This window comes from Paenibacillus sp. KN14-4R, assembly GCF_052180255.1.
In the GTDB taxonomy this organism is placed as follows: domain Bacteria; phylum Bacillota; class Bacilli; order Paenibacillales; family NBRC-103111; genus Paenibacillus_AM.
The window spans coordinates 4,273,529-4,331,199 of sequence record NZ_CP197466.1; the positions used below are offsets into that span (position 1 = coordinate 4,273,529).

49 protein-coding genes and 4 pseudogenes (2 of these 53 running past the window's edge) are annotated in these 57,671 nt (G+C 43.7%); 20 read left to right on the top strand and 33 right to left on the bottom strand.

Annotated elements, in window-relative coordinates:
- From ACSBOP_RS20960 to ACSBOP_RS20990, 7 genes are all read right to left on the bottom strand, one after another.
- Positions 1–50, bottom strand: partial view of a GAP family protein gene (locus ACSBOP_RS20960; RefSeq protein WP_442602418.1) — the beginning only. Its footprint begins 607 nt before the window's first position; 50 of the gene's 657 nt are visible here — the first part of the coding sequence; it begins with the start codon at positions 48–50; its stop codon lies beyond the left edge, outside the window.
- Positions 51–64: 14 nt separating this feature from the next.
- Positions 65–820, bottom strand: coding sequence for a MerR family transcriptional regulator (locus ACSBOP_RS20965; protein ID WP_442602419.1), 756 nt, complete (start codon positions 818–820; stop codon positions 65–67).
- 30 nt (positions 821–850) lie between these two features.
- Positions 851–1,000 carry a hypothetical protein gene (locus ACSBOP_RS20970; RefSeq protein WP_442602420.1) on the bottom strand — a complete coding sequence of 50 codons (150 nt, stop codon included), beginning with the start codon at positions 998–1,000 and terminating at the stop codon, positions 851–853.
- 213 nt (positions 1,001–1,213) lie between these two features.
- Complete coding sequence (locus ACSBOP_RS20975; RefSeq protein WP_442602421.1) at positions 1,214–1,654, bottom strand: SRPBCC family protein; 441 nt, start codon at positions 1,652–1,654, stop codon at positions 1,214–1,216.
- 2 nt (positions 1,655–1,656) lie between these two features.
- Positions 1,657–2,100: an SRPBCC family protein gene (locus tag ACSBOP_RS20980; RefSeq protein WP_442602422.1), complete on the bottom strand. Its 444-nt coding sequence runs from the start codon at positions 2,098–2,100 to the stop codon at positions 1,657–1,659.
- Positions 2,097–2,603 (bottom strand): MerR family transcriptional regulator, encoded by a 507-nt coding sequence (locus tag ACSBOP_RS20985; protein WP_442602423.1) that lies wholly within the window; start codon positions 2,601–2,603, stop codon positions 2,097–2,099. The genes ACSBOP_RS20980 and ACSBOP_RS20985 overlap by 4 nt, the downstream gene beginning before the upstream one ends.
- A 206-nt stretch (positions 2,604–2,809) precedes the next feature.
- Entirely contained in the window at positions 2,810–3,784 is a 975-nt protein-coding gene (locus ACSBOP_RS20990) for a S66 family peptidase (protein ID WP_442602424.1), read from the bottom strand.
- A gap of 415 nt (positions 3,785–4,199) precedes the next feature.
- On the opposite strand from ACSBOP_RS20990, the gene ACSBOP_RS20995 reads away from it, so the two are divergent.
- The 8 genes from ACSBOP_RS20995 (at position 4,200) to ACSBOP_RS21030 (ending at position 12,037) form a co-directional block, all read left to right on the top strand.
- Positions 4,200–5,030 (top strand): carbohydrate ABC transporter permease, encoded by an 831-nt coding sequence (locus ACSBOP_RS20995; RefSeq protein ID WP_442602425.1) that lies wholly within the window; start codon positions 4,200–4,202, stop codon positions 5,028–5,030.
- A 13-nt stretch (positions 5,031–5,043) separates the two neighbouring features.
- Positions 5,044–6,258, top strand: coding sequence for an extracellular solute-binding protein (locus ACSBOP_RS21000; RefSeq protein ID WP_442602426.1), 1,215 nt, complete (start codon positions 5,044–5,046; stop codon positions 6,256–6,258).
- A 35-nt stretch (positions 6,259–6,293) separates the two neighbouring features.
- The gene (locus tag ACSBOP_RS21005) at positions 6,294–7,175 is read left to right on the top strand and encodes a carbohydrate ABC transporter permease (RefSeq protein WP_442602427.1); all 882 of its coding nucleotides are present in this window, start codon (positions 6,294–6,296) and stop codon (positions 7,173–7,175) included.
- Entirely contained in the window at positions 7,159–8,076 is a 918-nt protein-coding gene (locus tag ACSBOP_RS21010; protein ID WP_442602428.1) for a ComEC/Rec2 family competence protein, read from the top strand. Before ACSBOP_RS21005 ends, ACSBOP_RS21010 begins: the two co-directional genes overlap by 17 nt.
- 14 nt (positions 8,077–8,090) lie before the next feature.
- Positions 8,091–8,870: an inositol monophosphatase family protein gene (locus ACSBOP_RS21015; RefSeq protein WP_442602429.1), complete on the top strand. Its 780-nt coding sequence runs from the start codon at positions 8,091–8,093 to the stop codon at positions 8,868–8,870.
- A 58-nt stretch (positions 8,871–8,928) separates the two neighbouring features.
- Positions 8,929–9,609: a GntR family transcriptional regulator gene (locus tag ACSBOP_RS21020; RefSeq protein ID WP_442602430.1), complete on the top strand. Its 681-nt coding sequence runs from the start codon at positions 8,929–8,931 to the stop codon at positions 9,607–9,609.
- A 132-nt stretch (positions 9,610–9,741) separates the two neighbouring features.
- A complete protein-coding gene (locus ACSBOP_RS21025) occupies positions 9,742–10,374 on the top strand; it encodes a sterol desaturase family protein (protein ID WP_442602431.1) in 633 nt (210 codons plus the stop codon).
- A 301-nt stretch (positions 10,375–10,675) separates the two neighbouring features.
- On the top strand, positions 10,676–12,037 hold the full coding sequence (locus ACSBOP_RS21030) for an MFS transporter (protein WP_442602432.1): 1,362 nt from the start codon (positions 10,676–10,678) through the stop codon (positions 12,035–12,037).
- 26 nt (positions 12,038–12,063) lie between these two features.
- Here the strand turns inward: ACSBOP_RS21030 and ACSBOP_RS21035 are convergent, their stop codons facing one another.
- Complete coding sequence (locus ACSBOP_RS21035; RefSeq protein ID WP_442602433.1) at positions 12,064–12,687, bottom strand: class I SAM-dependent methyltransferase; 624 nt, start codon at positions 12,685–12,687, stop codon at positions 12,064–12,066.
- Positions 12,688–12,800: 113 nt separating this feature from the next.
- A complete protein-coding gene (locus tag ACSBOP_RS21040) occupies positions 12,801–13,091 on the bottom strand; it encodes an alpha/beta-type small acid-soluble spore protein (protein WP_442602434.1) in 291 nt (96 codons plus the stop codon).
- 144 nt (positions 13,092–13,235) lie between these two features.
- Here ACSBOP_RS21040 and ACSBOP_RS21045 point away from each other — a divergent pair, with 144 nt between their 5' ends.
- Entirely contained in the window at positions 13,236–14,069 is an 834-nt protein-coding gene (locus ACSBOP_RS21045) for a MerR family transcriptional regulator (RefSeq protein ID WP_442602435.1), read from the top strand.
- A gap of 73 nt (positions 14,070–14,142) precedes the next feature.
- A complete protein-coding gene (locus tag ACSBOP_RS21050) occupies positions 14,143–15,171 on the top strand; it encodes an NAD(P)H-dependent amine dehydrogenase family protein (protein ID WP_442602436.1) in 1,029 nt (342 codons plus the stop codon).
- Positions 15,172–15,218: 47 nt separating this feature from the next.
- On the opposite strand, the gene ACSBOP_RS21055 is transcribed toward ACSBOP_RS21050, so the two are convergent.
- From ACSBOP_RS21055 to ACSBOP_RS21120, 14 genes and pseudogenes are all read right to left on the bottom strand, one after another.
- Positions 15,219–16,394, bottom strand: coding sequence for a DUF4272 domain-containing protein (locus tag ACSBOP_RS21055; RefSeq protein WP_442602437.1), 1,176 nt, complete (start codon positions 16,392–16,394; stop codon positions 15,219–15,221).
- Positions 16,395–16,415: 21 nt separating this feature from the next.
- Positions 16,416–16,976 carry an NADAR family protein gene (locus tag ACSBOP_RS21060; RefSeq protein WP_442604551.1) on the bottom strand — a complete coding sequence of 187 codons (561 nt, stop codon included), beginning with the start codon at positions 16,974–16,976 and terminating at the stop codon, positions 16,416–16,418.
- Positions 16,976–17,866: an NUDIX hydrolase gene (locus ACSBOP_RS21065; RefSeq protein ID WP_442602438.1), complete on the bottom strand. Its 891-nt coding sequence runs from the start codon at positions 17,864–17,866 to the stop codon at positions 16,976–16,978. The genes ACSBOP_RS21060 and ACSBOP_RS21065 overlap by 1 nt, the downstream gene beginning before the upstream one ends.
- Positions 17,867–18,102: 236 nt before the next feature.
- Positions 18,103–19,242 carry an efflux RND transporter periplasmic adaptor subunit gene (locus tag ACSBOP_RS21070; RefSeq protein ID WP_442602439.1) on the bottom strand — a complete coding sequence of 380 codons (1,140 nt, stop codon included), beginning with the start codon at positions 19,240–19,242 and terminating at the stop codon, positions 18,103–18,105.
- Between the two features lie 20 nt (positions 19,243–19,262).
- On the bottom strand, positions 19,263–20,096 hold the full coding sequence (locus ACSBOP_RS21075; RefSeq protein WP_442604552.1) for a carbohydrate ABC transporter permease: 834 nt from the start codon (positions 20,094–20,096) through the stop codon (positions 19,263–19,265).
- A 55-nt stretch (positions 20,097–20,151) separates the two neighbouring features.
- Positions 20,152–21,045: a carbohydrate ABC transporter permease gene (locus ACSBOP_RS21080; protein ID WP_442602440.1), complete on the bottom strand. Its 894-nt coding sequence runs from the start codon at positions 21,043–21,045 to the stop codon at positions 20,152–20,154.
- A 14-nt stretch (positions 21,046–21,059) separates the two neighbouring features.
- Positions 21,060–22,466 carry an ABC transporter substrate-binding protein gene (locus ACSBOP_RS21085; protein WP_442602441.1) on the bottom strand — a complete coding sequence of 469 codons (1,407 nt, stop codon included), beginning with the start codon at positions 22,464–22,466 and terminating at the stop codon, positions 21,060–21,062.
- Positions 22,467–22,627: 161 nt separating this feature from the next.
- Positions 22,628–23,992 carry an ABC transporter substrate-binding protein gene (locus tag ACSBOP_RS21090; RefSeq protein ID WP_442602442.1) on the bottom strand — a complete coding sequence of 455 codons (1,365 nt, stop codon included), beginning with the start codon at positions 23,990–23,992 and terminating at the stop codon, positions 22,628–22,630.
- A gap of 77 nt (positions 23,993–24,069) precedes the next feature.
- Positions 24,070–24,714, bottom strand: a pseudogene (locus tag ACSBOP_RS21095) (polysaccharide deacetylase family protein); the annotation flags it as partial.
- 220 nt (positions 24,715–24,934) lie between these two features.
- Positions 24,935–25,651 carry an N-acetylmuramoyl-L-alanine amidase family protein gene (locus tag ACSBOP_RS21100; protein WP_442602443.1) on the bottom strand — a complete coding sequence of 239 codons (717 nt, stop codon included), beginning with the start codon at positions 25,649–25,651 and terminating at the stop codon, positions 24,935–24,937.
- 193 nt (positions 25,652–25,844) lie between these two features.
- On the bottom strand, positions 25,845–26,627 hold the full coding sequence (locus ACSBOP_RS21105) for a hypothetical protein (RefSeq protein ID WP_442602444.1): 783 nt from the start codon (positions 26,625–26,627) through the stop codon (positions 25,845–25,847).
- On the bottom strand, positions 26,624–28,063 hold the full coding sequence (locus tag ACSBOP_RS21110) for a sensor histidine kinase (protein WP_442602445.1): 1,440 nt from the start codon (positions 28,061–28,063) through the stop codon (positions 26,624–26,626). The genes ACSBOP_RS21105 and ACSBOP_RS21110 overlap by 4 nt, the downstream gene beginning before the upstream one ends.
- Positions 28,064–28,067: 4 nt before the next feature.
- Entirely contained in the window at positions 28,068–28,724 is a 657-nt protein-coding gene (locus ACSBOP_RS21115; RefSeq protein ID WP_442602446.1) for a response regulator transcription factor, read from the bottom strand.
- Positions 28,725–29,103: 379 nt separating this feature from the next.
- Positions 29,104–29,790, bottom strand: a complete 687-nt coding sequence (locus ACSBOP_RS21120) for a TetR/AcrR family transcriptional regulator (RefSeq protein WP_442602447.1) — start codon at positions 29,788–29,790, stop codon at positions 29,104–29,106.
- Positions 29,791–30,083: 293 nt separating this feature from the next.
- On the opposite strand from ACSBOP_RS21120, the gene ACSBOP_RS21125 reads away from it, so the two are divergent.
- Together ACSBOP_RS21125 and ACSBOP_RS21130 are read left to right on the top strand one after the other, a co-directional pair.
- Positions 30,084–30,938, top strand: a complete 855-nt coding sequence (locus tag ACSBOP_RS21125) for an SDR family NAD(P)-dependent oxidoreductase (RefSeq protein WP_442602448.1) — start codon at positions 30,084–30,086, stop codon at positions 30,936–30,938.
- Entirely contained in the window at positions 30,935–32,098 is a 1,164-nt protein-coding gene (locus ACSBOP_RS21130; protein ID WP_442602449.1) for an SMP-30/gluconolactonase/LRE family protein, read from the top strand. The genes ACSBOP_RS21125 and ACSBOP_RS21130 overlap by 4 nt, the downstream gene beginning before the upstream one ends.
- Positions 32,099–32,250: 152 nt before the next feature.
- Here the strand turns inward: ACSBOP_RS21130 and ACSBOP_RS21135 are convergent, their stop codons facing one another.
- Complete coding sequence (locus ACSBOP_RS21135) at positions 32,251–33,153, bottom strand: DMT family transporter (RefSeq protein ID WP_442604553.1); 903 nt, start codon at positions 33,151–33,153, stop codon at positions 32,251–32,253.
- A gap of 149 nt (positions 33,154–33,302) precedes the next feature.
- Between ACSBOP_RS21135 and ACSBOP_RS21140 the strand changes: the two genes are divergently transcribed.
- Positions 33,303–35,123 carry a PAS domain S-box protein gene (locus tag ACSBOP_RS21140; RefSeq protein WP_442602450.1) on the top strand — a complete coding sequence of 607 codons (1,821 nt, stop codon included), beginning with the start codon at positions 33,303–33,305 and terminating at the stop codon, positions 35,121–35,123.
- A gap of 98 nt (positions 35,124–35,221) precedes the next feature.
- On the opposite strand, the gene ACSBOP_RS21145 is transcribed toward ACSBOP_RS21140, so the two are convergent.
- Complete coding sequence (locus ACSBOP_RS21145; protein WP_442602451.1) at positions 35,222–36,613, bottom strand: amino acid permease; 1,392 nt, start codon at positions 36,611–36,613, stop codon at positions 35,222–35,224.
- 258 nt (positions 36,614–36,871) lie between these two features.
- Between ACSBOP_RS21145 and ACSBOP_RS21150 the strand changes: the two genes are divergently transcribed.
- The gene (locus tag ACSBOP_RS21150; RefSeq protein ID WP_442602452.1) at positions 36,872–38,584 is read left to right on the top strand and encodes a methyl-accepting chemotaxis protein; all 1,713 of its coding nucleotides are present in this window, start codon (positions 36,872–36,874) and stop codon (positions 38,582–38,584) included.
- A 120-nt stretch (positions 38,585–38,704) separates the two neighbouring features.
- Here ACSBOP_RS21150 and ACSBOP_RS21155 read toward each other — a convergent pair whose 3' ends face one another.
- A complete protein-coding gene (locus ACSBOP_RS21155) occupies positions 38,705–40,417 on the bottom strand; it encodes a methyl-accepting chemotaxis protein (protein ID WP_442602453.1) in 1,713 nt (570 codons plus the stop codon).
- Between the two features lie 201 nt (positions 40,418–40,618).
- Between ACSBOP_RS21155 and ACSBOP_RS21160 the strand changes: the two genes are divergently transcribed.
- Entirely contained in the window at positions 40,619–41,401 is a 783-nt protein-coding gene (locus tag ACSBOP_RS21160; RefSeq protein ID WP_442602454.1) for a HipA family kinase, read from the top strand.
- Positions 41,402–41,465: 64 nt separating this feature from the next.
- Here the strand turns inward: ACSBOP_RS21160 and ACSBOP_RS21165 are convergent, their stop codons facing one another.
- From ACSBOP_RS21165 to ACSBOP_RS21175, 3 genes and pseudogenes are all read right to left on the bottom strand, one after another.
- Positions 41,466–41,930 (bottom strand): phage tail protein, encoded by a 465-nt coding sequence (locus ACSBOP_RS21165; protein ID WP_442602455.1) that lies wholly within the window; start codon positions 41,928–41,930, stop codon positions 41,466–41,468.
- Between the two features lie 261 nt (positions 41,931–42,191).
- Positions 42,192–42,293 (bottom strand): annotated as a pseudogene (locus ACSBOP_RS21170) (DNA alkylation repair protein); the annotation flags it as partial.
- Positions 42,294–42,324: 31 nt separating this feature from the next.
- The gene (locus ACSBOP_RS21175; RefSeq protein ID WP_442602456.1) at positions 42,325–45,474 is read right to left on the bottom strand and encodes an ATP-binding protein; all 3,150 of its coding nucleotides are present in this window, start codon (positions 45,472–45,474) and stop codon (positions 42,325–42,327) included.
- Between the two features lie 259 nt (positions 45,475–45,733).
- On the opposite strand from ACSBOP_RS21175, the gene ACSBOP_RS21180 reads away from it, so the two are divergent.
- On the top strand, positions 45,734–47,719 hold the full coding sequence (locus tag ACSBOP_RS21180) for a methyl-accepting chemotaxis protein (RefSeq protein WP_442602457.1): 1,986 nt from the start codon (positions 45,734–45,736) through the stop codon (positions 47,717–47,719).
- Positions 47,720–47,998: 279 nt separating this feature from the next.
- On the opposite strand, the gene ACSBOP_RS21185 is transcribed toward ACSBOP_RS21180, so the two are convergent.
- A complete protein-coding gene (locus ACSBOP_RS21185) occupies positions 47,999–50,014 on the bottom strand; it encodes an S-layer homology domain-containing protein (protein WP_442602458.1) in 2,016 nt (671 codons plus the stop codon).
- A gap of 308 nt (positions 50,015–50,322) precedes the next feature.
- Here ACSBOP_RS21185 and ACSBOP_RS21190 point away from each other — a divergent pair.
- The 4 genes and pseudogenes from ACSBOP_RS21190 to ACSBOP_RS21205 all read left to right on the top strand — a co-directional run.
- A pseudogene (locus ACSBOP_RS21190) lies at positions 50,323–50,544 on the top strand (response regulator); the annotation flags it as partial.
- Positions 50,521–50,625: pseudogene (locus ACSBOP_RS21195) on the top strand (response regulator transcription factor); the annotation flags it as partial. The pseudogenes ACSBOP_RS21190 and ACSBOP_RS21195, both read left to right, overlap by 24 nt.
- Positions 50,626–50,757: 132 nt before the next feature.
- Complete coding sequence (locus ACSBOP_RS21200; protein WP_442604554.1) at positions 50,758–50,952, top strand: winged helix-turn-helix domain-containing protein; 195 nt, start codon at positions 50,758–50,760, stop codon at positions 50,950–50,952.
- Positions 50,949–52,355, top strand: a complete 1,407-nt coding sequence (locus ACSBOP_RS21205) for a sensor histidine kinase (RefSeq protein WP_442602459.1) — start codon at positions 50,949–50,951, stop codon at positions 52,353–52,355. The genes ACSBOP_RS21200 and ACSBOP_RS21205 overlap by 4 nt, the downstream gene beginning before the upstream one ends.
- A gap of 152 nt (positions 52,356–52,507) precedes the next feature.
- Here the strand turns inward: ACSBOP_RS21205 and ACSBOP_RS21210 are convergent, their stop codons facing one another.
- From ACSBOP_RS21210 to ACSBOP_RS21220, 3 genes are all read right to left on the bottom strand, one after another.
- Complete coding sequence (locus ACSBOP_RS21210) at positions 52,508–53,215, bottom strand: DNA alkylation repair protein (RefSeq protein ID WP_442602460.1); 708 nt, start codon at positions 53,213–53,215, stop codon at positions 52,508–52,510.
- 65 nt (positions 53,216–53,280) lie between these two features.
- Positions 53,281–54,954, bottom strand: coding sequence for a DUF6138 family protein (locus ACSBOP_RS21215; RefSeq protein WP_442602461.1), 1,674 nt, complete (start codon positions 54,952–54,954; stop codon positions 53,281–53,283).
- 397 nt (positions 54,955–55,351) lie between these two features.
- A protein-coding gene (locus ACSBOP_RS21220) for an ABC transporter permease (protein ID WP_442602462.1) crosses the window boundary here: on the bottom strand, positions 55,352–57,671 show its 3' portion. The gene runs 269 nt beyond the window's last position; 2,320 of the gene's 2,589 nt are visible here — the last part of the coding sequence; the start codon falls outside the window, past its right edge; it ends in the stop codon at positions 55,352–55,354.

Sequence of the window (57,671 nt, forward strand, 5' to 3'; positions counted from 1 at the left end):
ATATCTAATAGGGCTAATCCCGCTATCATAAGAATTAATTCATTACCCACGATTCTCCTCCTTGCTAGGTAGTAGATTTTTGAAGGGAAGAAATGTAAATTTCGTATGCTCGCTCCATAAAATCAAGAACTTCCTGTTCGATCGGATAAAGTCCAAGCTTCTCAGATTGCTTTGGAGACTTCCTGATATCCCATAATTTATCAATAAACTCGTCTTCATATTTGAATTCGTCCATTTGCTTTTCAAGCATACGTCGTATTATGTTCTGTACTCTTACTGACGCAGGGTCATCCCTCATATGTCGTTTTATCTGACCTAGCAGAGCAATCCATTCCAGAGAGTCAGGATCTTCTCCCCTCATTTTTGGAAGCCTTGTCCACAGCTCAAGTTCTTTATCAGTAAACATGTTCTCTCTAAAGGTTCGCAATCTTGTTTTATCCCAATTCGATAACTGGATGAGTTTCTGTACTGCAAGACTTTCATCTCCACCTTCGACTGCAATACCATTTATCAATTCCCGTAGCGAAGACTCTATACTCTTTAACCTTTCTTGTTCATCAATGAAATATACTAACTGGCTTTTCAAACTAATCGACCAATTCCATTTAGAGTCAGATAACATATCTTTAATATCTTGCAAACGGTAACCTATTCCTTTTAGAAACTGAATTTGTTGAAGCTTTTTCATATCCTCATCCGAATATAGACGATGTCCCCCTTCTGTTTTGGAAGTGGCTGTCAATAATCCGATCTGATCATAGTGCCGAAGTGTTCTGACCGTGATCTTAGTCTGTTTCGCTACTTCTTTGATATGAATCATGCACATACACCTCCGACGATTAAGTTAGTATTAATTTTCTTTGTCTTTATATAAACCAAGTTTGATTAAATATCCTAATCCTAGACCAACTAATACGCCTGGAAATGCTTGATTAATCATAAGTCCAATCCCTGCTCCTATAATGACACATGCATAAATAATGATATCTCCTTGCTTCATATCTTCATCCCCTTGGTATAATTTCTTCTCCCCTTCCACCGAATTAATGGACTTAACTCATGAGGAGCTCATTCATTGGCTCCATTATACAAAATGACGCAACGTCACTTTCAAGTGTTTTTATTATTAGATATATAAAAAAAATATCGCCGTCCAACTCCGATAAGGAGCGTGAACGACGATAACTTTAGATTCCGATATTACTTTGCATCTCTAGGTGGCCATTTCCACCAGCAGCTTGCCTAGCCGATCCATGACCTGTTCATTAGCTTCAACACAGATTGGCTTTGCTCGTTCGAAATCCTCTGCTGTCTTGAAAAGCTGACGGAAAGTAACTTTGGTACGGCCTCCTAGGTCCTCGAAGGTTCCCGTTACTCGAAATCCGTGACCGGACAGATGCTCAATCACGACCCGCTCTATCGGTACGATCTCAACAAAGACATTATGATTCGGGTAATCTGCACCATTAGGTCCGTGCATGGTGAATAGCCATTCACCACCTGGCTTTACATCGCACTCGTGAAACGTGTTCGTGAAGCCATGAGGCCCCCACCATTGAGCTAGCAAATTGGGAGTTGTCCAAGCCCGAAACACAAGCTCCCGCGGTACATCGACTTCACGTGAGGATATAATTTCATTCTCACCTATTGTCATGATTATTCCTCCTCATCAAGTACCTTGCCCAGTGTATCCAACATGATGTTTGTGCCATGTTCCCGTTCTTCCGGCGTATCATGTCCGTCAAAGTATGATCCTTGCTCCGTAAAAATCAGTTTCGTGCCACCCTCCACCTTGATAAGCTCGACCGATGTAATCGAGACAGAGATGCGTGTGCCGTTCGAATCCAGGGTATATGTATAGACAATGCGCTGCTCAGGAACAAGCTCCTGGTAACTGGCGTTGAACGTAAAGATCGGCCCTTCCGGCGGTCCCCCACTGCTGTATTCGCGTCCGCCAACCTGAAAGTCGAAGATGTCCGGCTTCGAAAACCACTTGGACTTGGCAATCGGATCGGACCAGGCTTGGTAAACCCGCTCCGGTGAAGCAGCATACGTCCGCTCGACGACGAAGGTCGCATGCTTGATGAATCGTTCATTCATTGATTTTCCTCCTTAAATTTCGGCATATCGCTCTCTTCGGTAAGAAAGACTCCCAGCATATCCAATTGTCGCTCCCAAATCATTTGCCGCTCAATGATCGGCTTCTCAAATTCCATTTTCATCGCTTGCAGAAGGCTCGTGAAATCTTCAACCGTTAATTGCGCCTTACCCTGCATAAGCTTGGATACATGTCCAAGTTGCTCCAATAGTTTCTGCTGCAATTTGATCTGCTCTTTGATTCGGTTTATCTGCAGGCCCACGATCTCAAGCGGACTGATTTGCCCACCAGTTAAAACCGATTTAACCTGCTCGAGAGATAACCCAAGCTCCTTAAGCGATAAAATTTGGTGCAAACGCGACAAGTCCGATTCACTATATAACCTGTGGCCGGATTCTGTCTGTCCCGACGGAGAGAACAATCCGATTTGATCATAAAATCGCAAGGTTCGTACGGTAAGCCCCGTCAGATTGGCGAGATCCCCGATCTTCGAATATGTCTTCATTAACCCTCTCCACTCTTTGACACTAGCTTTATACCGGTAACTTTATTATAAAACCTTACGTTACGTAAGGTGCAAGCATTATCGTGAGGCTCTGAACCGGAAATTTTTAAATTCCGCTAAAAGTGTTCAAATTTTCTGTTAATTAACTAACCTTTCTACACTGCAAATCACTGAAAAGCAAGCACTGGGATACTTCTTTGATATACCTACTCAGTAATAATTATCTCTATTGTTTTATTGTATGCTTTTATTGTTACTTGCCCCCCAATAGGAAAAGTAATTAATGGAGACGTATGACCAAAATCTACATCAGCAATAACTGGGATGTTATCTAATTCTCTCTTCGATTTAATAATTTTTCTCAATAGTTCTTTATTCATATTTACAGATTTTTGAAATCTACCTATAACTATTCCCTTAACACCTTCAAACATAGGTTGATGAATAAGAGATTGTAAATCTCTATCAAAAGTTTGAGGGTGTGCTTCATAATCATCTTCTATAAATAGTATTGAGTTTATTAAACTCGGCATAAATTCAGTACCCTGTAATAAATTGAGCGTACACTGATTACCACCAATAATAGTTCCCTGTGCTTCTCCATCATTAATCGCATAAGGTCCATCATTATTGATGAAAGAACGGTTTTCTTGATCTAAAAACCATAAATCATCACTCCATCGGTTGGAATGATTAATATTAATGATTTCATCGCACATCATCATTTTCTTAAAATACTCGATTGTATATTCATTACCATGAAGCATAGCAAAGGTAGAAAAGTGTGGACCAGAATAGGTGATTAACCCTGTCTTTGTATAAATCGCATTACTCAATGCAGTTATATCAGAATATCCACAAAATCGTTTTGGATTAGATTTAATAATTGAATAGTCAATATGTTTTAATAGTTGGTTACAGTTATAGCCACCAATTGTAGATAATATCCCTTTGACGTTAGGATCTAAAAACGCATCATGCAGGTCATCTAATCTTGATCTGATTGATGAAGAGACAAATTCATCAGATTCTAAAGAGTTTTTAGAAAAAGTTATCTTGAACCCTAATTCTTCAAGCCTTTTTTCTGCTAATTTTCTCTGCTCATTTGTTATCATTGACATACTTCTGGAAGGCGAGATTATCCGTATTTCATCACCTGCTAATAATTTTGGTGCTTTCATTATTACACATCCTTTATTAGAACTTGTCTTCGGCTCGACTTTCAAATCCCTTTTCCCAAGCTCCTACTGCAACACCACGAGTAAGTAATTGTAATATTCCATCCTCGTTCCGATCGGGCCACCAACCAGCATCTTGATAAAGATTCCTTAAGTTAGCTCTACTCTACCAATTTATCACATTTCATTTTGCTTCTCAAAAAGGGTTCGGATCAAATTATAAATTTTGGATCAAGGTATCCATCGTGCAAAGCTGACCCGATGTCCTCGCTCCAACCAGAGCAGTTGCCGCAATCCTTCGCAGGGCACTCTCCATCCCGATTAACAATTTATTAATATCAAGATAATTCAGTGTTAACAAAAGAGAAGTAAAGTGAATGTATAGACGTCTAGACAAATGAAAAGGAAGGGGAACAATTTGAACAAATTGAAGACAGCCTTCAAATACGGATTGTTAACCGGAGTGCTGATATGTACACTATTTCCGATTTATTGGATGGTTGTGATGGCGACACAGAAATCGTCGGATTTATTTTCCGAGGTCTCCATATTCCCGAGATCCATAACCTGGGAGCATGCGATAAGTATTTTTACAGAAGATCATTACTTCTTGCCGTTTGTTAACAGTTTGCTGATCACCATCGTATCGTTACTGATTGTATTGGCATGTGGATTGCCCTGTGCTTACATTTTGGGACGGAGAACATTTAGGGTAGCATTCAGAAATTCGCTGTTAATCTGGATTCTGCTGGTCAGAGTGCTGCCACCCATCGCTTTTGCGCTTCCGTTATATATTTTGATGAACGACGCGGGGCTGCTGAGCACGAAGATTCCAATTATATTGGCTCATGTATTGGTTAACTTGCCGTTCGTCATTTGGTTCATGATGGCCTTCTTCTACGCAGTGCCGGAAGAAATTGAGGAGAGCGCGAGAGTCGACGGAGCTTCCGAATTTGTGATTTTTGCCAAAGTTATTTTGCCGTTGGTCATGCCGGGAATCGCAGCGGTGACCATCCTCTCCTTCATGGACTCATGGAATGAATATTTGTATAGCGTAATCTTTATTCAAAGTCCAGATGATTTTACGATTCCATTGAAGCTGGCTACATTAAACAGCGAGCAGGAATTAACGGAGTGGGGAAAAGTTGCGAGCGGCGGTATTATATCAATGATTCCAGTGATGTTGACTGCTATTTTTATGCAAAAACATTTAATGAACGGCTTAACTGCCGGGGCAGTGAAAGAATAGGAGGATAAGAGAGATGAAGAAAAATATCGTTATGCTGTTGAGTTTGATGATGTTGGTGTCGATCTTTACCGGCTGTCAGTCGAAAGGCCCGAATAAGCTTGTCATTGCTGCCAGAGGTGGTTCCCATGTAACAGCTATGGAAGCTGTTAAGGCAAGCTTCGAGAAGGAAAATAATGTAAAAGTCGAGATTATCGGGTTGGAATCCGCGGATTTGAAGAAAAAAATATCGTTGGACTCGAAGAATAAAGCTGGTGCTTACGATTTGATTATGGCGGATGATCCGTGGATGCCGGAGTTTAGCGAGGCAGGTATTTTTGCTAACCTATCCAAGTTAGGTATCAAGGGAGACGATGATTTCGAGGAGTCTTCGTTAAAATTAGGTAAAAACCCGTATGCAACGGGAGATTTATATGCCTTGCCTTTCTCGGGCAATGTGCAGATGTTCTTCTATAACAAGAAATTGCTGGACAGCCATCAATATGAGCCACCGAAAAGTTGGGAAGATGTGCTTAAGATTGCCAATGAGATTCATACAGCCGATGGCAAAGCTGGTTATGTGATTCGAGGACAACAAGGCAACCCGATCGTTTCTGACTTTTTACCGATCTTTTGGGCATATGGCGGACAGATCTTTGACGGCAACTGGAAATCTCAAGTTGATACCGCGGCTGGAGAGCAGGCTTTGAATACGTATATTAAGCTATTAGCTTCCGGGACTAATTACGAGACGACGGACATTGTTAGCTCGGTATCCGAGGGGCGTGCGGCTATGGCATTGGGCTGGCCTTCATGGTTCATCAAAGGGGGGAACGCTAGTGCAGACTTTTCTCCGATTCCGTCCAAAGCTTCCTCCACTGCGGCTCCCACTTCAACAGGGATGATCGGCAACTGGATGATGGGCGTAACTTCCAATTCGCATAACCCGGAGTTGGCTGCTAAATTTTTGACCTTCATTACGAGCAGCGAGACACAAAAGGCGATGGTTGAGCATGGCGGCGTACCGACGAGAAAAAGCGTTTACTTAGATAGTGAACTCGCTGCCAAATACAAGCATTTCCCAGTACAGCTGAAGGCTTTGCAAAATTCAGTAGCTAGACCAAGAACGGCGAAATGGTCACGGGTGGAGGAAGCGTTGGGAGCGGAATTATCTGCGGCTATCGCGGGTACCAAATCGGTGAAAGACGCATTATCTCAAGCGAATACAGCTATCAACAAAATTATGCAGTAAGGTTTATTTGCGAAAAATGAAGGAGTGGAATGGACTTGCACAGTAAGCGGGGATTTCAACTGATTATGCTAGCTCCTGTCTTCTTGTTGTTAATCGGATTAACGGTATTTCCCTTCGTGTATACGGTGACGAACAGCTTTACCGATTATTATTATTTAGCTAGCGATTCGAGACAGTTTGTCGGACTCAGCAATTACATCGCTATTCTTAAGGATGAGCAGTTTCGCCAGGCTGTCTGGAATACGATTAAATTTATGTTATTGGCGGTCTCTATTGAAACGGTTCTGGGGCTCGGGCTGGCACTGCTTGTGGTGAATGTGAAGAAGGGGCTGAAGTGGTTGCGGGTATCCCTGCTTATCCCGTCTCTGCTTCCGCCCGTAACGGTAGCATTGATTTGGCAAATGATGCTCAGCAACCATAACGGCATTATCAATCATCTGCTCTCTTTTGTTGGACTAGGTCCGTTTAATTTCCTGATGGACATTCATACTGCCTTTAACACCATTTTGTATATCGATATTTGGCAATGGACACCCTTTACGTTCTTATTGCTGTATGCAGCGCTTCAAGCCGTATCCAGATCGCAATACGAAGCGGCTAAGGTAGACGGAGCTAACGGATGGAAGGTCTTCTGGCATGTTACATTACCGAATATTTGGCCGAGCCTGTTATTGGTTGTATTGCTTCGGACGATTGATTCCTTCCGTTTGTTTGATAAGGTCAACATATTGACCGGTGGAGGCCCGGCCAATTCCACAACGACGATCACGCAATATATTTACAAGCATGGCGTGTACAATCTGCAGATCGGATATGGGGCGGCGGCATCTATGATTATGGTTTTGCTTGTACTTGTATTTTCAATATTTTATATTTTGCGGTCGATTGGAGGACGTCGAAATGAAATGCATCGTTGATTTTCTAAATGTCGGCTTTGGCCAAGCAACGGTCATTCGGATCATAGACAATGATCGTTGCTTCTGCCTTGTAGTTGATGCCGGCGATGTGAATCCTAACGCCAATCCAAGAAGATGCAGTCTGCGTAATTACATTCAGGAACATGCGATCGAGAAGATCGACGTACTGCTCCTCACTCATTTTCACAGAGATCATATCGGCGGGGTGCTCCCCATAATAGGCAAAGTGCCGATTGGACAAATTATACTTCATGTTCCGTTGCCCGAGCATATTCTGATGAGTGGATTGAATGATCATTCAACGCCAATGCTGGCGTCCTTGTCGTTATATAAGCAGATTATAAATCAGGCCAAGGAGCTAGACATTCCTCTAAATCTCATAGAGCAGCCTTATACGATCCATGAGCAGGGTGTCGAGTTTAATCTCCTGATGCCGAGCGACAGTCGATTACAGCAATTAAAAAATGAGCTGGACAGGTTGGATTTGGAACAGCTGGATCAGCAGCAGGAGCGCTTGCAGTGGATTGATCTTATTTTGAATGAGACAGCCCTCGCGGTGCTGATTCGTTATAACGAATCCTCTGTGGTGCTTCTCACCTCGGATGTAGCGCTTGATTTCTGGGAGCTATATACATCTCAGATTAAGGATGTCCATATTGTGCAGGCACCGCATCATGGGGATGCGCGCCATATGTCAGGACCTTGGCTTCGCAACTTGTCGCCTAAGTATGTCATTGTTAGTGCTGATGATGAAGGGACCTACCAACTACCGCATCCCGAGATCAACAATCTTATTCGGGAGCATACGGAAGCGGAGATTTATTACACGGAGGGTCCGGACACCACGCATAGAATCATCCGAATGGATGTGAATGATTGGGAAGTTAAATTGATCAAATAAGGAATCGTGATGATATGAATATGGATGACTTGATGAAGGATATTGAGGGGTGGGTAGAACAGGTAGCTGTATTCCAAAGGAATGCGATACAATGTAATCATATTCAAGTAACGACAAAAGCACATGATACTGATTTTGTGACCGATGTTGATGTGAAATCCGAAGAGATCTTGATCCAATGTATACACGAAAAATATCCTCACCATAGCATTTTAACCGAGGAACGAGGTTTCCTGGATAGAAATAGCGATTATTTATGGGTCATTGATCCGATCGACGGAACGACCAACTTTATTCATGGGTTTCCGATGTCATCGATTTCGATAGCTTTGCAGCATAAGGGGATTACGCAAGCAGGAATGGTGTATTGTCCCTGGTTGAATATGAAATTTCACGCCATCAGAAGCGGCGGTGCTTATTATAATGGGAAGCGTATGCAAGTCTCGGGAACGAGCGAATTGAAGCATAGTTTACTTACCACAGGCTTTCCCAGTAAGCAGGGTGAACAACCTATTAACCTGGAGTATTTTAATAAAATGATTGGAAAGGTCTCTGGGATCCGGCGTACCGGCAGCGCTGCCTTGGATTTATGTTTTGTTGCGGCATCGTTTTTTGATGGATATTGGGAGTTCGATCTTAATGATTGGGACATATGCGCAGGGGTATTAATCGCTGAAGAGGCCGGGGGCAAGGTGCTGCGAATGGACATTCATCATCACTCGTTGCTGATTTGTAGCAATCCTCACATGCTGGATGCATTAAAGGCTGCCTTAGTGGAAAAGGAAGGAATTTAAGGAATCGAGGGCAATCGTATTGGTTAGTTATCAGCATATCAAACAGGAAATTGAAAAAATGATAGATATCAGGTTGTGGAAGATCGGTCAAAAGCTTCCCTCCGAATATGAACTGGCCAAATACTTCAACGTCAGCAGGGAAACGCTTCGCGCAGCGATTAAGCTATTGGAGCAGGAAGGCAAGCTGCTGGTTAAGCACGGGATCGGTACATTTGTCATTAAGCCGCTTCCGATGATTCCGAGTCGTCTGGAATTTCTCCAAAGCATTGGTACGATGATCAAGCTGGCGGGACTTACTGAAGATGATAATAAAGAAATGATTGGCGAGATGGCGTGTACCACGGAATGGGCCTCGGCGCTGAACATTGCAGAGGGCTCGAAAGTGGTGAAGGTGGAACGTATTCGATATGCTGATGGAGAGCCGGTGGCCTATTCCATTAATATTATGCCTAAAGATTTGGTAGGCGATATATTCGAGCGCTTGGATTTTTCCGGGTCCCTGTTCGGTTTCCTCGAAGTACATTGCAAAATCCAAATTGCCAGGGCGGATACCGAGTTGCTTGTTCCGCTTAAGCAGGACAAATATGTCGGACGATTGCAAGTCGATAAAGAAGCAGAAACTCCGGTTATTTTAATGAAGCAGCTGCACTATGACGAGCAGAATAAAGAAGTGCTATATTCTTTCGACTATTTAAGAAATGATATCTTCAACTTTTGGATTCGCAGAGAGCGAAAGTAATCATTTTGACCCGAAAGACGACATGTATAAGAACCTCGCTAATTACGGCAAGGTTCTTTTTTTGAGCTCTGTTTCAAACTTTTCTGAATAGAATTATAATATTAGAAACTATTCAAGAGGAGGAGTTTTTAAATGAGGGATAACTATGTAAAAGAGTTTTTCTTTTTCTCCGACATATCCATAATGTGCGGAATCTTCCTGGTCAGTTTTGGCTTTCTAATCCCAAACCTGACATCCATCGGCCCATGGATTGCTTTGGTCATAGGCATGTCCGCTTATGCCGCTGCCGAGTATCTCACACACCGCTTCCTATTCCACATAAAGACTCCGAAGAACCCATTCTTTTTGAAATTACTTAAGCGCTTACATTATGATCATCACTCGAATCCAGATGACCTGCATTTATTGTTTCTGCCTTTGTGGTACTCTCTGCCGAACATCATTATTGCGGGAACAACGGCCTACTTTATTTCAGCAAGCCTCGTGATTGCAAATGCTTTTATCGCTGGAGTAATCCTATTTCTATTGTTTTATGAGTGGAAGCATTATATCGCCCATCGTCCGATTACCCCCGTCTCCCCCTGGGGCCGCTGGATGAAGAAAATCCATTTATGGCATCACTATAAAAATGAAAATTACTGGTACGGCGTCACAAATCCGGTCTTTGATCTCGCATTGGGGACTTTTGAGGATCACAAAAACGTTAAGCTTAGCCAGACGGCCCGCAACCTTGAACAACGCGATAATAAAAAGCTTGATCTGTAATTGTTCTCCGAAATTTCATCACAATGATCGTATGCATGGTTTGGAGAAGTTCGGGAATCCTTTATATAAATGTTATACAGGGCACTTAGATGCCAATCGAATTTAGTCATAATTAATTCCATTAATTTGGAAGTAGTGTATTGGGTTGTAAGATAGGTCAAGGTGTGGTAATGTTCTCTTTGTTATAAACAACTAACTTTTAGACAACTATACAATGTTGTATGACTCATCTTTGGGTTGCTCATGAAAGCGCTGCATTTTAAAACATCATTAGACGGGAACAACAAAGGAGAAGATGTGCGTGAAGGAAACTCAGGAATATAATATTAAGAAAGCAGTGCCTATCACCCTGCTATTATTTCTATTATGTTTGATCATTGACAATTCGTTTAAGATTATTTCTGTTGATATGGCAAAGGATTTCAACATCTCAGCGACAACAGTTAGCTTGCAAGCCACCCTAGCTGGCCTTGTGATTGGAATTGGGGCGGTGGTTTACGCAGCTTTGGCGGATTCCATTAGTATCCGAAAACTTTTTATCGTGGGTATCATTTTAATATGTGTCGGTTCAATCATGGGATACATTTTTCAACAATCGTTTTTGTTAGTTGTTATCTCACGCATTATCCAAACGGCAGGTTTAGCATCAGCTGAAACCTTATATGTGATATTTGTAACCAAACATTTACCGGCAAATGAACAAAAGAAATTTTTAGGATTAAGTACAAGCAGTTTTGCTCTTTCGCAGCTTATAGGAACATTAACTGGAGGTTACGTTTCTACGTACTTCCATTGGACAACTCTGTTTTTACTTTCTTTAGTGACCTTGGTTACCCTTCCTTTTATTGTAAAATATCTTCCTAAGGAAGAAGCGAAAAACAGTAAAATAGATGTATTAGGATTATTTCTCGTGGGAACCATTTCAGCAGCCCTAATCCTGTATATTAACGATTTCAATTGGGTTTACCTTCTCTTATTTGTTGCTGCAATTACATTGTTCCTTATTTATATTTCTAAGAACTCAAAAGCATTTATTGGAATATCATTCTTTAAGAATAAACAGTTTATCTCATTGCTTGGTGTTGCTTTTGTCATTTACTCTGTACAGTTAGCGTATATTTTCTTATTTCCATTCTTACTTGAAAAGATATATGGTATGAAGCTCGATACCATTTCACTATTAATGATTCCAGGCTTTGTAGGAGCTACGATCGTCGGGGCTCTTTCTGGAAAAATTGCAAAGTTTCTGGGAAGCAAACAATGTATTACAATTGCTATGTCTTGTATTGTAGTCAGCTTACTATTAGGCGCATTCTTTATACAAACTTCTGTTGTCGTATTCGTGATATCCATGGTGTTATTCAATAGTTCGTTTGCATTCATGTATGCACCATTACTTGATTCTTGCATTCGCACGATTGATAAAGCAAAAACAGGAACAGCAGTCGGATTTTATAATTTAACACTGAATGTCGCAATGTCAATCGGTATTGCCTATACAGCAGCCATGATGGACCATTCCGCCATGCGAAATAGCTTCCTAGGGTTTACGAGCAATTCCGATGCTTCCATGTTTAGTAATATCCTATTCATTCTTGTACTCATTGCCCTTGTCAGTTTATCTCTGTACGGGGTATTGGTTGGACGAAAATCGACTAAATAGCTAAACGAAAAACACTAAGTTGATTCTTAGTGTTTTTTTATTTCCTCCTGCGTTGGTTTTACCCAAATGAGTTTTACCATGTCAAACCAATAGCTTTCCATTTTACTTATCGATAATTTGGATGCCTGAAGCAAATCTGGGTAATTTCTTGTATGATGACAACCGATGTATCGATACAAAAGCGGATCCAGTAGTTTCTGAGCCGCAAGAATCCCCCAATTCGAGCTAATTCCATGTTCCAAAAGCAAAATTTGTCCATCAGGCTTGCACCACCGATGAAGTTTATTTAACACTTCTAACGGATCCCCATAGCAACAAAAGGACAAGGTCGAAACGATTGTATCAAACGAATGATCATCAAACCCAAGCTCATCAATATCGGATAAAATAAAATCGACTTGAAGACGAGTTCCTTTTGCCGCTTCTTGGGCTTTCTTCAGCATCTCCCCACTAAAATCGGTAGCAGTTACCTTCACTTCTGGTGGATAGAAGGGGAAATTCGCGCCCGCTCCTACTGCCAGTTCAAGCACATGCCCCCTCGCATCCTGCAGCAATTTTTGACGCCATTGTGGGAGAGACTTTCCTTCTTTTCTGTTCTCGTACTTTATCGCTTGCTTGTCGAATATGCTTACGAGCTTTTCTTTTTTCATCTCAATCACGTCCTCAGGTGTATTCCATTTCTATTTACCTTCAGGCATGACTTCCTCCAAATCGCCTTCGATTAGTATTTTAATCGTACATTCAGATTCATTAGTTTTCAATATCATTTTTCAGACTGATCTTGATTGGCTAACCGTTCTTGGGCAAGACGAATCATTTCACGCACCATCGAACCGCCAATTTTGCCGCCGACCTGTCCTACCGATTCTGTGGTCAGTTGGCCGTTTCCTTCAGGCTGCAGCGGTACGCCGAGGTCTTTTGCCACTTCGAATTTCACGTCATCGGGTCGATTGGGGTTAACGGCATAGCCTTCGTTTTTCATCACATCTGCTTTAAAAGCTTGCATCGCCTGTTCTGCCCCTGGCACCACATATTTTCGATTTCTTCTTGCCATCTGATTCGCTCCCTCGATGTCTTTTTTCAATAATTTGCCCGAACACCTGATAATCATCCTCGCCTTATCTTTCTCGATTGATTAATGAATCAAAACTCATTACGATTGACTTATGACAATGACATTGGAGAGGGCACAATCGTTATGAATAAACTATCGATCGGCCGAATGGCAGAACTAAATCACACCTCTGTGCAGACGCTGCGCTATTATGCCAAGCTGGGGCTGTTACACCCTGAGTATGTAGATGAGAATACCGGTTACCGCTATTACAGTATCAAGCAATGTGCCAGACTGGATATGATCAACTATATGAAATATTTAGGCATGTCACTGGACAATATCAAGACTTGGTTCGATACCGAAAATGTAGCGTCTATTCCCGATATGCTGCGGCAGCAAGCCGTCCTTATTGATCATAAAATGAAGGAACTGGATCAGATGAAGAAAGCGATCCAAGTCAGCATTAACAATTACGATACATACATGAGCACTCCAGGGAATGGGCATATCGTTCTACAGCGTATTCCTGCGCGCAAAATTTATTGTTATGACAGCAGCGTCAATATTTATGAAAATACGCTTGAAACGTACGAATATATATTGCGGGAGCTGCGCACCCAGGCGATTGTTAACCACCTGCCCATGGCTTACTTTTGCAATGTCGGCTCTATTATCCGGCAGAGTACGATTGAACAGGGGCTGTTTATATCGACGGAAGTGTTTTTGTTTGTGGATCATGACTTAGGGATGCAGTCAGGTGTGGAGATTATCCCTGAGCACGACTACTTGTGCATATACTGCGACAGCTTCTTTCATGAGCGGGAATATGCGGGTAAATTGTTCGATTATGTGAAGGAACACGGCTACGAGGTGATTGGCGATTACATTTGTGAAGTGGTCGTGGAACTGCCGGTATTTCATCATGACGAGCGGAATATGTTTATGAAGTTGCAAGTTCCGATCAAAAGGGATTGACTCTATAGTTGCTATAGACTTTATGATAAGGGCATAGCTTGTGAAGAAAATAACAATGTAGGAGGTTGTCCAAATGAAAGAAAGAATTAGAGTCATTCAATACGGCTGCGGTAAGATGGGACAGGTTTTTCTCAGATATTTACATGAAAAAGGTGCGGAAATCGTAGGGGCGATTGATCTCAACCCGAACGTTGTCGGCAAAGATGTAGGTGAAGTGGCAGGCTTAGGCCTGAAATTGAATGTTCCTGTTCGCACTGACGCCGAGCAAGTATTCAAGGAATGTGACGCTGACGTATGTATCATTTCAACGACTAGCTTATTGACGGATACGTATAACGCCTTTGAGTTGGCTGCTCGTCATGGTGTGAACGCGATAAGCACATGTGAAGAAGCGTTCTATCCTTGGACAACCTCTCCAGCGCTGACTAACCGCCTGGATCGACTTGCCAAAGAGAATAATTGCACCTTGACCGGATCAGGGTATCAAGATGTGTTCTGGGGTAATCTGATTACGGTATTGGCAGGAGCTACGCATCAGATTACTAGAATTGAAGGCGTGTCCAGCTATAACGTCGAAGAGTACGGCATCGCACTTGCGGAAGTTCACGGAGCAGGCTTGACGCTAAAGGAATTTGAAGAGAAGATTGCCAGCAACAACGATCTTCCATCCTTTATGAGAAACGCTAACGAATGGTTGTGTTCGCAGTTCGGATGGACCATTAAATCGATGGATCAACAACTGATTCCAATGACGCATAATAAAGATCTTTACTCCACTACACTCGGGAAAACGATTCCTGCTGGAGATGCGACAGGCATGTCCGCAGTCGTCACAACAGTTACCCATCAAGGGCCGGTCATCGTGACGGAATGTATCGGTAAAGTGTATGCGGAGGACGAAGTGGATCACAACGACTGGATTATTAAAGGCGAGCCGAAGACTGAGGTCAACATCGCTTGCCCGGCAACGGTAGAGCTTACTTGTGCAACAGTCGTCAACCGTATTCCTGATTTGCTTCAGGCACCGGCTGGCTTCTACACATCCGAGAAGATGGCTCCTTCCCAATACCGCACATATCCACTTCATTACTATGTAAAATAAATGAACATTAGTTTGAAGGCGACAGCTCACAGCTGTCGCCTTTTTCGCTAGGTATCCATCGAGATATCATCCCATTCTTCATTCCGATGACCCATCAACCAGAACAATCCTCTGCGTCTTTCCATTACGATGCTTTCAATCATACCAGCTGGAGCTTCTTGTCCTTGGACTCGACTATTGACACATGCCCAATGAAGTCTATAAATTTTATCGGCCTCATCCACCATTTCTTCCTTGCTTCGCATCACAGTCTTGAGATAGAACTCTTCAAACGTATCGCAGCTGGAGACGACTTTGATCGCATAGTTGCTGTCGCATACCTCAACTGGAAGTTCGAGTGTATCAACCAGACCCAACGCCCAGATTAGCGCCCAGTACGCTTCATATTGCCAGGAAACATTGACCGCATCTTGCACCTTTGGTTCTTCGTCCTGCAATAATTTGCTTTCGTTCTCAGTCAGATACTCTTCCACACCAAATCTTTGCAGCATGTTTATGACAAAGTCTTTGGATTCATGAAGATCGTTGCCTTGCGCCACATCGCATGCGTACTGGATGACGATTAGTAAAGCGACAGCTCTTCTAGCGATAAATTCCTGCGATTTAAATTCACATTGCGTTAATGAAGGAAGCTGAGGCAGTGAATCAATAAATGGGATGCCATGCTCTTTTAAATAAACGATTGTCTTGTCTTTTCTTTGCTCGCCTTCCTCGGATGTGATCTCATCTCCCATTACCTTTCTTGTGCAGGCATGAGGTCTGAAGTTAGACGGTCCTGATTTCCCATCGGGATATACAATGACAAGTCCTTCTTGATCAAGCAAAATACCATTCGGCAAAAAGCCGATTCCTCCTATTTGGGACAGCAGCTCTGTAAACAACTGCAGCTTCCCTTCGTTTATATCCTTCTCCGTCTCGATAGCAATCATCGTATTCAAGACGGATATTTGCGTCATGACCAACCCTTTAAGGTTCTCGTCTTCAAAAGGAATTCTGTCATAGAAACCCATCATCCCAGGAATATTCTTATCAAAATAATCAGGATCCGTATCCTCGGAAGCGACTCTTATCGAGATTTTGTGTCTATTGAACAGTCCTTTGGACTTGACGAAATATTCATTTTCGTTTTTCTTGATTTCATAACCTTTGGCAAAAACGTCTGATATCCTGTTTTCGATATCATCCATGTCGTTCTTGGAAGCAAATATAGTGAAGAATCTCAAAATCATTTCCCCCTTGGAATATTACTCTCCGTCTCTGTCTAACAACTGGTCTCGCACTTCAGTCAGCGCGAAGCCCAGCAGATTTCTTCCCCGCCATTTGGTCGGATTCTCCGCGTCCGGATTGGATTTTCCCATCCCGATCCCCCAAATACGATCACGCGGGCTTGCTTCCACCAAGATCCGATTTTTCGTTACTTTTAGGACATCCCAAAGCTCCGGATTTTGTGAAAACTTTTCGAGGTTGCCGCGTTTTACAATGTCATAGCAATTATGCTCCCACATTTCCTTGTCAAAGTTCCTTACAGCTCGCCCAAATGCTTTCATCTCTTTCGGATGCTTGGCTCTCATAATTTCCGCGAGCATCTCGTCGTCATGGAACAGCCGCGCTTTCTCTGCCATCATAAACTGTTCGGTGCAAGAATAGAACTCACCTTCTACAGTAAAACCGCACTTCCACCACTGGCTGAAACAACTTTGGTTGATACTGCCATCAGCAGGGGGCGTATGTCCCCAGAAAAATAAATACTTGAATTTCTGCCCCGCATTGTGTGCTTTTCGTAAATCTACTAGATTGTAAATCATCATAATCCCTCCCAACTTCTACGGTACAATCGCGAAGGGCGATGCCCGGCGTTCTCCGTGTAATGATCCGTCTCCTCTACAAGATGTGTCACCTTTCGGCGGAAGGCGGCTTTCAGCAACTCCCTGTCCAGAATTACTTCATATACCTGCTGCAATTCTGTCAGTGTGAACAGCTTTGGCATCAGATGCAGCGCAATGTCCGTATACTCCACCTTCCCCCTCATGCGCTCGATGGCACAGGCAATGATCTTAGCGTGGTCAAACGCCAATCCCTCATTAGATACAATGCGATATTCTGTGGTATAAGCCGTATCCGTTGACTTCATGGTGCGCTCCACCACAGCGACCAGTGATATATCCCCGCACACAAGCTTCAACTCATACTGCAGGGTCTTGATATACCCATTATCCAGCAGCTCTTTCGACTCCCTCAGCAGTCGGTAAGTAACCTGGAACCATGCTGCATGATCAGCGTCATCTCCCGCTTCCACTTGTACCTTGCTGCTGTCAATCAGCGCCATATACGAACAGCTCATGACCCAAGTCCGCGGATCGCGTCCGGGTTCACTAAACGTGTACAGCTGCTCCAAATAAACGTTGTCCACGCCTGTTTCTTCCTGCAGTTCCCTCCGCGCCGCCTGTTCCGTCGTCTCTGTAGGACGAACAAAACCGCCAGGCAATGCCCATTTCCCAAGATACGGATGCCCGCCACGCTGAATGAGCAGTAAGCGTAATTCTTTCTCCGGGAGCTTGCGGTAATTATTCTCCTCTGTATCCATAACCGTGAAAATGACCATATCCGTTGCCACCGACGGGCGTTCATAATCCCCTGCGCGGTATTGCGCTAAAAATTCTCTCTCGGTCAATCCATTACGATCCAGCAATTCCATTCAAACACCCCCTTGTTAGTAATTATTAGTTATTATCTATTTGTTACTAACAAAATACGCGACTGATTATGTTTTGTCAAGCGCTTTTCCATTATACGGATCGAAGCTAGCTATCCCTTTTATTGAACGCCACTCACAAACAAGAGACCAACCAGTAAACTCTGGTTGACCTCATAATACGAAGATGGCTTAGTTTGCCATATCTGCAACAAAGATAAGCTTTCTATTTGGCAGCACTAATGGACTCGAATCTTGTCTCCCTCCTGCAATGGATCGCTGCTCTCGAGTACGATTTGTTCCTGCTCGAATAAACCCTGGGTTACGGCTGATTGCGTTTCATTCAAATCTATGATTGTAATGTATCGTTTGCGAACGTAAAAAGCATTGCCGAGAGGCCCGTTTCTTTCCTCAATGCCAAATACGTACTTTTTATTTCCCTCATCGTGAATTGCTTTATTGGGTACTAGAATCACATCTTCCATCTTTCTAGTCAACTCGACCGCGGCCCGCTCCCCTCCCTGCAAAGCATCGCCTTGAATCGCAACGATCAGTCGCTTCATTGCAGTGTACTTCGTTTGGCTGGCGCCTTCGCCTGTTTGAGTGAGGAGCTCTGCATCCTGAATTTCTTCAATACGACCTTCGACTTGCTTGGCATTGCTACCGCTCAATTGAACATCCAGCTTAGCTCCTTTTTCTAGAAGACCAATAGCATCGGCAGGAGCAAGAAACTCGAAATCAAAGCCAAGACTCTGGTTGGCAATAATGACATCAGGGGCTCCTCCAGTTGAACCCAGCCCCTCCACCGCACCCACTTTCTTTACGATTCCGTCAAAAGGTGCAGCCAATGTGCCATTTGCCGACAAATCCTCCTGCAGTTTTTGAATTCTACGCTGTAGAACATCCTTATCGATTGAGCTAACCTTTATAGCGTTTCTAGCGCTTTCGATGCTCTTCTCATCCCCATTATGATAAATCTCAATATAATTATTCTCCAGCTCTTTAATAGAAATGTTTAACTTATCAAGAGCGGCCTTCTCATCCAGTATCTGATATTGAACAGCCTTCGTGTCGTATACGACCAGCGCCTGTCCTTTCTTGACTAGCTCCCCTACCTTGACTTTGACCTGCTTGACTTTCCCTCCCGCAGCGCCCGTTAAGGCCGATTCCATACGCCATTTCACAGTCCCGCCGCCTTGAAATGTATGAACAAGCTCGCCCCGATCCGCCGTTATTAACGCCACTTTGGGTAAAGTTAATGACTTCAGCGTATTGCTGAACAGGGTAAATCCGATCAACAGTCCGATAAACAAGCCGAAAAGGATGCGAATTTTCCGTTTGCGTCCATTTAACGCTTGACCGGTAGGCTGAATTTCCATTAAAATCCCCCCGTAATTGACTATCCTTTAATTCCCGATAATTGAATACCTTCGACAAAATAAGATTCCGCATATAAAAACAACAGCACCATCGGTGTCATATACAGAACAGAAGCAGCAAAAGCGATGCCCCTTGCCCCTTCATTAATGCTCGACAAATACAGAGATAATGGCTGCTTGAATGCATCCTCCAGAAATATGAGCGGCTGCTCGACCATATTCCAATTGTCAACAAACAGCAATACGACAAGCGCTGCGATCCCCGGCTGAATAAGCGGAACCAAAATTTGATAAAAAATTCTCAAATGTCCGGCCCCATCTATTTTGGCCGCTTCGATATACGAATTCGGAATATGCAACATGAACTGTCTGAGCATAAAGACGCCAAAGGCGCTGAATATCCCTGGTAATATGATGGCGGGAGTTGTGTTCATAAGCCCCAGCTTATCTGCGATAATATAATTTGGCACCAAAGTAACTTGAAACGGCATGAGCATGGTCATCAGATAAATGACAAACAGTTTGTCCCGCCCCCAAAATTGAAGCTTGGCAAACGCATACGCAGCCAAAGACGCGACCAGCACTTGCCCCACTATAATCGGTACGACCATAAACACTGAATTCCAGAACATTTGGAGGAATACAGGCTTATGAAACAATACCTCTATATATTGACTGAATGACACCCAGTCGGGAATCAGCTTTAAATTGATAAATTGGTCCTTCTCCCCTGCCGCAATATCGACCATTTGGCCAATGAGATGATAGTTATAGCCTATCTCAGCTTCCGTCATAAAGGAGTTGGTAAATGTGACGACTACAGGGAATAGCATCACCGCAGCTAACCCTCCCATAATCAGCGTCAGCGCAAGCTTACGGAATACAGTCAATCTTCTCACCGCCTCTACCTTATTCCATGAAATTCCGAAAGCGACGTTCGATAGCAAGCAGGACCGTCACAAAAACAAGAATACAGCCTACCATTAAGACTGCAGCCGCTGTCAGCTTCTGAACATCGACCGCCATAAACATATTGTTCATGTAATGCTGCAGCATATAAATACGATCATGCGGATATCCGCCAGCAATCAAATACGTTTCACGGAACACTTTGAACGAATTAATAATGGATATCAGAATGACAAAAAACATCGTCGGGGTTAAATAAACAAGCGTAATATGAAACCATTTATGAAATTTGCCCGCCCCTTCGATATCCGCCGTCTCATAGTAGTCCTTCGGAATATTTTGTAGACCAGCCAAAAATAAAATAATGTTGTATCCGATATTTTTCCATATATATACGATTATTAACACACCCATCGACCAATCTGATTTCATCCAATCGATCCGCTCCAAATTCAAGTTCTGCAGCCACGCATTTAATGTGCCATTCCAATCGAACAAGATTTGCCACAGCATCACAATGGATGCGACAGGTACCACAAGCGGCAATACAAAAGCGGTCTGCAGCCAATTGCGGATAAACAATTTTTGATTCAGCAACTGCGCAAACAGCAAAGACAAAGCTATAATGAGAGGAACGCTCACACTGGTAAATAGAAAGGTGTTCGATGCCGCTTTGCGAAAGGAATCACTCGCCTGCAGTGCCATGTAATTGTCCAGGCCGACAAATGAACCGTCAACCGTACGATCCTGAAACGAATAAAGAAATCCCATGGCAAACGGAATAAGATAAAACAAGGCAAAGCCAATCAGGCTTGGTGCCAGAAAGAGGGCTGCCACAGCCCAATCCTTTCGCAGCAGCCTGATCAGCTTATCCCAATAACGCTTGTCTGTCATGTTCATACCACTTCCTATTCATTCAGAACAGTCGTCACTCTATTCTGAATTAGCTTTGCTACTTCTTCGGGTGATTTCTGTCCAGTGAAATAGGCTTTGGAATCTTTCAATAGAATCTCTTCGATTTTGGAGGGCTTGAACTCAACTGGATATTTCAAGCCGGTAATAAACTTCTCCAGATCGTCGATATCCTTTTGAGTAATGTCGAACTCTTTGCCTTTCGTAGCCCCTTCGGGTTGATTAGACATCACTTTTCCCTTTTTTAATACATCTTGAGCAACCTTCTTGTATGTAGCTTTATTTAATGAGAAACCGGAGCTGCCTGCTTGATCTTGCATCTCATCAGACAACATAAATTTTACGAAGTCCCATGCTTCATGTTTTACAGATGACCTCTCATTGATGCCAATCGTTTTGTATGTTCTGAAAAATCCGCCTGCCTCCTGCCCGCTTGCATTCGGTCTGGAGTAGAACTTTGACTTGTAAGGTTTCTTTAAAAAATCAGTATTCCTTAACTCACGAATATAAGTTTGGGGTGAGTTAATAAACTCATTATAAAAAATTCCTCCATAATCTTCTCTTATCATCTTCTCATCAAACATCAACTTTACATCCTTGAGTAATTTGATAAAGGCAGCAGAATCGAAATTAGCCTTCTTGCTCTCCAGATTTACGAACGTCGCATACTGACCATTAACCAGGTCTTTTATCATATTTTCAGGCGCGACTCCACCTAATGCGAATTGATTGCCGCCTGCTTTCTTGGCGATTTCCTTGGCTTTGTCGGTAAACTGTTCCCAATTCCAATTACTATCGTCGATCTTTACACCGCTTTTCTCAATTACGGTCTCATTCCCCATCAGACCAGAAATAAAAAATCCCATCGGCATTCCATAAATTCCGCCGTTTACCTTGATCCCGTCCAGAACGTTACTATAGTATTGCTCTTTCTTAAAACTAGGGTCCTTATCGATCATATTTCCTATGTTGGCCAGCAGATTTTTTTTGACATAATCCCCTGATGGCAATTGATCCATCTGAATCAGATCAGGCCCTTTACCGGATAACATGGCCGCGTTTATTGTTTTTTTAAACTTTTCCGAATCAGCTTCTGTAATGTTGTCACCTTTTTGGTCGATATATTGAAGATCAATTGTGATATTAGGATGCTTAGCTTCATATCTTTTCTTGGCTTCTAAAAAGAAATCGTCAGAAAAATAGGTCGAAAATACAATTGTTTTCTTCTCCGTGCTGTTTTTCATCCCAGACGTTTCTCCATTAGGTGGTGTTGTACCTGCCTCGTTCTTCACCTGCTCGGTGTTTGATGTCTGCGCTCCCCCCGCATTGCCGCCAGCAGGGGCGCCGCAAGCAGAAACCATGACCATGATAAACATGAACAAGATTGATATAGCTTTTCTCATTGTTTTTTCTTCCTCCCCATCATCTATCTCTCCGCGATCATCCCGCAGCGTTACTCCATCAGTATAGTGCGGAGATATATGAGGAGTTAGATAGACTTGTATAGAAGTTGTAAAATTTAAAAAAAGAGCCGTTACGGCTCTATCCTTGCGCAACAGGCTCCTTATTCATTCAAATAGCTCATTATCCGGTTCTGCATGAGCTTAGCGGTGGCTTCGGCAGATTTCTGGCCAGTGAAGAATGCTTTCGCTTCCTCTGTGATGATTGTTGAAAGCTTGTTGTGTTCGTCATTGTATCCATAATTTCTTAAACGCGCCTCAGATACCATTCCCTTGAATGGTTGAAGATTCTCTTCGGATGCTTCAATGGCTTTGCCGGCCTTAGGATCGCTAACGACTCCTTTCTTCACTAAATCTTTAATCGCTTTATCATTGACCGCCTTATTTATAGAAATACCGGTTTGCTCCGGGAAGGACTGCATCTCTTCCGACATTAAGAACTTCATGAAATTCCACGCTTCCCCTTTGACCGTAGAATTTGCATTCATCGCTAGCTCTCTGGTCGCGCTAAAGGATACACCTGAATGTTGGTCGGCTGAATGCGGCTTTTGGTAGATTTTTCCATTATTATAATATAATCCAAGACGGAGAAGGTAATCCGAAGGGGAGGTGATTATAGAATAAGTGAAATTGGTTTTTTTCGAATCAACGAATTCCGACTTTATCACTTTGTTGTCATACAATGATTTCACTTGCTTAAGCAAATCTGTAAAAAACGCGGAGTCAAAAGATGCGGTTCGCCCATTGACCAACTTGGCATAATTGTCGGATACAAGGTTATTTAACAGCAGCTCCGGGGGCCAATTTCCCATGGAGACGGAATGCCCTCCCTTATTAGCCAACTCTTTGCTTATTTCTGCAAACTCGCTCCATGTCCAATTCTTATCATCGATGGTGACACCAGCATTCTCGATATTTGCAGCATCCCCAAACAAAGCTTCCATGTAAAACTGTAAAGGAAGGGTATAAATGCCGTCATTCATTCGGGAATTTTCAACAATATTCATTTGGTACAGGCTAGGATCAAAAGTTTTATCCCTCTTTATTAGCTCCTCTAAATTAACGAAAGCTTTTTTGTTAACATACTTATCAATGGGCAGGGGGATGGTCGAAACAGCATATAAATCCGCTCCCTTACCTGATAAAACCTCCGTAGTGATCTGTTTGATATATCTTTCCACTTCAGCAGGTTTCATCGTTGCCCCCTCAGTAGGAAACTCCTTGAACTGAATCGTCGTATTCGGATGCTGGGCTTCATATTTCTGCTTCGCTTGTAGGTAAAAACCGTCCACTGCAAGCATAGATACAACAACGGTTTTCTTGCCGCCCTTCGTTTCATCAAGCGGCATTCCTTCTTCAATGGGCGCAGCGACGTTGTTAGTATTCATTTTGTTTCTATTATCTTGATTGTTGCTGCTGGTACTAGTACCCTTACAAGCTGTCAAACCTACCGCAAATACAAAACTCATACATATAATGATCATCCTTTTCATTGTAAAACCAACTCCCCCTTCGAATTTATTATGATTATTTCAGCGTGATACGATTACAGACGTGTGTCATTTTGGAAATTAAGATAGAAATGGTCAGCGTCATTATATACACCAAACTCATATCCTTTTTCCTTATAAAATGCGATTATTTTTGGAAGTGCTTGTAAGGTTTGCGATTTTTCATGCATGAGAATGACTTCTCTGTCAGTTGTAGTTTGCTTTTTAATATTTTCTACAATTTGGTTTGGATCTTTTAACGTCCAGTCCTTAGAATCAATTGTCCAATCCCAAATTTTAATTCCAGCTTTTATAATTTGATTGCGAATCTGTTGACTTTTCAATCCTGGTGCTGAACCATAAGGTGGGCGAACCAACTTAGGATTTGTACCTGTAATATCCTGAATAAGAGACAATGCTTCATTCATCTCTGATACAAACTGTCCGTTATCGTATAACTTTTTGGAATTATGCGTCATACTATGAGCTCCTACATAATGGCCTTCTTTTGTGGCTCGTTTGACATTTTTTTGCAAATCGGTTTTTTGCAAATTATTTCCCTGCATAAAAAATGTTGCATGTATATCTTGCTCTTTTAATAAATCTAAGAATTGATCCGTTAATGTAGTAGGGCCATCATCAAATGTTAGATAAACAACTTTGCCCATAGGCTTTCCATCCGGTCTTTTTTGTTTTGCTGATTGCTTTGCTGGTTGTATGGCACTTTGTATGATACTTTCTTCAGCTATCACTGTGATATCTTCTTGATTGATTCTTTCTGTGGCTACTACTTCTTCTTCAGGAGCAGAAGTGAGTTTCCCTATTAAAAAGATCATCAGGAAAATAGCTGCTAGAATAACACCTAATCTTCTTCTCGCCTTTCTTACCCTTCTTTTTTTATATCACTTCGTAATGTTTTCATTATTTATCTAGCCTTTCTCTATCAGCAAAATACTCTTTGATTCCTTTTACAATGGCCGTAGCCGTTCGATCCTGGTGTCTATCGCTGAGCATATTCGTTTCATCGCTCCGGTTCGTGAGGAACCCTACCTCCAGCAAAATTGCGAGATTGTTGCTTTGCGTCAGTACCTTCAAGTGTTCCTTTCTCACACCGCGGTCCTTGAACCCTGTAGCCTTCACCAAATACTCGTGCACCTTGCTTGCGAACGGAATACTATCGTCCGCATAATAATACGTTTCGGTGCCAGATACATTGGAATCCGCATATGTGTTCCCATGAATAGAGATGAATGCCTCCGCATTGAGATCGTTTGCGAGTTTGATACGATCCTCCAAATCGACAAAGGTATCGTCCGTACGTGTCATGTACACCTCGAACATCGGCTCCTGCTTGAGCAGGTCGAATACTTTTTTTGACAGCGCTAGCGTGTACGCTCTCTCCCGCTTGCCGCTGGCTCCATCCGCGCCGGGATCCTTGCCTCCATGCCCCGCATCGATCACGATTTTGTAGCGTTGGGGTTGCATTGCCGTGTTCTTGTTCGGTGAAACTGTCAACTCTGCGGAAACCCAGGATGAAATTAGCTCATATTTCGACCAGATCATTCCCACCAAAGCAACGATAATTACCAACAATATCGCTTGGCGGCGTCTAAGCTGTTTTCTGCTTTTCCTTTTCATGCTGTCTCCTTACTCCGATTGATCGGCGAATGCTGATGTCTTCAAATATGCAACCAGTGTAGCAGGCGAATATATGATAAGTTAGATAGACTTGTATTGAAGTTGTAAAAATAAAAAAAGAACCGTCAGAGGTGAATTGTTCCCTGACAGTCCTTTGTTTTGAGCGGCTACAAAACCGCAGATGTGGTCTTGCTTAGAGCCTAGAATAGTAACTAAGCAGCGCCATGACATCCTTACTGAAACCGACAACTTCATTTCGTTTCAAATTGACTGTGACAGCGTATTTTAACTTATCGCCGTCCTTGCTCGTGTAATACAATTCCACAACACTGCCCTTGCTGATCATGCTCTCATTCAGCGATAAATCGGACAACGGATAGCTCCCTTTATCCTGAATAAACTTTGTTGCGAGAGGGGTAACTTTGTTCATGCCATATTTCACCAATAGATCATCTTCCTCACTAGTGTTGGCAAAATTTTTCAACGTTCCTGCCCTTGCAACTTTAATGACATCGCCGTCTCTCGCATTCAGCACGATATCATAGACTTCATTAGGGCTGGTCAATTTGGTCAGAGTCGTGTAATACAAGCCGCCAGAATACGGAGCGAACTCAGTTTGATCGTCCAGCTTTAGTTCTGGTTTCACTTTCGGAGCCGGAGCTGGTTTCACTTTCGGAGCATATTCCGCCTCACTTAGCAAAACTTTAAACTTGTTCTGATCAATAACCACCAACTCGAATTGAAACTCGTCCATCGTCAAATTCTCATCGAAGTACTTATTTACCGCATTTAGACTGAGTGTCTTCACTGCATCTTGGGACAGAATTCCCTCATATTCCGCCTCATTGGTCTCGTTCACTCTACTTATTTGTTTTACCATGACTGTCTCTTTCGATATCGTATCGAAAACACCTTGGCAACCCGTCCCGAGAATCATGATCGACGCGCATATGATAACCACAATAAGCCTGTTCATTCCTTTATCCCGCCTTTCGGATGGGTAAGTGCGAATACGACTTCTACCTTCGTGCCCTGGTTTTCATTGCTGGTTACCCGGATGACGGCATGGTGGACGCTCGCTACATTTTGACATATCGCAAGACCGAGACCTGCCCCTTTACCGTTTCTTGTCCTGGATTTATCCACCATGTAAAAAGGCTCAAAAATTTTATCCTGATGTTCCTTAGCGATCCCGATGCCCTGATCCATCACTTCAAGCATGCAATGCCCGCCTTGCCACGCGATACGCAGCGTAATGGTCTGGTGTTCATCTGAAGCTTTGAGCGCATTGTCCACCAGATTGAAGATCAGAACTTTGATCAAATCCTTCTCCAATCTCAGCTCGCCCGGTTCACATTCAGTGACGATCGTCACCTGCTTTTCTTTGGCCATCATGTCCAGCGCAGGCTTGATTTCAGCTATAACCGCTCCTAAATCGTGCAGCTCCATCTCGAAGTTATCCTCTTGCAACACAATCAAGTTCATCAGCTTCAATGACAACATCTCTAATCGTTTGCCTTCTGAATAAATCACATTCAGACCGTCCAGAAACGTTTCCTCATCGTATTTGGTTGTCCTCATAAAACTTGCATAGGCGATAATTGAAGTCAGCGGTGTTTTTAATTCATGCGTAAAATTATTGATAAACCGCTGTTTTTCTTGATTATTCCGCTCAAGTTCAGTGATTGTGTCCTCCACAACAGCGGCCATATTGTTAAAATTGTGGGCCAGCACGCCGATTTCATCCTTTGATTTTAACTGGACGCGTTCAGAGAAATTCCCCTGTGCAATGACCTGAGCTGTTCGACCCAGCCGATCAATCGATCTCGTCAGTCCTCTGCTTACAAAAAACATGATCAGCATATAGAGGAAACAGGCAGCCACATCCACTTGTACAAAGAACTGATATTGATCCACACGGTCCTGATACAATGAGGTGACATCTACCATATAGGTAAATAGATAGCTTTTATGATTAATATCCACAATGTTGGAGGTGAACAGGATCGTTCGCTCCTCGACATCCCGCAAAATATAATTGATTCCATCCGCGCCCAGCTTATCCAGTTCCTCACGCTGCTTCGGCATCTGGAAATCCGTATTACTGAAGATCGCTCGATTCGCCTCGTCCCTGATATCCAAATAAACACGCCGTTCGTTATTCGTGCCAACAAATTCATTGGCGATTCTCGTTAATACCGTTTTCTCGTAATCGATTGAATCATAGATGCGAAGGATCGGTACGATCGCGTTGACACTGTATTGAATACTCATATTCTGGTTTAACGCGCTATTGATCTCCTGTTCAAGCATTCTATTGTGGCTGCGCTCGATAACCATAATAGAAGCTGCGTTAAAGATAATGACGAAGACCAGAATCGAGAAGACATAAATTTTTTGCCAAAATTTCATCCTCTCAATCCTCCAGCCGATAGCCGAGTTTATAAATGGTCTTGATGTGATCCTGCAGCTCAAGTTTTTTGCGCAGCGATTTAATATGCATATCGACCGTTCTTGTTTCGCCGTAATAGTCGCCGCCCCATACTTTGTCGATGAACTGCTCTCTTGATAAGGCGATGTTCTTATTTTTCAGTAGAACGACAAGCAAATCATATTCTTTTGGAGTTAGCTCGATAACTTCCCCTTGTTTGGTTACTTCCCGTTTGTCCAGATCGATAAGAAGGGTTTGAAAGGCCATCACCTGATCATCTTTGCCATATCTTCGCAATACCGTTTCTATACGGGCTAACAGCTCAATCGCTTCGAAAGGCTTGACCATATAATCGTCGGCCCCCAATCTCAGACCGTCCACTTTATCGTAAACCGAGTTTTTCGCCGTCAAAAAAATAACTGGAATACGATAAGGTCTGATTCGTTCCATCAGCGCAAAACCGTCCAGTTTCGGAATCATGACATCCAGCAAAATAAGGTCGAACTTCTCCCGCTGCAGCAGCTCCAGCGCCGCCAGGCCGTCATAGACCTCGGTCGTCTCGTAACTTACGATGTTGAGATTCATTTTAATGATTTTGGAAATATGAATATCATCTTCAACTATCAAAATCTTTTTGTTCATCCCCTGAATCTCCTAACACGAATGATGGGTATAAATGTCTTGGTGGTTAGATACTCCATCTATCATAGCACGGTGTGGTGCTAGCTATGTACCGGTAGCTCTATGTAAAACATTACGTTACATAAGGTGCAAGCGAAATCGTGACGCTCTACTGGAATTTTTTTGGAATTCAATCATTGTGAACCTCTCATTTCCATAGTTCGAGCAGTATCGTTAAAACCCTTCTATAGAAAAAAGTATGCGAAATCAATTCAAATTTCACATACTCTGAGTTTTTTCTATTGATTACAAGCATTCATTACGGTTCTCCATATCCTCTAAAGAGCAAAATTCTGTCCGCCACCGCGCATGCGCCCATCACAGAAATATAAAGAAACAGCTAGTTGGATTGTGGACTCCAGTTCACCACTCCGTTGTCTTCAGAAAACAACGATCCGACAATCAAAGACAACGTTTGCTTGTACACGGCATGGGCAGACTGCACATCACCCAAATGTCCGCCCATATAGAGATGGATAACGCCGTGAAGCGACGCCCAGAAGATACGGACGACGGTTTCCGTGTCATGCGGATCGGTAATCAGCCCCTGCTCTTGCGCATTGCCGATCACCGTCAACAATTGCCGCATGGCTGTCACGGTACCGTTCATGCTCTCCTCGTCCGGTTTGAAATCTGTGAAGGCTCCTCCGAACATCAGCTTGTAATAGCTGGAGTAACGCTGTCCGAATTGCCAGAAGGTCTCGCCTAAATGGAGCAGCTGCTGTGCAGGATCGCCAGTGTGTGGCATTCCCTCGAATTCGTTGGCGAGAAGTTTGCAGCCGTCGAGATACAGCTGCTGAGCCAGCCCCTCTTTATTGACAAACAGACTGTATATGATTTTGGTCGAGCAATCCATCTTCTGCGCAACTTTACGGACTGTCACGGCTTCAGGACCCTCCTCGTGCAAAATCGTTGCCGCAGCATTGACGACGAGCTTCCGGAGATTTTCAATATTTTGGAGGCGAGCCTCCTGATACGTTTTCAACTTTCGTTTATTTGCAGCGGAGGGACTATTTCGGTCGGTCATCGCTATCACCCTCTATTCATACGTTTTCAATAAGAAACAAAGTTTCCGGCTCTTAACAGGAATTTTAAATTGTTGTCGGACCGTTGTCAATGCGACGCAGGATGCTCAAAACCAGTGATTCAAAAAACGATGTTGACTTTCTAAAAAAGCAGGGTTACAATGAATCCCATTAGAAACAGTGTTACCAAAGCGTGCGGGAATTCTTGTCTCTTATGGGAGTCAGGATTTATTTTAAACAATTCGGTAACAATGTTTCCTGATAACAACAATGAATTCGATGGGAGAGTTGTAATATGAACATTCAAGGAAAATGGGCGCTTGTCACGGGGGCTTCTTCCGGCATCGGAGAGCAGTTCGCCCGGCAATTAGCCAAAGAGGGCGGCCACCTCGTACTCGTAGCCCGATCGAAGAACAAGCTGGAGAGCCTGGCATCGGAGCTTAGAAAGAAGCATGGCGTCAAGGTCGAGGTGATTCCTGCCGATCTTGGCAAAGAGGGAGCGCCAGGCGGTTTGTATCGGCAATGTCAGCTTCTGAATTTGGAAATTGAACTGCTGGTCAACAACGCAGGCTTTGCCACGCACGGTTTGTTTGAACAAGTGTCAGGCGTGCGTCAACATGAGGAAGTCATGCTCAATGTTGCCGCTGTTGTAGATATGACGCACTTGTTCCTGCCGGAAATGCTGCGCAGAAACTCCGGCGCCGTTATCAATGTCGCTTCGACCGCCGGATTTCAACCCCTTCCCTATATGGCTGTATACGGAGCGACGAAAGCTTTCGTGTTGTCGTTTACCCAAGCTTTGTGGTGGGAAAACCGCAACAGCGGCGTCCAATTTTTCACACTTTGTCCGGGAGCGACGGATACCGCTTTCTTCAGCGTCGTAGGCACGGAAGAAGCGGCTGTCGGTAAGAAAGACACGCCGGAGAGAGTCGTAGAAGTTGCGCTTCGCGCGTTAAAGGATGGGAAGCTGTATGTTGTTCCGGGTACGCAGAATTATATAGGAACGCAGATCGGACGATTCATGACGAGGAAGCAGGGACTTCGGCTCGTTGGCGGCATGCTTCGCCCGCGCGACGGCTCCACCAACCATAAGAAGACGTCCGGTCCGTCCGATCTTGCAGGATGGATGATCCAGGAGGTGCACTCATGACTCATTCGCCAAATACTTCATCTCATGCTGCTGCACCAGGAAACCGTCCCAAACGTTCGCGATTGAAACGAATACGGAGAGTGGGATTATCTCTGCTCGCAATAATCCTTCTTGGAATCATCATTTTCGTGGTCGTGCCCTCGCCTGTCGATCCGGTGAAATGGAACGCGCCGACAGGCCCCTCTTTTACGGAACCGGGGCCGTGGCAAGAGAACGACAAGCTTAGCTCAGCCGAACTGGTCTCGGATGCTCCTCAATTCCCGGAGTTCATTACGTTTGACAAGGAAGGCGTGCTCTATACCGGGGATTCCAACGGGATAATTTACAAGGTTGGTTTCGATCTGGAGGGCAAGCCGCAGAAAGCCCAGATGTTTGCAGACACCCATGGGACACCTAACGGGCTTAAGTTCGACGCCAACGGCAATTTGATCGTGACCGATATCAAGAAGGGGCTATTGTCCATCAATCCGTCCGGGACCGTACAGGTACTGGCTGATCATGTGGACGGCAAACCGATCTACTTGGCCAACGAACTGGATATTGCGCAGGACGGCTCCATTTATTTCTCCGACACCTCGACCTATGGCCGCGTGCTGTTCAAAGAAATGGCAGAGGGCAAGCCGCATGGACGCTTGCTGAAGTACGATCCAGCAACCAAGCAGACGAGTGTCCTGCTAGAAGGGCTCTATTTTGCCAACGGAATCGCCCTGTCCAGTGACGAAGAATATGTGCTCATTGCGGAATCCTATCGTTATCAACTGACCAGATACTGGCTGAAGGGTCCGAAGAAAGGCACATCCGACATATTCACCGACAATCTCGCAGGCTTTCCCGACAACATTTCGCGCGACGAGCAAGGCCACTTCTGGGTTGGTATCTTCACGACGCGCCTATCTTTTGTAGATCAGATGCATGGCAACCCGTGGCTGGCCGGCCTTATGGCCAAAGTGCCGCAGGCGCTGCTTAACGGGGCAAGTGCGCCAGTGAGGCACGGGCTTGTTGCGGAGATCAGTCCGGACGGGAAAGTAATTGAAAGCTGGCACGATCCGGAAGGCAAACTGTATGGGGTAACTACGGCAGTCAACCATAACGGATATTTATATATTGGAACCGCGCCGGGAGGCAGCAAGGGCGTTCATCGGGTACCTTTGACTCAATAATATGGAAAACGGAGGAATGTACACTGCGTGATAGGATTGCAGGCTATTACTCGTATTAGTAGATTTGGTCGACTGTGTTTTCAGCCGACCGTTTTTTCTTCATTCATGTTCCCTCGCTGTCTCTAATGTAAATACGTTACGATCATGCATATCTACTTCGCTTCGCTCTGCAATGGCAGCCCAGATGGCGTTCGTTTCCTACTCGATACGAATACGCCGCCCAAAATAAAGGAAAGCCCTGCAAATAAGCTCCAATGAACGGGCTCGTTCAACAACGTACTGCCCCATATGATTGCTGTTGCAGGAACGAGATAAGTAACCATCGTCGCGAACTCGGGACTTCCTCGTTGAATCATGAAATAAAACAAAATATAAGCGATTCCCGATCCAAATACACCCAGTCCAATGACCATCCCGATATTCGTGGGCGTTGCCAATTGCGACAGGTTAACCGTTTCGACCGAAAAAGCGACGGTCCCACTTCCCATCATGGCGCAGAGCAGCGTGCCGAATGTCGTCTGATACATGGTCACACCCTTGAGCCGCTTGGATAACTGAGAACCGAACGCATAACATAACGTAGCTGCCAGCATGCAAATAAATCCGATCAAATCGACCGACACAATGGAATGCGGATTGATGTCCAATAAAATAACTAGCCCGACAAAAGCAACCCCCATGCCAATCCATTGCATCCGGTTCGTAGCCGACTTGAAGACCAGCGCCCCGACGACGATCGTCCATAGCGGCGTTGTAGCATTCAAGATCGATGCTATGCTGCTGGACAATCTGGTTTCACTGAAACCGATAATTGCCCATGGGACAGCCGTATTGATGAGAGCCATGACTGTCATCGGAAACCATTGGATTTTTCGTAATTCGAAAGGCTTTCTTAGTACGAGCATGATTATTGTAATCGTAATCAAGCCAAAGCTGGACCTTAGGAAGGCAATCGTCCAAGGACCGAAATCGTGCAACAACTGCTTAATAAAGAAAAACGAACCTCCCCAAATAAGACTTAACATCACTAATGCGGCATAGAGTAATCGAGGCACAGCTATTCCTACTTTCTTATTTCTCACGTTGTCTCTATGCTAGCATGAGGATCCTTCGATGACCATCGAATTTACTCAGTCCACCTTTACAAGAAAGATGAAATATATATACTTAGAATCAAATCCTTGTTAAAGGTAGGGATCGCCCAATGGATAAAGAGACTCTTCGAACAAGTCTAAGTAAAGAACAGATCGACATGAAAGAACTGCTTCAGTCTCTTGTCGAAACTACAACGGACGCGATTTCTATTCGGGATATGCAGGGAAATATACTTCTCATAAATTGTGCCTTTGAACAGTTTTATGGCTGGACTTACCAAGACCTGCTTCATGACCCTTACTGCCTGGTACCAGAACCTTCAATAACCGAGACGAAAGAACTATTTCGTCTGATTAAATCCTTTGGTAAGAAAATCTCTGGATATGAGACGGTACGTAAACGAAAAGACGGTACGATCATTCAGGTATGCCTAACAGCTTCCCCCATACGAGATTCAGCAGGGAATATCGTTGGCACTTCTGTGATTGCTAGGGATGTTACATATCGCAAATTGGCTGAAGAAGCTTTGCTAGAAAGTGAAGCTAAATATCGGATATTAGTAGAGAATACCAACGACATTATAAGCACATATGATTTAAACATGAAAAAAATATTCGTATCTCCTTCTATAGAGCTTCACTTGGGATACACCCCGTATGAATATCTTCAGAAGGATACTTTCGCCTTTATTCACCCTGATGATGTAAATATACTCCTAGATCTACGTCAATCCATCGCTATCTATAAAAAAAACAAGCAAATAGAATTTAGAGTAAAACATAAAGATGGATATTGGGTGTATTTGGAGTCGCGTTGTGTGCCGATCCTTACTGAGAACAATGAATTCGAGAGCTATCTAATCGTTTCACGTAATATCACAAAACGAAAACAAGCCGAAGAAGCTTTGCGGAAGAGTGAAGAACAATATAGGTTCATTGCTGAAAATACAGCAGACTTCATTTCTGTGATTGATAAGAATGGCGATACATTGTACAGTTCTCCTTCGCATGTTAAAAAGTTAGGCACGGATAGGATTAGCTTTCATAATATCCATCCTGACGATGCTCCTACCGTCTGTGAACGCTTTTCATACATGCTTCAATCGAAAACCCCTATTATCTCTGTATATCGATACAAACTCGAAAATGGTGATTGGATATATTGCGAATCCATAGGAATGCCTTTTTACAACACCGATGGTGAATGTCACCATTTTTTCAACGTTACACGCGATATTACGGAGAGGAAGCAGAATGAAGAATTACTCCTGAGAACAGAAAAGCTGTCCGTCATCGGAGAATTGGCGGCAAGTATAGCGCATGAAATAAGAAATCCTCTTACCTCACTAAAGGGTTTTATACAATATTTACAACCGTTGATTTCAGATAATTCTAATTTTACCGACATTATGTTGTCTGAACTAGATCGAATCAACTTTATCGTGAGTGAGCTGCTTGTCTTGGCGAAGCCGCAAAAACTCCATGTCAAATCAATTCTTTTGCATAGTATCATCGAAAACGTTGTAAAGTTTCTTGAGTCCGAGGCTAATTTAAACAATATTGAAATCAATACAAAATTTTTAAACAAACCTATTATCATCAACTGTGAAGAAAATCAACTAAAACAAGTATTCATCAACATCATGAAGAATTCACTGGACGCCATCTCTGCAAATGGCAAAATTAATATTCAAACCAAACTTCTAAGCGACAACCAAGTCCTTATTCGCTTTTCCGATAACGGATGTGGCATTTCACAAGAGCTGCTGCCCAGACTTGGGGAACCTTTTTACACCTCAAAAGAAAAGGGAACAGGTTTAGGTTTACTTATCAGTAATAAAATCATTAAAGACCATCAAGGAAGTATCAACATCACAAGTGAAATCAATAAAGGCACGATTGTCGAGATTACTTTACCTATTTCCAGTTGAAAAACTTCGCCTTACTTAGGATACAGTAATAAACATCCCATTCCTCTTTAGGTAGATAATGGGATGTTTATTGGTTAGTCAAATGGACGCTTGCCCATTTAGCTGTTCGTATGTTCATCATCTGTTTGGGCACTTATTGGAACAGCCTTGCCAACTCGGAATGCGTAAAAACTAATCACTACAATACCTAAGAAAACGATGCCGGAAATAAGGGACATGCGTGTATCATCGTTCATCCACATTCCGACCAATACCATAAGCAAAAAAGCAATGGTGACATAGTTTGTTACTGGGGCGAGAGGCATTTTGAACGGATGATGATCCAATTCAGCCCCCTTGATTTTTCTAAATTTGATCTGACTGATTAGAATAACAAACCACGGTACCATACCGGGAAGTACACTGGCGCTGTACACATGCACAAACAGATTTTCTGGTGCAATATAACTTAAGATCACGCCAATGCCCAATCCCACGAGCACACCAATCGTTCCCAGCAGGGGCACGCCGTTATGGGACAGTTTCGTAAATATTTTCGGTGCCTGTCCATTGATTCCTAATGTATAAAGCATACGTCCTGCGCTATAAATCCCGCTATTGCAACCTGACATGGCAGACGTGATGACGACAAAGTTGATGAGCCCCGCCGCTGCTGTAATTCCGATTTTCGCAAACGTTGCAACGAACGGGCTGCCGATGGCTTGCAACTGATTCCAAGGGTAGACCGTTACAATCACAAAAATCGCGCCAATATAAAAGATCAAAATCCGCCAAATAATACTTTGCGTCGCTCTCATTAACGTTTTTTGCGGGTTTTTTGCCTCACCTGCTGTAATCCCGATCAGTTCGACACCTTGATAAGCCCCAATCACCAACGAGAGAGCAAAGAAAAAGCCCGTCCAGCCACCGGTAAAAAAGCCCCCATGCTGCCACAGGTTAGAAAATCCGATCGCATTCCCGCCGTTGCCAATCCCGAAGAAAATCAGACCAAACCCTGCCACAATCATCAGTACGATGGTTACGATTTTAATCATCGCAAACCAAAATTCAAATTCACCAAATGATTTCACAGAGAATAGGTTGGCTGCACCGAGAATCACCATTGCGATGATACCTGGTATCCAAGCAGGCAAATCCGGAAACCAGTACTTCATATATGTCCCAACCGCAATGATCTCCGCCATCCCGACAACCACCCATTGGAACCAGTTGCTCCAAGCCGTCGTATACCCTGCCAAAGGATGAATGTACTTATGGCCAAAGGTCGCAAATGACCCTGTGCTCGGTTCTACGTACTGCATTTCCCCCATTGCGCGCATGATGAAAAATATAAAAATCCCTACAATTGCATACGCAAGCATCACCGATGGACCTGTCCATTTGATCGTGCTTGCAGAGCCCATAAATAACCCGACACCGATTGTGCCGCCCAAAGCAATCATCTGAATATGACGCGCTTCGAGACCCCTCTTTAATTCCTTGTTTTCCATTGTAGTTTCCTTCCCCTCTGCTACTCTCTTAGCTGTTATTTTGGACAAAACTGCAAAACCCCAAACAATGATGAAGCAACTCTACTGACGAATCATACCATACATAATATTTCAAATATTCTATTTTAGTTTTCGACAAAAAATGCTATAATACTCCAGCTCTCGACAAATAAACGAGAAACTTGTCTCCAACTCTGTCAAGCACTGATTATGGAGTAAAACTAAAATAACATTGAAAATAGGAGTGAACGCCGTTTTATGAAATTTACAATCAGTAAAAAAATGTACAGCGGATTTTTGTTAGTTCTTATCTTGATGTGCATAATTGGCATCATAAGTCTTGTCAACATGAAAACGATGGGAAACAAAGCTGAAGACGTTCAAACAAACTGGATGCCATCAGTTAAGGTCATTGCCGACATGCAAGCTAATTTGGTAGATATTGATCGTCTGTCAATGCGGATGGTATTGGAAACAAACGGCGAGAACATGGAAAAGATTAAAGAGCAAATCAACCAGGCAGTAAGCAACCTCAAGAAAGACGAAGATAGTTATACAGCGGGCAATATGATATCAGGACCGGAAGAACAAGCTATCTATGATAACTACCTGAAATTTAAAAATGATTATTTTGCAGATCTCCCCGAACTCTGGAAACTTGGAAAAGCCAACGATAACGTAAAAGCAAGCACTCTTGCTCTAAAGATGACTAACAACTATCAACAAATGCTAGATGCTTTGAAAAAAGATATCGATTTTAATTCGATCCGATCAGACCAATCGATGAACGAAACCGTACAAGCTAATAAGACAGGAAAACAGATCATTCTAATTGTAAGCATTATCGCAATCATTTTAGGGATGACTATCGCATATGTTTTTGGCAGAATCATTTCCAGACCTCTAATCGCCCTTGCGAAGGAGGCCAAACGCATAGCGGAAGGCGATTTGACTACAGACGAGATTCAAGTGAAAAATCGGGACGAAATTGGCGATTTGGTTGCTGCTTTTAATCAAATGGCGGAAAATCTGCGTAATGTGATTCGCCAAGTCGGCTTTAAAGCGGAATTGGTTTCCGCTACCTCCGAGGAATTGTCTGCTAACTCCGAACAAATCGGCAAGGCTTTCGAACATGTTGCTTCCGCTGTAATAGAAGTAGCCGCCGGTTCCGAGAAACAGGCGCGGAGTGTGGATGAAAGCGCCCTAGCAGTAAAACAGATGTCTATTGGGGCGCAACAAATTGCAATCAATTCCGAACATGTATCAACGGCTACAACCGATGCGCTCCAACTAACTGTAGAAGGCGATCATGCAATTCAAACAGCTGTCCATCAGATGAGCTTGATTAACGGTACAGTCAACGGACTTGCGAAAGTAGTGAAAGGATTGGGAACACGTTCGCAAGAGATAGAACAAATCATTGGGGTAATCAAAGGCATCGCGGGACAAATCAATTTGCTCGCTTTAAATGCAGCGATTGAGGCTGCAAGAGCGGGAGAGCAAGGACGCGGATTTGCTGTTGTAGCGAGCGAAGTGCGTAAACTGGCGGAACAATCCGCTCAATCTACCGAGCATATCGTGCATTTGGTCGCTGCCATCCAAGAAGAAATCATTCAAACAACTAAGTCCATGGAAGTAAGTACACAAGAAGTGACGACTGGAATTAGCATAGTAAACGTGGCAGGAAAATCATTTGAACAAATTCAAAGCTCAGCGGGCGAAGTTTCCCAACAGATTCAGGAAGTTTCGGCGGCTTCTCAGCAAATGGCTGCTAGTACGGAACAGGTGGTGACTTCTATAGACGTAATTTCAGATATAGCGAAAACCTCATCATCCGAAATACAGAACATATCTGCAATTATGCAAGAACAATTAGCTTCTGTGGAAGAAATCAGTGCATCTGCATCCTCGCTTTCTTTAATGTCAGAAGAGTTGCATATGCTCATTGGTAAATTTAAGTTAAAAGCATAACGATTAGGTGACCATAAGCGAAGCCCTAAAATCTACCCTCAGATATAATGAGGACATACTTTTGGACAAATTAAAAACCTCTTGGATTAACCAAGAGGTTTTTGACTGTTTCCCGTACTTTTATGCTTTGAACTTAGTTATAGACTGCTGCAATTCTTCCGCCATTCTGCTTACGAGTTCAATAGCAGAAGCGATTTCTTCCATCGATGCATACTGTTCCTGCGCTGCTGCAGACACATTTTGCGTATGAGTCATAGATTGCTGTGAAGTATCTGCAAGCCCTCTAATCATTTCCACCACATGCTGCGAGCTCGCGGTTACTTCTTCTACAATCGCAGACACTTCCTGTGATTGTACCGATACATGTTCCACCATCTTCGTAATATCATGAAACGCTTCACCAGCCTGTTGAACCATCTCAATCCCTTTATGTACAGCAGACGTTCCTTCTCCCATCGAACGCACAGCATGCCCTGCTTCTGCCTGAATTTCAATAATCAACTGCCCGATTTCCTCAGATGCCTGTCTTGACTGCTCAGCCAGCTTTCGCACTTCATCTGCTACAACCGCAAACCCTTTTCCATGCTCGCCCGCTCTTGCTGCTTCAATCGCTGCATTTAAGGCAAGTAAGTTCGTTTGATTGGAGATCTCTGTAATCAGCGTAGTAATCCGCCCTATTTCTTTCGACTTCTGACCAAGCGTATCGACAACTGCCGCTGTCGTATTCACTTTTTGCTGTACAAGCTCAATCTGGGCTACTGACTCTGTAACAACCTGGTTCCCTGTCGTCGCCTTATGATTTGCCGTTACTGTCAGATCGGCTACATCCTGCATAGAAGATGCGGCTTGCTCCATTCCTTTGGAAATTTCTGCAGTGGCTTGATTTACTTGATCTGCACCAGACAACTGATACTCTGCACTTCCTGCCACTTCTTGAATTGATGTTGAAATCTGACTTGCCGCGTGTTTTACCTGTTCACCCGTTGCCAATAGCTCCTCAGCACTTGCTGATAATTCCATTGCATTTGTGTTTACCTGCTGGACGACGCTACGAACACTGCGCATCATATTGTTAAATAATTGGGTTAACATCCCTATTTCATCTTTCGCTTGATACTCTCCCTGTACGGTTAAATCGCCTTGCTCCGCTTTTGCCATCAATTCTTTCATCATGTGAAGCGGACGTGTAATGGTGCGGCCAATGGCTAAAGCGAAAAGCGCACATAATACAATCGCAACCACTGTAATGATAACGGTCCAAGTAATCGCGCTCTTTGCATAAGCGGTATTTGTCTTATAGAGTTTTTCCGCTATTTCCTGATTGTAATCCACCAGTTTCTCCAGCGCACCATTCAACTGGGTACGAATCTCTCTGACATGTTGTACATAATTTTGATAAGCTTGATCATTTTTATTGACCATCGCCAGATCAATTACTTTCTTTACATTTTCCCAGTATGTACTGCGCAACTCTTTATACTGACCAAATATCCCTTTCTCCTGCTCATCCATTTTGGTTTCTTCATAGCTTTTTATTAATTGTGCGGTGGCTTCCTTTCTGTCGTTCATTGTTTTCTTCGCTTCTTCATTCTCTCTCGAGTCATTCGTTAGTATTAAGCCTAATGTATTTACTTCAACGACACGATTATTCATTTGCATTTGAGTAAGCCATCTTACTGAATTCATCCGATCTTCATACATTTCAGTTGAATTTTTCGCCATGCTTTTGATGTATGTAACCCCCACGGACCCTACCATGGTTAAAAATACAACTGCCATTATCATGAGCAGCAGTATTTTTTTGCTTACTTTTATATCCCTTATCCACTGCATTCCATTTTTACCCCTTTGTGAAAAATTTATCTAAGTGTATAGTCTAAATGAGCAATCCATATTTGTCCATATTCAAAGAACTTGTTCGAAATGTTTGAATAATCTTGGTATTTTGTGTTCTAGTTATCCCTTTTGTCCGATACTCTTCTATTATTTTTGAATATTGTAATGTTAGATGCTATTAAAAAGGGGCGTAGAGCGATGACAATTTTAGAACCGGTAAAATATTTGGAAACGCTGTCTGGAGATGCCGCACATTTGTTGTCATTTAATGATGGAAACCATTATGCGGTAAAATGTAAAAACAATTTCCACGGAACAAGGGAACTGGTAAACGAATTCGTGGTCGCCAGATTAGGGCAACACCTTTCTTTGCCTGTAGTTCCATTTAAAATGGTGAATATGACAGCACAGCAGATTCAATATATACCAAAAAAGTTTTCTTCCAAATACACTCCGGGCACACAATTTGCCAGCCTATTCTTAGACAATTGCAGAGGCCTCTCGAAGGAACCCCCTCATCCGACTAAAACGGAAATTAAAAATAACCAGGTATTGGCCGGAATTTTGGTATTCGACCATTGGGTGCATAACACTGACCGTACAAAAAGCAACATTCTTCTGGAGTGGCTGCCGGAAGGCAAATATGATATTCATATGATCGATCACGGAAAATGTTTTCCGGGAGGATACAAATGGAACAAAGCAACATTGCAAAAGCGCGGTAAAACGAAAAAGGATTCTATCGTTCATATTTGGACTGTGGGCATGCTCGAAGATTCATCGATACTCTCTTCCTATATTGAACAAATCCTTGCTTTACCGGAAGCCCTTATTGAAGAAGTGATTCGGGAAATTCCTGGGGATTGGGACGTATCGCTTCAAGACAGAGAAGCCCTTGTTACTTATCTCGAAGTACAGAAAAAAACATTTGCCGATTCGGTATATCAATTTGCGAAAAAATATGGAAATATCGAAGCTTAGCTTTGCGGAGCAAACAAAAAGAAAAAGCCTCTATTCCGCCACTCGGAATAGAGGCTTACTTACCTTAATATTGTCCTTTAATTACAAAAAACGAGCCCCGAATTGTTCCAGCTAGTTTAGACTTCTGCCTAGCAAACTTAAACTTCGCTTCTAGCTCCTTTGGTATCTCCATCCCCTCAGACAGCTTAAAACCAACAGCCCGCTTCTTAGGGTCATCAACCGTATACATGACATTGACCGCAAGACCATCCTCATAAAAGACGTAGGTAAATTGGATATTTTCCACTTGAAAACGCGACGTTTCTAAAGGTTTAGCCGCAAACTCAATATCACGTTCTACTTTCAAAATTCGGTTCACATAATCAAGGTTCTCCTGACTTTCGCTAGCTGGTACAACCGTAAATTCATGCTCGTATTTGTTCATAAAGTAACGGGCTTCATTCGCACGTAAACCAGCAAGCGCCTCTACTACAGGTGAAGACTCTAAACCAACCGTAGACACATTTTTAAAATCAACGATATACGACATTTTCCATCCCTCGTTTTCTCTTTTTTTCCTAACATTAGAAATTTATATTTCACTAAAACCAAGCCATTCTTCAAGTTATTCTATTAATTATTATACCAAAAATGATTCATGATAACCGTTCACGCTTTGGATGTATGAATTTTTATGGACTAACACCTTACATATTTTCGTTTGAAGCCGAGCTGCCCTTTATCTGCCGCCTTTTCATGAAGCGGCAGATAAGATACTCCCACAGTGTACATGAAATTGTTCATCGCGTATTTCGTACGTTGGTTGATTACGTTTTATTTTCCTGAAGATGGGCTTCATCGCTCCTATGGCCACGCCGAAAAGTGGTTCGTGCGCGCCATTGGATTGGTATATTGTTCACACTTCCTTTTAATGATTTGTCCTGTTATTCAACCTGTTTACGTACATGGAAAGTGACCTTAGTCCCTGTACCTAACGTACTTTCGATATGAAGTCCTGTTCCAAAGTGCCGTTTTAATCGCTGATCCGTATTGATCAACCCGACACCTGACCTGCTATCCGCTTTTCTTTCTAGTATTCTTTGTAATTGAACTTTGTCCATTCCAATCCCATCGTCTTCAACTGTTATCTCTGCATGCGTTTCATGGACAGAAATTCGAATAAGAATCATTCCGCCACGATTGCGCTTCATTATGCCATGTCTTATCGCATTTTCAACGAGAGGCTGGATCGTAAGAAATGGGACTTTTATGTCCTCGCAGCCATCTATCTCCCAAATCACCTGTAGCCTTTCTTCAAACCGAACCTTTTCAATGTATAGATAAGAGCGCACTAGACTTAGCTCCTCTTCAATGGGGACAAATCCATCCGGATTTTGGAACTTAAATTTATTCCTCAGAAAATTGCTGAGCTCATGGAGCAAATTCCCCATCTTATCCAAATTAATGTCACTTAAAGCTATTACAGAATTTAATGCATTAAATAAAAAATGAGGCTGGATTTGCGCTTGGAGCCATGCAGCTTCTAATTGCAATTGTTCACGAACGACTTGTTTAATCGTTGTTAGTGCCTCGATCCGCGATTTGATTTCTACAGCTTCCACCGGCTTCGTCACATAATCGTTGGCTCCAGCAAGAAAGCCGCTTTGAATATCTTTCGGTTGGCTTCTTGCCGTAAGGAGTAGAACAGGGAGCTCGGTCAGTGTAAATCGCTCACGAATCATCCGTGTCAACTCATAACCAGACATCTGTGGCATCATAACGTCGGAGATGACCAGATCCCAGTCCTTAGTATCCAGTAATGCCAACGCTTCTTTACCGCTCGTTGCCATCGTTAACTCGTATTCGTCTGGTGGCAGTATGGCTTCAAGCACTTGAAGATTGACTGGATCATCATCAACAATTAATACAAGCGGACGATTTCGATTCATTTGAAATGGAGTTGTTGATGTTGCCCCTTCCGCTGCTAGCGGAATTTCCATTTGGTCCAAATCGACTGTGGAGGCTATTTCTTGCATCGCCATAGATTGTAATACGAACGGCTCCAATCGGTTCGAACCTTCACTTTCTTCCTCCGCTTCCTCATCCGCCAGCTTCAACGAAAATGTAAATTTCGAGCCTTCGTCTATAACTGAGGATACATCTAACGTACCTCCATGAAGCTCAACTAGCTGCTTGCTTATGCTTAAACCTAACCCAAATCCGCCTTCAATCATCGTCACACTCGTACTGCCTTGCTCATACGGACGGAATAAGCGCTTAAGCATGTGCTCATCCATTCCGATCCCCGAATCAGCAATCACAATATAAGCTCTTCCGTCTTTGGCAAAAGCTTGAATCGAGATTGTCCCTTCATTTGTATATTTCACAGCATTATGAAGTAAATTGAACACGATTTGGATCACTCGATTCTCATCCGCAATTACTGGGGGAAAATCTTCCGAAATCTGATTTGCAATTTGGACAGACTTTACTTCTGCGTTAAATTGCAACATATCCATTACTCCGGTCACAATCGGCTGGATAAATATTACTTTTTTTTGTAAACGTGGATTGCCTTCCCGTAAACTCATCACGTCAATCAAGTCATTTAATATCCATGTCAACCGACGTCCTACAGATAAGACCGTTTCAAGCTCCTTGATGCTCCGTTCCTGCAATAAATGCTGTTCCCTTTTTAAAACGGATTGTGACATGTTAAGCATGCTGTGAAGCGGATTTTTAAATTCATGCGAAGTGTTTGCCAGAAATTGATCCTTATGGTCATTCATTCTTTGCAAGGTTGCAGCAAGCTCTTTGGTGTTCGCATGCATGATAAAGTAACCCTTAAACCATTCAGTGGCTAAACAGCCCATCGCAATAATCATATCGAACGGATAGTAGACAAGACTCAAACCGCTATCCTGCAAGATTAACGACCAAAGAGCATAGTTCATCAACGCAAGAAAAGAGAAAAGCAGTAAAAGATTGCTCTTTAAATCTTTAATTACTTTTTTAAACATCGTAATCAGCGTTATAACTGCAGCAGTACCACCTAATACATAATAAATAGGGAAGAGCATGATCACCTGAGTTGGATTTAAAAACAACGTGATGCCGGCAGTCCCTAGATTCATTATTTTATAGACAGGGTACATCCTACGCCAATATGGAAGCTCGCGATGATTCGTACACTGGAGCAAAGCATAGGCTGCAATAACGAAAGCAATATTAGTCAGCCTAAAATCCCAATTAATTCCAATGTAAAATAACTGATGGAACAACTTCTCATCCGTACTAAAGACACTCGTGATCGTTACACATAATGCAAGCAAACTAAAATAAAGCAGCTTCTTTTCCTTATTTCCTAGTAAATACAAAATAAGTGCATAGACAGCATGCATAATAAATATAATCGCTGCCAAAAACTGCATAAAAATGGAAGCTTTCATCTCTTTGGCAATGGCTTCTTCTGAACCAAATTTAATGGATCGGACAATGCCCCCGCTTCGACTATCCACATAATTTGCCGCCTGAATGACGAGTTCGATTACACCGTTGTCATCTGCTGTAAAGGTTGTAGAATAAGGTAGGTCCTTCGAAATATATTCATCCTTTGTTGTCGCCACCTGTCCGGATTTAGTAAGTAATCGACCGTTTACATATAATTCTGATGCAGTGCGTACGCTGGGTACACGAATACTATAATTACGATGCTTCGCCGGGTCTACATAAAGAAGCAAACGATAAGAGCCATACCCGTATGGAGATGGCTTGTCAGCATGCAAAACTTCACTCCATCCTCCCGGTACCTGAATATGCCTTGGCGCATTATTGCCTAACAATTGTTGCCGACTACCATCTATCAACCATTGCGAGGGATAAAACTCCCATTCGCCATCAAGTAAGAGAATGCTGCCATCTTCTGCTTTCCAATCGCGCAAATCGAGCTGCCCATTTTTAATCGACACCTGTTTTTGGTTATGAAACAATTCGATCCACAAAATGCGCGAACCGGATAATATGACCAATAACAACCCTAGTAATAATATAATATGGCTCTTTTTCATTTGGAATTTTGGTGCATGATTTGCCAAGAAGTATCCCTCTCCCACTCATCTTCTTCTAAATATGTCTATTATACAGTTATACTTACTTGGAAGACTTTAGTTGTTTAAATCGGTAATAAAAAAATGAATCTGACAAAGGTTATTAATAATTTTTCCGTAATCTCCATTTTTTGATAAAAATTTTTATAGCAGTTTTAATTTAATTTCAAATAACCGATAAATATTGAGCGTTGTATTGTCTCCCTTACAACTAGTTAACATACATCTTAGAGAGGAGTCATCACTGATGATCCAAAAAATGTTTGCCAGCTATAAAGCATCCTTATCCAAGCAAATGCTGCTTTTCCTTGTCGTGCTTATCGCTGTTCCCACCGTTGTTCTTAGCCTTTCCTTGACACAACTTGCACGTAACCAACTGGAGCGCGAATTGTTGTCTCAAGTCGAAGGGGTTACAACGATGATTACTAATGTATTCAATGATTCGTACCGTGATTATACCGTCACAATTGACAGCTTTGCCGATCTCCATGTCTCTCCAGGGGAAAAACCGGGAGCGCATATCGAAGACCGCATCCATCATATTGAGGCAGATATCCATAATGTGTTGGCTGCGTTCATGTTCCATGACAATCGATACTACGACTCTGAAGAAAAGGAAAACCCGGATTTTGATCCAACTACTCGCGAATGGTACAAGCAAGCTATTCAGAATAAAGGGCAGGTCATTATGACGCCTCCATATATTGACGCCGTAACTGGAAGCTATGTCATTACCTTTGCCAAGACACTCTCCGACGGTTCGGGCGTAGCAGGAATTGATGTTTCCATCAATCACTTAAAAGAGATGGTGAGCACATACAAAATCGGAGAACACGGATATGTCAGCTTATTCGACCGTAACAACGTAATATTATCGCATCCACGATTCCAGGAAGGCGAGCCGCTTCAAGACAAGAGGTTCGATGTAATGCGCAATCAAGCTGGAGGCTCATTCGAGCTTGCAGATAAAGATCGTGAGGAATATTACCATTTTAACCATGAAAATGCGCTCGGCTTAAACATTGTATCCGTCATTGATAGGAGCGAAATTAAACAAAAGACCGGACCGCTGTTGCGAATATCTTTACTGTTCATCCTACTACTGCTTGCTCTCATTTCCTTGTTTATTTGGATATTTATGAAACGGACGGTGCGACCTGTCCTGCAATTGAAGCAACTAACCGACTCCATCGCTCATGGAGATTTAACCGTCCCGTTGATCGAGAGCGGAAGAATAGATGAGATTGGGCAACTGCAAGCTAACTTCAATACGATGTCGCAATCGTTATCCGATGTGCTGCTGCAAATTACCGATCATTCCGAGCAAGTATCTGCTTCTTCGCAGCAATTGTCCGCTAATTCGGAGCAGAACGTCGTAACGCTTGAACAAATTGCCTCCTCCATGCAAGAAATATCGTCCGTATCGTCCGATATGAATCTCAGCATGAACGCCGTTAAACGGACAGCGGAGATTGCCCAGCAGGAACTCGACGAAACGATTCGCATTATACATGAAAGCACCAAACTGTCGCAGTTAGTCAATATCCTGGCGAATAAAGGCGAGGAGACTCTTGGTGCTGCAAGACAACAGATGGATACAATTGTCGAACATTCCAAACGTTCTAAAAACGAGACAGAGAAGCTAAACCGGGTTGCTGAGGAAATTAGCGGGGTAACCAACTTCATACAGGGAATTGCAGCGCAGACGAATTTGCTAGCGCTGAATGCCTCCATTGAAGCTGCACGAGCCGGTCAGGATGGTCGCGGGTTCGCCGTCGTCGCCCAAGAGGTACGCAAGCTCGCTGATCAGACAGGATCTGCCGCTGAGAAGATTGCCACCTTAATCGGGGAGATACAGGAGCGTGCCCACCACATGGTTGGAAGCATGGAGGAAGGTGTTGAATCTGCCGCAATCGGAAGCGATCTAACGCAATCGGTAGAGCAGCGGTTCACGGAGATGTATGAGGCAATTGGTCGCATCGATACGCAGCTCGGTCAAGTAGCCGTCGTCAGCGAACAGTTGATGCAGTCGAACGAAGCGATGATTGCGGCCTTCGATGAATCGAGCGCCATGACCCTGGCCGCAGCACAAAAAGTCGACCTCGTCGCTGCTGCCAGTGAAGAACAGAACGCTTCGATGGAGGAAATTGCCGCCTCCGCCGCGCATCTTGCCGGCATCGCCGAAGAACTGCAGTCATTGGTGCTTCGCTTCAAATTGAAGCGTACAGAGTAGTTCTAGCGATCAGCTGTCAGAACCGAAATTATAAGCAAAGGACTTGAGGACGTATTGCTTTTTACCCTCAAGTCCCTTTGTTTTCTTGCTCTTGCCGTCCTTTAGAGGCGGCATCCATTTCTGCGAGAAATATAAGCAAAGTGTAACTTAGAATAGACATTGGATAAAGCCCCTGGTTTATCCGATGAAATCCTAGGGGGTGCACTTCACAAGGTCTCAGGGGTTCTGCAATTTCCTTTTATCACACGCTCACCAATACTCCACTCAAGTCGCGTCTACTCAAGGATTAGGAATATAAGTTACTACATTCGAGCGGATTTGGTCGCTCAACGTTTGATCATAAACCACAATGACCGCATAGAGTCCGATATTGGTGGTAAACGTACCTTGAATACTTACTGTACCGTTTACGGAATCATACGTCCCAAGCCCGCCCTGATTAATAATATAATCAGCAGAAGGTGGGTTCACACCTGTAAACTGATCCGTTGTTAAGTAGTAGAATTGATACTCGCGTCCGCTGTAATCCGGTGAGACTGTAATCGAATTGGCGTTCACGACAGGCGTGCCTACGCTCGTAAACGTGTGGATAATCGAATCCATTCGATAGAAGGTGAACCCCGCGACCTCACTATCCAACGTTCCCTTAGATCCGACTACGTAGAGCCGATAGGTCTTATTGGAAAGCAAGTTTTCAGAGATGCTGATATGGGGTCCGTTTAAGGCCTTATCGACCGTTCCATGCTGAAGCGCTGGTCCTCCCGTTGTATCTTGACCAGATTTGACCTGAGCAGCGCTTGGGGAATCAGAAGAGCTAATCTCAGTAAGAACGTAATATAGAGTGTCAAATGCTTCTGAGTTCACACTTGCATTAATCGTATCACTATTGATTCCCATACTTCTGCTAGTGCCCGAAGCATTAAAAGTAATCTTAGGCACGATCTGCTGCTCAGCTAACGTCTTGAAACGTACTGAAGAGATCTTAGATGTCTTATCATTAGCAAGCTCATATGCATACAACACGTAGGAAGTATCCGCAGCTAATCCGTTCAATTTCAAGTTCGCCTTCGCTCCGTCCAATTCAACCGAACCGTTCACGATAGCATTCGTCCCTAATTTGATCTCGTTCAAGCTAGGAACTGCGGAATCTGTGGATAGCACAGCGTAATACACAGTCCCGGTGACCGATCCTATTACCGGATAAGACGCCGTCGTTTGCGTAATTGTTCCGTTCACGACATCGATTGTCAGAGTCACATCAGGCACTGGGGTTGGTGTAGGTGTAGGTGTAGGTGCGGATGGCGTATACGTGACCACTTGCGGTGTCACTGGAGGCTTCGTTACCTTAACCGGTATTGGTTTACTCTCCTCATTTTTCACATCGTTACCGAATAATGTCTTCAAGCCGTTTACTACGATAACCGGTGTCTTGGAGGTATCCAGTTTAAAGCCTTCATGCAGCTTAATAATGATCGTCTTTTTGTCCTCGGACAACACATAGCTATCTAGCTTCGGATTAAGCGGGACACCGTTAACCATAATCTTCGATAGATCAATAGAGTTTGGATCGATTCCTATTGTCATTGTCAACTCAAGTTTGTTCCCCGCCACGAAATCCGCTCCGGACACCGCAAGAGGTTTAGTTGTTTCTAACGCTTTGGCAGTTTCGAAACCTCCAGTAGCAAGCAGATTGCGACTCGCCGGTGCCTGTCCACCGAATGTACCGTCCGGAGAGTTATTTAGCAACTTTAGCTGAAGTGCCAACGCGACGTAACCACTCGCCCAATTGGAGACGGTACTGTCACTAACAGACGGAGTCGATGCAGCTCCCCCTCCCTTACCTAACATTTTAACCAGAAATGTAGCCAATTGCTCCTTAGTCACTTGGCCCGCAGGGTTGAATTCTCCGTTGCCCATGCCAGCCGTTATTCCCGCTTTCTTAATCGCCTCGATATAAGGCAGCGCATAGCCGTTTGCAGAATCATCTGATTTTACGTCACTGAAAGACGATGTCTTGAGATCTTTATTGACATCTAGACCAGTAATAAGTGCCGCAACCTTCGCGAATTGCGCTCGATTCATCTCTTCTTTCAGACCGAAATTATTATTGGAGACCCCGTCAAAGATACCCGCCTGAATCAATGCATCGAACTTTGCCTTCGCAGCCGCGTCCAAATCCTTTAAATCGCTGAAATCAGCCGAAGTCTTTGCCTCAATCACACCGCCGCCAATCGATGCAGCGGACGTCAAACCGAATGTCATTGCCGTAAACCAAATTAAAGTTTTCTTGCTCATGATCGAACCCAACCTGCCTTCCCAAATTAAAATACCCACAAAGAGAAGAAACATCAGTTCTCCTTATGCTCCAACTCTTAAAACCTTTCATCTCTTATTTTAATAGGAACTCAGCGCCGTATCTTAATGAAATCTTAATGGATGATCAAAATCCACACTCGTCCTGAATCATTATTATTAAATATTCAAATTTTATAGTATTCTTTTAAGAGATTCATATTTTTGGAAAGAATGGTGGTCGTGCATGTATGGGTCATATCCTAATTATCGATGACGAACCCGAGATTCGTACGTTAATTCGCATCCATATGGAACGGGCAGGCTTCCACGTTATTGAAGCGGAATCGGGACGGAAAGCGATTGAACGGATGCAAGAGCATAATATCGAGCTCTTGATATTGGACTTGATGATGGATGACGGGGATGGCACTAAGGTACTTCGTTATTTACAAGATAAAAATTTGCAAACTATCGTTATCGCACTTAGCGCTAGAAGAGAAGTGCAGGACAAGATTGCTACCCTCAGTCTAGGAGCCGTTGATTATGTGACAAAGCCATTTAGTCCGTTGGAGTTACTTGCCCGGGTTCAAGCTCAATTAAGAAGGCAACGTCCCCATGCAACCCATCAATCTGAAATCATCCGATTAAACCATCTGGTTCTCGATGTAGATAATTTAGTTCTGCATAATGATGGGAAACCCTGTGATTTAACTCTGGTTGAATGCGAGCTTCTGAAATTCTTTATGCAAAACCCCGATCGCGCCCTGACCAAAAGGGAAATATACAAGCACATTTGGCAGCATGAAAACTACGACGATAACAACTTGAGCGTATTTATTAGTCGGCTCCGCAAAGTACTCGAAAGCTCTTCCGGCTCTCAGTATTACCTTTATACCGTTCGTGGCGTTGGATATCGCTTTTCGGGAGATAGACGATGAAGAATCGCACTAGGATATGGCTCATCATGTTAATAAGCATCGTTATCAGCTTAATTTTGTTTGTCTGGCTTTCGACACTCTCAAGTGAATTATGGAATAATGGTTATGATTTAAATGAGTTGAACGCCATCTCGCAAGAGATACTGAGTGCTACTGAACAACAAAACACATACGATAAGAATGAAGTCCAACCGATAATGGATCATTTTCACATCCACCATCCTGCTCTTCGATTTGAATGGATTTCTTCAGACGGAACAACGCTCTATGATACTTATGGTGAGACGCATAATTACAGCTTTGAGCAATTGGCTGATCGCATTATTAATATGCCAAACAACCTCTGGGGCGAAGATAAACCGATTACGCTTGCCTATTCAGCGAATAAGAACGGACAGCCTTATTACTTATTACTGAGCTTATCTAGCGATGCAATGAAACAAGGACAGATGTATTTCTTTGTGCGAACATTTAAAGCACTATATTTTTGGGCTCTGCCGTTGCTGTTATCTTTCTTTGTGCCCTATTTTCTGGCCCTGTGGCTTTTCTCCTCGGTCAATCGACGGATCGGCAAGCTTAACCAAGCCCTCAATCAGGTCAATATCCGAAGCGATGTGATCGTGCTTGACGACAAGTCGAAGGATGAAATCGGTCAACTTACCCGTCACTACAATTCGATGGTGCAGCGGATTCGGAGACAGGCTGATGAAATCGATCAATTCGAAACCGGGCGCAGGCTGCTGCTTTCTAATCTATCTCACGATTTGCGAACACCGCTAACGATGATCCTGGGTTACGCCGAAACCATTCATACTGGCTTATATAATGATGAAAACGAACTGCGGACCAGCTCGAAAATCATTTTGCAACGATCCCGTTATATGGACAAACTGCTGGATCAATTGTTAGACATCTCACGGCTGGATGGGGATTCACTTGAGATTCATCTTGCTCCCCATAACTTGTCTGAAATGATGCGAAAAATTGCCGCTGACTACATGTTATTTTTAGACGGGCAAAGCTTTGCGATTGAAGTGGATATCCCCGATGGGGATGTTCAGGCGGTTATCGATGCGTCTCTTGTTGAACGTGCTATACGAAACTTGATGGACAACGCGATTCGCTATGGAAAAGAAGGGCATTTCCTTGGAATAGGGCTCGTTGAAGAAGACGATGTTGTGTGCATAACCGTTAAGGACAAAGGTAGAGGAGTTGCTCCTGAGGACCACAAACTCATCTTTGAACGATTCTATCGTGTTGACGGGGGAAGAAAGGGCGAGGGGCTCGGTATCGGACTTTCGATTGTCAAGGAAATCGTTGAATCACATCAAGGCCACATTCAGTTGATGAGTACTCCCTATGTAGAAACCTTGTTTCTGGTAAGTCTCCCCAAAAATCAATAAATAAAGCTAACACAATGATGATGTGCTGCTTCGTTGTTAGCGAGAAATTTCGCCCTACTTATGATAAGGTTCCCCTTAACGGATCTATCGGCGAAAATCTTCCCCGGTGCTGTACCGCCAGACTTACCAGAGCTGCAATCTAGTTTTCCCAATTAACATCTTACATGTTTGCGTTTAAAACCAAGTGCCTCTTTATCCACTGCCTTTTGAATACGTTCGGAAGCGAGCAGGAAACTGCTTTTTTTCTTTTCATGTTTGACTTCTACCGGGCCTACTGCCTTTGCGGTCTCAACCGCTTTATCATGGAGCGGCAAATAGGATACCCCTACTGTATAAATAAAATTATTCATCGCATATTTCGTTCGTTCGGGAGAATCATGAATCGTATTTCTCACAATTTCAAGCATATTGGCAATTTTGGTTTCGGAAAACTCAACATCCGGGCGATTGCCCAACAGCCAGCAGTAACAACTCCATCCCGCTGACATTTTCAGTTCTTCGCCGCTTGCGATCCATTTATCTGACACTCCTTGTGCAATATCTGCTTCTGCCAAGGTTACTGCAACCACAAAATCGGACAGCATATAAAAATAGGCCGCATCAATCCAACGCTCAAAATCCGCTTCTGTCATCGCTTTTGGATCTGCAATGATTCCGGCAAAGTACATGGCGTCGTAGTTCCCTGTAGCGTAAAGCTGCTCAGCTAAAGGTTGATTTATTTTTGTTTTTTTGAAAATGGGCTTCATTTCGCCTGTAGCCACGCCAAAAAGCGGTTCGTGCGCGCCATTGGATTTGTAAATATTTTTGGTTCGTTCCTTGCCGAGAGCTTCAAGCTCCTGCATAACCATTTCTAAATTCATTGTTTAACACTTCCTTCCTCTTGGAGATTTTATCCTATACATTCTTCAGAGTCTATCGTGTACCGTCAGGCTTTACCCGTCGCCTTTAGTAGACGAAGCAGCAGCTCCTTGCGCGGTTCCTGCGCTTTGCGAGCCAACGCGGCCAGCTTTTCCACCTTGCCCCAGATCGGGTACAGCACCCGCTCGGCCTCGTAATCCGCCAGGGCTTCTACATGCTGTACCAACAGCGACAACTTGTCTTCGCTTTCCAGCTCCAGCTGAATCTTCAGCTTTAGCGAATCGTGGGAGCGCCGCAGGCAGGCGACCAAGGCGGGAGTCGAGCGTTCTGTTACGCCATGGGTTTCGGCAAAAACGGCCGTGAACTTGTCCTGCACCAGCTGATGCTCATCGTCCACAAGGTCCATGTAAGCTTCGACCAACGGAAAATACCGCTCAGAAGAAAGTCCCAACCCGAATACGGCATAACTGCCCGGCATTACGTTTTTTTCGCCTTCCGTATCCTCGTACCATTCAAACTCTTCCATCGCCTCACGAGCGTATTCCTCCAATAACGGATGCAGCTCGGAATAAGCCAGCGCATTCGCAAAAAAACGGTGTGTATCCGATTTGGCAAGCCCCTTGACGGGCAATACCTCTCTCACGCTGGATTTTAGCTTGATTTTGTAGCTTTTCGGGAAGCCCTTTCGGAGCAGGGAGAGAATAAACGAAATCGCCCGTTCGTACGCCCCGGCTTCTTCCTTGCAAATAACGACCGTAATGAGGGAAAAAACATCGTTAGCCTTGCATTCGACCAACTCATGACGCATATGGACGTCTTCTTGCGAGAAGCTGTCGCTGCCCTCCTTCAGCATGCGCCCGGCCTTGCCGCTGCCAAGTTGCGTCGCCAGCTCCAGAAAATTCTGGCCCTTGAATTTGCTGTAGTTGGGCGCGTAACGAAGAATCATCACCGCGCCGTACAGCAGTAAGTCGACAGGCTGATTCGGCTCATCCTTGTTCTCCAGAGTAGCATCCGGCTTGATTTTATATTCGTTGGTCCTGTATTCGGAACGGGCGGCATCGTAGTAATGTCGCAGGAATACATTCTCGGCCCAGCCGGTCAAGGCCTGGATGATATAGCTTCGATGATCTGCTAGCGCTTGCGTCCGTTCTTTGTTCAGCTCCTGAATCCGGTCAAATAAAGCAGTCATCCTTGCCACTTCCGGTTCGTGAAACAAATATGGGTCCAGCAGATGACGCGTCAAAAAGAAGGTTTCCAGTGGCTTTGTCGGGTAAGAGCCCTTCTCCAAATTTTTCTCGATATAGGACTGAATTCGTTCCAAAAGCTGCCGCTTTTTATCTTCATATACGATTTCCAGCACCGTTAATTTCACGCGACCGTCTGTCGTTGCGAAGGTTCCTTGCAAGGTAAACCGGTAGTCGATCAGCGGGGACGACTCCAGCTTGTCCAGCTTCTCTTTTACGATTTCCGCCAGCAGGGGCTGAACCTCATGCAAGACCTGCTCCCGCGTAAAAGGTGAAGCCTTCATCGACTTGCTGCCTGCAGCATTCCGTCCAGAATTCAAACTGTCAACGCGGGTCCTGCCCGGCCGATAATCCAACATAACGACTTTAAATATGCCCATTTGCAGCGTGGTTCGCTTGACCGCTCCCTCCACGTCCTTCCGATTTTCCTGTTCGTCAAACCATTCATGAATCGCCGTTTTCATCTCTTCCAGCGCTTCTTCCTGCAATGTGTTCATCGTCTTCCGCCTTTCCGCGTGTTTCATCAGCTGATCTTGCCATGCCCGTCAACGTATCTATTTTAAAAATACGGATTAATGTTCTTATGATTCTATCATTTTACATGCAGGCACGCTCCCAGAACAATGAGCCTAACGTCCGGTTTATTATTCCGCTAACGGGGTACTTAATTTTATAGCTTTGGTCGCCGGACAATTGTCACTATCGTCTTAATCTGCTGATATAGCTACTATCAAGTACTATTTCTTTTCTGATTGTGTACCATCACTTGTGATACGGTTCGCCGTAACGAGTCAAATGGCTAAAAATAAAAAAAGGATGCTGTGTATAAACTGGTACCCATAGACTAGACACTTTGCAAGCCCTGACTTCAACCAAGTCAGGGCCGATGGCTAATCATATATTCTCTTGCTTTAACGCATCAATAATGTTTTCCTTTTTTACTTTCGAGCCGGAATATAACATGGCGGAACCGACAATGACAAATACGGCGACAATGACAGACAGAATGCTCATCCAAGGGAGGGTGAACCCGTAGCTGAATTTGTTCGAAAATGCCCTATAGATCAGATACATCACGACGAAACTGACAGGGAGCCCGAACACCAGCGACTTGACCCCATAAAAAATACTTTCGTAGTTCATCATTTTTGAAAAGCCTTTTGGCGTCATGCCTACGGATTTCAGCATCGCAAATTCTCGTTTGCGAAGGGATACGCCTGTCGAGATCGTATTAAAAATGTTTGCAATGGAAATCGCAGAGATTAATACGATAAAACCGTAAGAAAAGACGGACATCAATAGAATCTGTTGTTCTTCGCTTTTTCTGGATTGATATACATTGGAGACATTCAGATTGGTCTCATGCATCTCTTCTATTTCCTGCTGCGTTCTCATCGGCTCCGTGCTTTTCAAATGGAGGTACATCTGAACGTTACCAAGATCGTCGTCTGCCAATCGATTCATGACGCGTTCCGACACGATCATATTTAACCCGCCTACGCCTGTCGGACTCATCCCCATTGGAGCCTGATCCGTCAACGCGGCAACGGTCACTTCGCTTGCCTTCTTTTCCTTCCCATTTTCTTTATAGAAGTTCGTTACCTCGATACGTTGACCGACATTCGTATAGATGGCCTTCGTCTGAACGTATTTTCCCGTCCCCAGATCTTTGTAATGGATCCTATCCATCACGATCGCGGCGGGATGATCCGGATCCGTAAGCTGCGCGTAATCTGCGCCGACCGCTCTAGCATAGGCTTGTAGGCTCGAATCGTCCAATGCATGAATCTTAATATCGTAAGGGTATTTCCCTTCTTGCAGTAAGCTCTTATCCTTCTTCACCTTCGCCTGTAATTCATCGGCAATGATCGCTGCATCGACCCAAGCGTTCTTATACAACTCGCGAATCACGTTATATTCCGTGACGCCATTCAGGGATACAATTGATTGCAACAGCCGATCGTCTATTCTTTTTCCGTTGCTGTGCAACACTTCAATATCATAATTGATGCCTTCCCGCGACAGTTCCAGAGATTGTTTCATGCCGGCCGTAAAAAACGATACCGTTAAAAACAAAACGATGCTGATGACAAGCGAAAATACGATGGCATGATATTTCCGTTTGTTCCTTTTTATGTTTTTCAGCCCGATCGCCGCTTCGATCCCGAAGAACTTGCGAATGAACTTCGACGTTTTCACAGCTTTGGCCGTAAGCTTGACGTCGGCAGTCTGGCGAATCGCATCCATCGCGGATACCTTGGATGCCCTGATCGCCGGGAGATACGACGAAATGAAAATCGTCAACAGCGATACAACACAAGTAATCAAGAGCGATAACGGCGTGACGATAAGCGTCAGCTTTTCATTGGTCCATAATGCCCCTTCAATCATCGCGTTCATGAACCCAAAGGTGATCCCAATCCCAGCAAGACCGCATAAGATACCAATAGGAATGCTGATCAATCCAATGACAACACCTTCAAACAGCACTGAATTTCGCTTCTGCCTTTTCGTTGCCCCCACGCTCGCCAGCATCCCTAAATGGCGGGAACGTTCCGAGACCGATATCGCAAAAGCATTATAGATCAGCGACACCGAGCCGATCATAATGACCGCCATAATGATCGCCGATAAGAAAAACACCATGCTGGACGAGGTACTGCTTTTGGACAAGCCGTAAAAACGAAGCAAATTGTTATTATATTGGACTGTTTTAATATGATTTTTCTTAGCCAATTCCTCTGCATGAACGAATAAGAACGGATTGACGCGCTGCAACACCACAGATGCATCGATTTGATCGTTTGCCCCAATGATATTTTCATCGATATAGCTAATGACCGTATACCCCGGGGCCCAAGCCGGTTCCCATACGGGACGCTTGATGAAGCCTACCACCGTATAATCCCTTGTCTTGGTATGCTGCAACGTTTCGATCAATTTGCCGTCTTCCCTACGCAGCGGTTCGATTTGACCCAGGGGATGCTCGGCCCCTTTCTCGACTCGTTCGCCGACGCTTAGGGTTAGACGATCACCGATTTCATATTTCACTTTGGCGTTCGTTGCCACGGCTTCGGAAATGACGACTTCCTTGTCCGTTTGCGGAAGACGTCCCTTGCTCAATTCAACCGGTAATTGCGCGAACCCTTGTGTATCATATTCCTTGACGAACAAGTACGGTTTATTGGGATTTTGCCCCCCTTCTAATAGGGCA

Bases quoted from the DNA above. Each gene is read 5' to 3' on its own strand.
- ACSBOP_RS20965 (WP_442602419.1), bottom strand. From the start codon at position 820: ATGATTCATATCAAAGAAGTAGCGAAACAGACTAAGATCACGGTCAGA.
- ACSBOP_RS20970 (WP_442602420.1), bottom strand. From the start codon at position 1,000: ATGAAGCAAGGAGATATCATTATTTATGCATGTGTCATTATAGGAGCA.
- ACSBOP_RS20975 (WP_442602421.1), bottom strand. From the start codon at position 1,654: ATGACAATAGGTGAGAATGAAATTATATCCTCACGTGAAGTCGATGTA.
- ACSBOP_RS20980 (WP_442602422.1), bottom strand. From the start codon at position 2,100: ATGAATGAACGATTCATCAAGCATGCGACCTTCGTCGTCGAGCGGACG.
- ACSBOP_RS20985 (WP_442602423.1), bottom strand. From the start codon at position 2,603: ATGAAGACATATTCGAAGATCGGGGATCTCGCCAATCTGACGGGGCTT.
- ACSBOP_RS20990 (WP_442602424.1), bottom strand. From the start codon at position 3,784: ATGAAAGCACCAAAATTATTAGCAGGTGATGAAATACGGATAATCTCG.
- ACSBOP_RS21000 (WP_442602426.1), top strand. From the start codon at position 5,044: ATGAAGAAAAATATCGTTATGCTGTTGAGTTTGATGATGTTGGTGTCG.
- ACSBOP_RS21010 (WP_442602428.1), top strand. From the start codon at position 7,159: ATGAAATGCATCGTTGATTTTCTAAATGTCGGCTTTGGCCAAGCAACG.
- ACSBOP_RS21015 (WP_442602429.1), top strand. From the start codon at position 8,091: ATGAATATGGATGACTTGATGAAGGATATTGAGGGGTGGGTAGAACAG.
- ACSBOP_RS21020 (WP_442602430.1), top strand. From the start codon at position 8,929: ATGATAGATATCAGGTTGTGGAAGATCGGTCAAAAGCTTCCCTCCGAA.
- ACSBOP_RS21025 (WP_442602431.1), top strand. From the start codon at position 9,742: ATGAGGGATAACTATGTAAAAGAGTTTTTCTTTTTCTCCGACATATCC.
- ACSBOP_RS21035 (WP_442602433.1), bottom strand. From the start codon at position 12,687: ATGAAAAAAGAAAAGCTCGTAAGCATATTCGACAAGCAAGCGATAAAG.
- ACSBOP_RS21040 (WP_442602434.1), bottom strand. From the start codon at position 13,091: ATGGCAAGAAGAAATCGAAAATATGTGGTGCCAGGGGCAGAACAGGCG.
- ACSBOP_RS21045 (WP_442602435.1), top strand. From the start codon at position 13,236: ATGAATAAACTATCGATCGGCCGAATGGCAGAACTAAATCACACCTCT.
- ACSBOP_RS21050 (WP_442602436.1), top strand. From the start codon at position 14,143: ATGAAAGAAAGAATTAGAGTCATTCAATACGGCTGCGGTAAGATGGGA.
- ACSBOP_RS21060 (WP_442604551.1), bottom strand. From the start codon at position 16,976: ATGATTTACAATCTAGTAGATTTACGAAAAGCACACAATGCGGGGCAG.
- ACSBOP_RS21065 (WP_442602438.1), bottom strand. From the start codon at position 17,866: ATGGAATTGCTGGATCGTAATGGATTGACCGAGAGAGAATTTTTAGCG.
- ACSBOP_RS21070 (WP_442602439.1), bottom strand. From the start codon at position 19,242: ATGGAAATTCAGCCTACCGGTCAAGCGTTAAATGGACGCAAACGGAAA.
- ACSBOP_RS21075 (WP_442604552.1), bottom strand. From the start codon at position 20,096: ATGGGAGGGTTAGCTGCGGTGATGCTATTCCCTGTAGTCGTCACATTT.
- ACSBOP_RS21080 (WP_442602440.1), bottom strand. From the start codon at position 21,045: ATGACAGACAAGCGTTATTGGGATAAGCTGATCAGGCTGCTGCGAAAG.
- ACSBOP_RS21085 (WP_442602441.1), bottom strand. From the start codon at position 22,466: ATGAGAAAAGCTATATCAATCTTGTTCATGTTTATCATGGTCATGGTT.
- ACSBOP_RS21090 (WP_442602442.1), bottom strand. From the start codon at position 23,992: ATGAGTTTTGTATTTGCGGTAGGTTTGACAGCTTGTAAGGGTACTAGT.
- ACSBOP_RS21100 (WP_442602443.1), bottom strand. From the start codon at position 25,651: ATGAAAAGGAAAAGCAGAAAACAGCTTAGACGCCGCCAAGCGATATTG.
- ACSBOP_RS21105 (WP_442602444.1), bottom strand. From the start codon at position 26,627: ATGAACAGGCTTATTGTGGTTATCATATGCGCGTCGATCATGATTCTC.
- ACSBOP_RS21110 (WP_442602445.1), bottom strand. From the start codon at position 28,063: ATGAAATTTTGGCAAAAAATTTATGTCTTCTCGATTCTGGTCTTCGTC.
- ACSBOP_RS21115 (WP_442602446.1), bottom strand. From the start codon at position 28,724: ATGAACAAAAAGATTTTGATAGTTGAAGATGATATTCATATTTCCAAA.
- ACSBOP_RS21120 (WP_442602447.1), bottom strand. From the start codon at position 29,790: ATGACCGACCGAAATAGTCCCTCCGCTGCAAATAAACGAAAGTTGAAA.
- ACSBOP_RS21125 (WP_442602448.1), top strand. From the start codon at position 30,084: ATGAACATTCAAGGAAAATGGGCGCTTGTCACGGGGGCTTCTTCCGGC.
- ACSBOP_RS21130 (WP_442602449.1), top strand. From the start codon at position 30,935: ATGACTCATTCGCCAAATACTTCATCTCATGCTGCTGCACCAGGAAAC.
- ACSBOP_RS21140 (WP_442602450.1), top strand. From the start codon at position 33,303: ATGGATAAAGAGACTCTTCGAACAAGTCTAAGTAAAGAACAGATCGAC.
- ACSBOP_RS21145 (WP_442602451.1), bottom strand. From the start codon at position 36,613: ATGGAAAACAAGGAATTAAAGAGGGGTCTCGAAGCGCGTCATATTCAG.
- ACSBOP_RS21150 (WP_442602452.1), top strand. From the start codon at position 36,872: ATGAAATTTACAATCAGTAAAAAAATGTACAGCGGATTTTTGTTAGTT.
- ACSBOP_RS21155 (WP_442602453.1), bottom strand. From the start codon at position 40,417: ATGCAGTGGATAAGGGATATAAAAGTAAGCAAAAAAATACTGCTGCTC.
- ACSBOP_RS21160 (WP_442602454.1), top strand. From the start codon at position 40,619: ATGACAATTTTAGAACCGGTAAAATATTTGGAAACGCTGTCTGGAGAT.
- ACSBOP_RS21165 (WP_442602455.1), bottom strand. From the start codon at position 41,930: ATGTCGTATATCGTTGATTTTAAAAATGTGTCTACGGTTGGTTTAGAG.
- ACSBOP_RS21180 (WP_442602457.1), top strand. From the start codon at position 45,734: ATGATCCAAAAAATGTTTGCCAGCTATAAAGCATCCTTATCCAAGCAA.
- ACSBOP_RS21185 (WP_442602458.1), bottom strand. From the start codon at position 50,014: ATGAGCAAGAAAACTTTAATTTGGTTTACGGCAATGACATTCGGTTTG.
- ACSBOP_RS21200 (WP_442604554.1), top strand. From the start codon at position 50,758: ATGCAAAACCCCGATCGCGCCCTGACCAAAAGGGAAATATACAAGCAC.
- ACSBOP_RS21205 (WP_442602459.1), top strand. From the start codon at position 50,949: ATGAAGAATCGCACTAGGATATGGCTCATCATGTTAATAAGCATCGTT.
- ACSBOP_RS21210 (WP_442602460.1), bottom strand. From the start codon at position 53,215: ATGAATTTAGAAATGGTTATGCAGGAGCTTGAAGCTCTCGGCAAGGAA.
- ACSBOP_RS21215 (WP_442602461.1), bottom strand. From the start codon at position 54,954: ATGAACACATTGCAGGAAGAAGCGCTGGAAGAGATGAAAACGGCGATT.